A 56465-nucleotide genomic window follows, 5' to 3' on the forward strand; every position below is an offset into this window, starting at 1 on the left:
CGGCGGCACGGGCGTCGGCATCCACCCCTCCACCGGAGCGGCCGGTCACCTCAGCCCGGGCCCCGGCGCCGGCCTCGGCGGCACGGGCGTCGGCGGCCGTCTTGCCGGCGGGGCTGCCGGTCACCTCAGCCCGGGCCCCGGCGGCACGGGCGTCGGCGGCGGCCTTGCCACCGGGGCTGCCGGTCACGGCGGCCGGGGCGCCGGCGCCGGCCTCGGCGGCACGGGCGTCGGCATCCACCCCTCCACCGGAGCGGCCGGTCACCTCAGCCCGGGCCCCGGCGCCGGCCTCGGCGGCACGGGCGTCGGCGGAGGATTCGACGGCGCGGCTGTCGGTCAGAGCAGCCGGGGCAGCGGCACCAGCCGTGTCGGCAGGGCTCCTGGTCACGGCGGCCCGCGCACCTGGACGGCCCGCGGCGGTGGCGCCCCCCTGGCCGGCGGCATCGCCCTGGGCAGCACGGACGTCGGCCGAGGACTCGGCGGCGGCGCTGCCGGCGGCGGGTGTTCCGGCACCGGGGGAGCCCGCGGCGCCCCCCGCAGGGGAGCTCTCGCGCCCCGCGTCCCGGACGCCGGCGTCGGCTCCCGCGCGGCCCGCCGCCAGCGCGTCGCGCACGCGAGCCGCGCCCGCCGCCGCGTCGCCCGGCGGCTCCGGCGCCTGAGTCACCTTCCGGGCCGCCGTGTCCAGCTCGGCCGTCGAGGCCGGCTCCGACCACTGCTCGCCCTTCGCCCCGGCGTCCATCGCCTCGTTGGCCAGCCGGTCCGCGTGCTTGTTCCGCTCCCGGGGGATCCACTCGTACGTCACGCGCCCCGGTGGGAAGATCCGGGCCGCCTCCGCCGCCAGCGGCTTCATGGCGGGGTGCTTGATCTTCCAGCGGCCCGACATCTGCTCGATGACGAGCTTGGAGTCCATCCGTACGTGGACGGTGGCGGCCGGGTCCAGCGCGTGGGCGGCGCGCAGGCCGGCCAGCAGACCGCGGTACTCGGCGACGTTGTTCGTGGCGACGCCGATGTACTCGGCGGCCTCCCGCAGCGTCTCCCCCGTCGCCGCGTCGCTCACCACGGCCCCGTAGCCCGCGGGCCCCGGGTTGCCCCGCGACCCGCCGTCCGCCTCGACGATGAACTCCCGCACCGGAACGGCTCCCCCGGGGCCTAGAGGCCGGACTCGGACGTGCGCACCAGGATGCGGCGGCAGTTCTCGCAGCGGATCACCGTGTCGGGCGCCGCCCGGCGGATCTCGTTCAGCTCGGTGATGGCCAGCTCCTGGCGGCAGCCCTGGCAGCTGCGCGCGTACAGCTTCGCCGCGCCGATGCCGCCCTGCTGCGCGCGCAGCTTGTCGTAGAGCTTGAGCAGGTCGTCGGGGACGGACCCGGCGATGACCTCGCGCTCCTTGGTGACCGTGGCGACCTCGGCGTCGATCTCCTCGAACGCCGCGTCACGCCGGGCGGTCGCGTCGTCGATCTTGGCCTGCACGGAGGAGACCCGCTCGGTCAGCTCGGCGACCCGCTCCTGCGCGGACTCCCGGCGCTCCATGACCTCCAGGACCACGTCCTCCAGGTCGCCCTGCCGCCTGGCGAGCGAGGCGATCTCGCGCTGGAGGTTCTCCAGGTCCTTCGGGGAGGTGACGGCACCGGAGTCCAGGCGCTGCTGGTCGCGGGTGGCGCGCTGGCGCACCTGGTCCACGTCCTGCTCTGCCTTGGTCTGCTCGCGTGCGGTGTCGCTCTCCTCGGTCTGCGCGGCGACGAGCAGGTCGCGCAGCTGCGTGTGGTCCTTGGTCAGCGCCTCGATCTCGGCGTGCTCGGGCAGCGACTTCCGCCGGTGTGCCAGCTGCTGGAGGCGGACGTCGAGGTCCTGGAGGTCGAGGAGGCGGATCTGGTCGGCGGGCGCGGCGTTCAGTTCGGGGCTCCCAGGGGGTCAGAAGTGGTCGAGGCCGCGTGGGCGGTCCAGGGGTCGGTGACCGTCGTGGAGACGTGGACGCGCAGGTCCCATCCGTGCCGGTCGGAGATCTCGTCGAGCTGGCTCGCGGCCAGCTCGCACCAGGGCCACTCGGTGGCCCAGTGCGCCGCGTCGAGCAGCGCGAGGGGGCTGTGGGCGCGATCGGCCAGGAACTCGGCCGCCGGGTGGTGGCGCAGGTCGGCGGTGAGGAAGGCGTCGACGCCGGCGGCACGTACGTGGTCGAAGAGGCTGTCGCCGGAGCCGCCGCTGACGGCGACCGTGCGCACCAGCGCCTCCGGGTCGCCGGCGACCCGGATGCCCTGCGCGGTGGCGGGCAGCCGCCGGGCGGCGCGGTCGGCGAGCTCGCGGACGGTCAGCGGGTGGTCCAGCGCGCAGACGCGGCCCAGGCCCCGCCGGCCCTCGGGGTCGGTGGGGTCGGGCACCAGCGGCCCGGTGACCCGGAGGTCCAGGGCGCCCGCGAGGGCGTCGGAGACACCCGGGTCGGCGGTGTCGGCGTTGGTGTGGGCGACGTGCAGCGCGATGTCGTTCTTGATGAGGGTGTGGACGACGCGGCCCTTGAAGTGCGTCGCCGCGACCGTCGTGGTGCCGCGCAGGTAGAGCGGGTGGTGGGTGACGAGCAGGTCGGCGCCCAGCTGCACCGCCTCGTCGACGATCTCCTGGACCGGGTCGACGGCGAACAGCACGCGCGTGACCTCCTGGTCCGGGTCGCCCGCGACGGTGCCGACCGCGTCCCAGGACTCGGCCCGCTCGGCGGGCCACAGGGTCTCCAGCGCGGCGATGACTTCAGACAGACGGGGCACGGGTGCAAGGCTACCCGCCTGATCTGTGGCGTTGAACCGCCACCGCCCCCGGCCACCCGCCCTCGCCCCGCTCAGCACAAACGCCCCCTCCCTCTCAGGCGAATCGTTCCTGGAACACCCTTATGTGTGAAGTCGGGTGCCAGGGAATTCCCCGCCCGTTCGTGCGAAAACTACGTTCGTCACTGGAGGTGACCGAACGATGACTGCCTGTGCGATCGAGCCTTCGGCGGGGCACGAGGACGGGGACGGTGCCGCGCCGGCCGGCTGCACGCTCAGCGCGGACGGCGCCTACGGCGCGCGCCTCGCGTCGGCCGGCGACGCCTGGTTCCCGGAGCGCTGGACCCTCGACGGCCCCGAGCCCTACGCGGTGCCCCTGCCCCGCAACCAGCCGGAGGAGCCGGGCACCGAGGTGCACCCGATGGGCGACGGGCGGGTCCTCATCCACCGGCGGGTGGCCGGGCGGCACGCCTTCTCGCTGCTGTACCCGACGGGGCCGGGCACCGGCGAGCTGCCGCTGGGCGCGGTCCAGTGCCCGGACGACAGCGCCCGGCTGCGGCTGCTGCCGCCCGTGCCCGGCGGGGAGAGGGCGTACGCGCTGGCGGTGGACTCGCGCTCGACGTCGGTGTGGCTGGTGGCGGGCGGCGCCTTCGGGCCCGAGAAGGTGGCGGAGCTGCCCGGCCGCGGCTCGGGCGGGGTGTGGCTGGACCCCGCGGGGCGGCTGCTGGCCCTGGACCGGGAGACGGGCGGGCGCATCAAGGCGGTCGTGGTGGACCTGGAGCGCGGCGGCGAGGTGTCGCCGCTGCTGCAGATCGCCGCGGACAGCGACGACCGGCTGCTGCTCGCCGATCACGACAGCGGCCTGCTGATCGTCCGCTCCGACGCGCCCTCGCCGGGGCAGGGGCGGCTGGGCTGGGGGGTGCTGGGCAGCACGCTGCCGGTGCGGTTCCCGGAGTGCCTGCGGCTGCGGGACTGCGCCGTCACGCCGTTCGCGATCCAGCCGGGGCAGGTGCTGACGCCGGAGAGCTGCGCGGTGGCGCTGCGGGTCGACGGGCCCGCGGGCAGCTGGGTCGGGGTGTGGCGGCCGGCCGAGCGGCGGGTGCACCATCTCCCGGCTCCCCGGGGGTGGTTGGCGGGGGCGGGCCTGTGGACGGCGGACGGGGTGCTGCGGCTGCCGTACGCGACGGAGGCGGTGCCCTGCGGGGTGGCGCGGGTGCGACCGCCCGCGCCCGTGCTTCCGGAGACCGGCACCGCGCCGCCGCATCCGGAGACCGGCACCGCGCGGCCGCTCCGGGGGGCCGGCACCGCCTCGCCGCTCCGGGAGGCCGGCACCGGCTCCCCGCTTCCGGACTCCGCGGCCACCGCCGTGCCACCCCTCGTCGGGCGGGAACCGGCGGCCCCGCTTCCCCGGCCCGAACCGGCGGCCCCGCTCCCCCGCCCCGGGTCGGCCGCCCCGGCTGCGGAACGGCTCGGGCCGGCCCCGGAGCCCGGGACATGTCCGGAGCCCGGGACATGTCCGGAGCCCGGGACATGTCCGGAGCCCGGGACATGTCCGGAGCCCGGGACATCGGCAGGACCCATGACATCGGCGGAGCCCGGACAGCCCGCCGCCGCACACCGGCCCGCCACGCCCCCGGCGCCGCCGGCGCCCTCGGCCGCACGGCCCGTGCCCCTTCAGGAAGCGCCGTTGGGGCGTCTTGTAACGAACTAATGCCGGTTGGCGTGGCCGTCTGGATCCGGGGTGTGGGGGGCCGGTTAGACTCACCCGGCTGTAAAAAAGATCATGTTGACGGGGTGAATTCCATCCGATGAGCGACGCCAGCACGAACCAGCCGCACCATGCCGACGTCCAGGAGACCTCCACCGGCCACGGCCGGCACCGTGGCGAGGTCTCCCCGCACGACAGCGAGACGGCACCGCGCGGACGCCACCGCAAGCCGGTGGCGGAGGCCGGGCAAGCAGGGACCGCGGCCTGACGGTACGTCGGTCACCTGAGCGCGAACGGCCCTTCCGCCGCACGCCGGAAGGGCCGTTCCGCGTCCGTGCCCCGTGTCCGCGTCCGTGCCCCGTGCCCGTGTCCGTGCCCGGCCGCTCCGCCACCCGTCCGCCCCGCAACCCGGCCGCCCCTCCGCCCCCCGCCTCAGCCGCGCTTCAACCCCAGCACCTCCGCCGCCGCGAACGTCTCCCCCGCCGGCCGGTCCGCGTAGTACGGCCCGAGGACGGCGTCCAGTTCGTCGTAGGTGAAGGTGGCCTGCTTGCTGCCGAACACGGCGGCGACCCGCGGCCGTTCGACGACGGCGACCATCCCGCCGTGCACCACGAGCAGCTGCCCGGTCACGTGCGCGGCGGCGGGTGAGGCCAGGTAGCCGACGAGCGGGGCGACGTGCTCGGGGGCGAGCGGGTCGAGGCCGCCCGCGGGGGACGGTTCAACGCCCGCGAAGACGTCCTCGGTCATCCGGGTGCGGGCGCGCGGGCAGATGGCGTTGGCGGTCACGCCGTACTTGCCGAGGGCGAGGGCCGTGGAGGTCGTGAGGCCGACGATCCCGCCCTTGGCCGCCGCGTAGTTGGGCTGCCCGGCGGATCCGGCCAGGAACGCCTCGGAGGAGGTGTTGACGATCCGCCCGGACACCGGCCGCCCGGCCCGCTTGGACCGCTCCCGCCAGTGCGCGGCGGCGAAGCGGGTCGTGTTGAAGTGCCCCTTGAGGTGCACGCGCAGCACGGAGTCCCACTCCTCCTCGGTCATCGAGAAGACCATGCGGTCGCGCAGGATGCCCGCGTTGTTGACCAGGATGTCGAGCCTGCCGTACGCGGTGACGGCCAGTTCGACCAGCTCCCGGGCCTGCCCGAAGTCGGAGACGTCGCCGCTGTGGGCGAGGGCGGCCCCGCCCGCGGCGCGGATCTCGGCGGCGACCTCCTCGGCGGGCCCGGCCGAGGCCTCGCCGCTGCCGTCGCGGCCGGGCCGCCCGTGGTCGTTGACGACGACGGCGGCGCCCAGCCGGGCGAGTTCCAGCGCCTCGGCCCGGCCGAGTCCCCGGCCCGCCCCCGTGACGATCGCCGACAGTCCCCTCAGCGGCAGCGGCATGGCGTCCGTCCTCACATCTCGATGCAGGTGCGCAGGGCCGTCCCGGTCCGCATCTGGTCCAGGGCCTCGTTGATCCCGGAGAACGGAACGCGGTGGGTGATCAGGCCGGCCAGGTCGACGCGTCCGGCCCGCCACAGGGCGATGGCGCGTTCGTAGGAGCGCTGGACGTCCCCGCCGCCGTACAGGGACGGCAGGATCCGCTTCTCGTCGAAGAACAGCTCGAACATGTTCAGCCGCAGCTCGTCGTCCATGGCGCCGGCGCCGACCACGACGAGGGTGCCGCCGCGCCGGGTGGCGTCGTACGCGGCGCGGGCCGTGGCGGACCTGCCGACGACCTCGAAGACGTGGTCGAAGCCCTCGCCGCCGGTGATCCGCTGCTTGGCGTCGGGCAGTTCGTCGGGCGGGACGGCCCGGGTGGCGCCGAAGCGGACGGCCGCCTCACGCCGGGAGGCGACCGGGTCGACGGCGACGATCTCGGCGGCGCCGCGCAGCCGGGCGCCCTGGATGACCGAGACGCCGACGCCTCCGCAGCCGATCACCGCGACCGGCGAACCGGCCTCCAGATCAGCGGTGTTGAGCGCGGCACCGAGGCCGGTCGTCACGCCGCAGCCGATGAGGGCGGCGATGTCGAAGGGCACGTCGTCGGGGACGGGCACCGCGCAGCCGGCGTCGACGACGACCTCCTCGGTGAAGGTGCCGGTGCCGGCGAAGCCGAAGACGTCGCCGCCGGGGCGCCTGAAGTTGGGGGTGCCCGCGTTCATGAACCCCGCCAGGCACAGCTCGGTCTGCCCCCGCCTGCAGGCCGGGCAGGCGCCGCAGGCGGGCAGCCAGCACACCACGACCCGGTTCCCGGTCCTCACGTGGTGCACGCCCTCGCCGACTTCGAGGATCTCGCCCGCCCCCTCGTGCCCGGGCACGAACGGCGCGGGTTGCGGCAGCACCCCGCTCATCGCGGACAGGTCCGAGTGGCACAGCCCCGTGGCGCGCACCCGGATGCGCACCTTGCCCGGTCCGAAGCCCACCGCCTCGACGTCGTCGAGGATCTCCAGTTCGTCCTGGCCGATCTCGTGCAGTACGGCTGCGCGCATGGTGCGGCTCCCCTCGTACGGCGTGCTGGACTCAGGTGTGCGATCGGGTGTGTCCGACGGTCGTGCCGGTCAGGACCGGCGCGTCGTCGCGCTCGACGGCGGTGACGGCGACCCGGGTGGACTCCGGCGCGTGCCACATGCGGATCCGCAGCGTCTCCCCCGGGTACACGACTCCGGCGAAGCGGGTGCTGTACGACCGGACCCGGGTGACGTCTCCGCCGAGCAGCGTGTCGACGACCGCCTTGAGCGTCAGGCCGTAGGTGCACAGGCCGTGCAGGATGGGCCGTTCGAAGCCGGCGCGCTCGGCGAACCCGGGGTCCGCGTGCAGGGGGTTCCAGTCGCCCGAGAGGCGGTAGAGCAGGGCCTGGTCCTCACGGACCGGGCGTTCCACGGTCCGGTCGGGGTCGCCGGCGGGGGGCTCGGCGCGGGTGGAGGGGCCGCGGTCGCCGCCCCAGCCGCCCTCGCCGCGGACGAAGATGTGGGCGTCGCTGGTCCACAGCGGGCCCTCGGCGTCGGTGACGTCGGTGCGCAGGACGAGGACGGCCGCCGTGCCCTTGTCGTACACGGCGGCGATCCGGTGGGACGCGGTGGCCTTGCCCGTCACGGGCAGGGGCCGGTGGACCACCAGGCTCTGGCCGCCGTGCAGGACGCGGGCGAGGTCGACGTCGACGCCCGGCATGGACAGCCCGCCGGTCACCCCGGGTCTGCCGCCGCCCGCGACGGTGGCGAAGCTGGGCAGGACGTGCAGCCGGGACTCCAGGGTGTAGCGCAGCTCGTCGGGGTCGGTGGCGGGGGTGCCTGCGCCGATGCCGAGGTGGTAGAGCTGCACGTCCCTGTGGTCCCAGGAGAGCTCGCCGGTCCGGGGTCCGGCGGCGAGCGCCGTGGCTGCGTCGATGGGCATGGGGCTCCTGATCGCCGTGGGAAGGACCTCGGCGCGGCCGTCCGCACCGCCGGCCGCGCCGAGGCCGCCTGGGCGCCGAACTGGAACGCGTTCCAGTCCCGCGCCCTCTGTATAGCCGAGGCCCCCACAGTTGTGAACCCTCCTGACGACGTGTCAGATCAGGGGTGCGGCGCCACCGGGCGGGTTGCCCGTGTCGCGGTACCGGCGTGTACGTTGGCCGGGCGTCCGCGCCGCGCCTCGGCGGCGCCGGCACCGGCTGGGCAGCAGCCGCGACCACCAGGGGAAACGGAGCACATGGCACGCGTCGCCGTCATCACAGCGCCGAACATCGGGTACCGCAACACCGGCATGCTGAGCGTCGACCTGGCGTTCGAGTCCCTGCGGCGGCGGGCGGGCAGCGCCTTCGACGCCACCTGGTACACGCTGCACACGCCGGAGACCGTGCCCCTGCGGGAGTGCGCGCGCGGCACCGGCGTCCCGTTCGTCTTCCATCCGCTGGCCGAGAACCTCGACGCGCTGCGCGACCACGACGCGGTCGTCTTCTGGGGCGACTTCCTGCACACCCGGCACTACCTGGCGCAGGACGCGACCAACCGGCTGCTCGACTTCGGCATCGCCGCCGACCGGGACGCCGCCCGGAGCCTGCTCAACCGGACACTGCTCCTCGCGGACCAGCCCGACGAGCTCCTCGCCCGGACCATCGGCTACGGCGGCACCATCCTGCACAACGCCCAGTCCGACTACGAGGACAAGGAGTACGGCCCGCTCTTCACGCGCCTGGTGCGGCGCAGCCACCGGATGTGGGTGCGCGACCCGCTCTCGGCGGTGAAGATCCAGCACCTGCGCGGGGACCGTACGACGGACCACTTCGGCGCGGACGCGGCACTGCTGTCCCGCCCCGGTGACCTCGGCCACCTGCCGACCACGCCGTGGTCGCGGTCGGTGCCGCAGGGCGGTGCGATCGGCGTGTTCCTGGGCGCCCGCACGCCGGTCCCCGACTGGCTGCCCGCCCACTGCCAGGCCCTGTCCGACCGGCTGGGCGCCCCGCTGGAATGGCTGCCCTGGTTCGAGCGGGACGTCCCCGCCGCGGTCGGCCACATCCCGGCCCGCCCCGGCGACCACACCATCGGTGACCTGCTCGCGGTGCTGCCCCGGTACCGGCTGGTCATCACGGACACCTACCACCTGGCGGTCAACGCCTGGGGCGCCGGAACCCCGGCGGTGTGCGTCGGGGCTCCCGAGCCGACGCCCAAGACGCACGACGACTACCTGACGCTGAGCGACGTGAAGAAGCACGTCTTCCACATGGCCTACGACGCGACGGACTTCTACCTGTCGACCCAGGAGGGAACGGAGGGACGGGCGGGCCGCGAGCGGGACCTCGACCGCCTCGTGCGCCTCCTGGAGGGCGGCGGGGCCGGGGCGGTCGCCGCGCGCATCCGCGCCCACGCCGACCACTCGGCGACGGCCTTCACCGAGAGCCTGACCTCCCTGCTCGGCACACCGCGCCCGACCCCGCGCGGATAACCAGCCGTCCCCCGGGGGCTCGTCCGGCCGGCCCACCGCCCTCGCGGCTCCGCACACCGCGCACGCCCCCGGCGCGTGCTGACCGGCCGCCGCCGCCACGGCCAGGCACCGTGCGCCCCTCCCGGCCCCGCCTTGCGTGGCACCCGCTCCCGGGCAGAACGGGTCTTCCGCCACCGGCGGGACCGGCACCTTGGCCGCCCGTGGCCCTACGCGGCGCCCCCCACCCGGGCCGGATCCCCGCCCGGGGCACGCTCGCGCCGGAAGAGTGCGGTCCACAGGAAGGACTCGCCGAAGCGGTCGGACTCCTCCGGCTCGTCGCGCATCCGCCGCAGTTCGAGCGTGCTCAGCCCGGAGAAGATCCCGCGCAACGCCTCGGGCGTGTAGGCGAGCCCGCCCCGCAGCCCGGCTCCCTCGCGGTAGAAATCCGCGTCGGACACCTCCGATCCCATGCCGCCCTCCCCGGCGGCGAAGCAGGTGAGGCCGAGCAAGCCACCGGGGGCCAGGACCCTTTCCACCAGGGCCAGATAGCTGACCCGCCGGTGCGGTGGCAGGTGGTGGAAGCAACCGGAGTCGTACACGAGGTCGTAGGGGCCGGTGAGGTGCGTGCCGGCAAGGGCGAAAGCGTCCCCGCAGTGGAACCGGACGCCCTCCACCCCGGTCTCACGCGCCCGGTCCCGGGCCCAGTCGAGGGCCGCCGGGGAGAGGTCGACCGCGTCGACCTCGAAGCCCCGGGCCGCCAGGTAGAGCGCGTTGCGTCCGGGGCCACAGCCCAGTTCGAGCACCCGTCCCGCACCGACCAGTCCGCTCTCCACGTGACGCGCCAGGTTCTCGTCCGGCTTCGCCACGAAGAACGGCACCGACCGGGCCCGGTCGGCGTAGAACTCGTCCCACCAACCGGCCCCGCGCTTCGACCACCGGTCGGCCTCGGGCGCGAACAACCCGTCGAGCAGGGTGAGTACGTCGTCCAGAGTGCGTATGTTCCGGTCCATCCGGCCCCCTTCCGCGTGTGACAAATCTAGGCGGCCGAGGGAAGAAGTACCAGGTCAGACGCGGTTTGAGGGCCAGGCACGCAGCGCCGTACGGCCCTGTGCGGAGCGAGGGCCCGCCTCGCCCAGGGCCCATACCACCCCTGCCCCGAACGTCTCGTGACGCGCCGTCCAGGAGCCGTGGAAGGGGCGTTGCGGACCACGCGACGGACGCTTTCCGCGCGGCGGGTCCGAGACCGGCGGCCTACCGCTCCCCCGGCGCCGCGTCCCGCGGCAGCCAGATCCACATCAGCACCACGCCGGCGGCCAGGACCCCGGTGCCCACCCGGAAGGCGAGCGCGTACCCCTCGGTGAGGGCCTGCGGTGTCGTGCTCCCGGCCGAGCGGGCCGCCGCCAGGGTGGAGAGGACCGCCAGGCCGAGGGAACCGCCCATCGTGCGGGACGTGTTGACGAGGCCGGAGACCAGTCCGGCCTCCCCGGGGGCCGCGCCGGACGTGGCCAGGGAGGCCAGCGGGGTCGCCGCCAGGCCCGCGCCGAGCATCATCAGGACGCCGGGGCAGAGGACCGCCGTCGCGTAGGAAGCCTCGGGGGTCATCGTGGACTGCCAGGCGAAGCCCGCCACCGCGACGAGCGTGCCGAGCACCGCCACGCTGCGCGGGCCTGCCTGCCGCATGAGCCGGGGCGCCAGCTTGGAGCCGAGGACGACGGCGAGGGAGCTGGGGACCAGGGCGAGTCCGGCCTCCAGCGGGGTGTAGCCGAGGACGTTCTGCGCGTAGAGGGTCATGAAGAACCACATGCAGAACATCGCGGAGCCGCTGAGGAACATGGCGACGTTCGCGGAGGAGACCGAGCGCAGGCGCAGCAGCCCGAGCGGCATCAGCGGGCTGGCGGTGCGCGCCTCGACGACGAGGAACAGTCCGAGGAGGGCCGGCCCGGCGAGCAGCGGCACCAGCGTGGCCGGTGCCGTCCAGCCCTCCGCCTCCGTCTGGGAGATGCCGTAGGCGAGGGTGCCGAGTCCGGCCGTGACGCACAGGGCGCCGGGCAGGTCCAGGCGGCGCCCGTCCCCGGCCCGGCCCTCGGCGAGGAACCAGGCGGCGGCGCACAGCACGACGGCGCCGACGGGCACGTTGATCAGCAGCACCCACCGCCAGGACAGCGCCTCCACCAGCAGCCCGCCGACCAGACCCCCGGCCGCGCCCCCGCCCGCACCGACCGCCGTCCAGGTCCCTATGGCCCGGGCCCGGGCCGCGCCCTCGGGCACGGAGGCGGTGAGGATGGTCAGGGTCGACGGCGCCAGCACCGCCGCGCCGAGCCCCTGCGCCGCCCGGGCGAGGAGCAGGTGCCACTCCGCCCGCGCCAGCCCGCCGGCCAGCGAGGCCAGGGTGAACAGTCCGAGCCCGACGAGGAACATCCGCTTGCGGCCGTAGAGGTCCCCGGCGCGGCCGCCGAGCAGCATGAACCCGGCGAAGGCGATCACGTAGGCGTTCACCACCCACTGCAGGCCCTGTTCGCTCAGCCCGAGCCCACCGCGCATGGACGGCAGCGCCACGTTGACGACGGAGACGTCCAGGACGACGAGGAACTGCCCGGCGCAGGTGAGCGTCACGACGAGCCAGGTGGGGGGCGAGGTGCGGCGGGACGCACGGGTCATCTCGGCGGCTTCGGCCATGGGTGTCATGCTCTCAACCACTTCACGCTCCCGGCATCGGGATTTCGACCTAGGGCCACGGCCGGTCCGGCCTCCTGTCCCAAGAGAAGGTCAAGATTTCGTTAGAGTGCCAAAACAACGGAATAGTTGCCTGCGCATACAAGGTTCACACCGCATGTAACCGTGTCCACCCCGACCCCGGCCCGGAGGCCCCTCTCCATGACGCAGACGACGGCAGTACGTCCCGACGGCGCGGCGAGCGGGACCGTGGTACCGGTGCTCGCCTTCGCGGGCATCGTCGTCGCGGTGATGCAGACCCTGCTCGTCCCGGTGATCAAGGACCTGCCGCAACTGCTGGACACCGCCCCCGGCAACGCCACCTGGGTCCTGACCTCGACCCTGCTCTCGGGTGCCGTGGCCACCCCGATCATGGGCCGCCTGGGCGACCTCCACGGCAAGCGCCGCATGCTGATCCTCAGCCTCTCGGTGATGGTGGTGGGCGCCCTCGTCAGCGCGCTCACCAGCGACCTGCTGCTGATGATCACCGGCCGGACGCTGCAGGGCTTCGCGATGGGCGCCATCCCGCTCGGCATCGGCCTGATGCGCGACATGCTGCCCCGCGAGAAGCTCGGTTCGGCGATGGCCCTGATGAGCTCCTCCATAGGCGTCGGCGGCGGCCTCGCCCTGCCCGCCGCCGCCCTGGTCGCCCAGCACAGCGACTGGCACGCCCTGTTCTACGGAGCCGCCGGCCTCGGCGTGCTCTCCATCGTCCTCACCCTCCTCGTCGTGCCGGAGTCCCCGCTGCGCGCCGGGGGCTCCTTCGACCTGCCGGGCGCGCTGGGGCTGTCCGCCGGGCTCGTGCTGTTCCTGCTGCCGATCACCAAGGGCAGCGACTGGGGCTGGGCCTCGGGCACCACGCTCGGCCTGTTCGCCGCGTCGGCGGCCGTGCTCGTGCTGTGGGGCGTGATGGAACTGCGCGTGAAGGCCCCGCTGGTCGACCTGCGCACGACGGCCCGCCCGGCCGTGCTCTTCACCAACCTCGCCTCGATCATGGTCGGTGTCTCCTTCTACGTCGTCTCCCTGGTCCTGCCGCAGCTGCTCCAGCTGCCGACGTCCACCGGGTACGGCCTCGGCCAGTCGATGGTCGTCGCGGGCCTGCTCGTCGCTCCGCTCGGCCTGACGATGATGTTCACGGCGCCGGTCTACGCCCGGCTGTCCGCCACGTACGGCCCCAAGGTCACCCTCATCCTCGGCCTGCTGATCATCGCGATCGGCTACGGCGCCGGCCTCGGCCTGATGAGCGCCGCCTGGCAGAGCCTGGTCATCTCGGTCCTGCTCGGCGCGGGCATCGGCCTGGCCTACTCCTCGCTGCCCGCGCTGATCGTGGGCGCGGTCCCGGCATCGGAGACCGGAGCGGCCAACGGCCTCAACACCCTGATGCGGTCCATCGGCACGTCGGTGTCGAGCGCCGTGATCGGCATGGTCCTGGCGAGCACCGCGGACACCGTCGGCGGCGTCGAGATCCCGACCATGCGGGGCTTTCGCGTCTCCTTCCTGATCGCGACCGGCGCGGTCGCCGTGGGCCTGCTGCTGGCGCTTTTCCTGCCGGGCCGCCGCCCCTCGGACAGGCTCCAGCTGCGCGCCGGCAGCGAGGAGGACGCGGCGCTGGAGCGGGCCGAGGGCGTGCTGCGCGGCTTCCGGGGCCGGGTGCTGTCCGCCGACGGCTCCCCGGTCGCCGGCGCCAGGGTCACCCTGATCGACCACCGTGGCCGGCAGGCCGGCGCGACCCTCTCCGCCGACGACGGCAGCTACGCGCTCACCGTCCCCGCGCGGGGCTCCTACGTCGTCGCCGCCCGCGCCCGCGGCCACGGCCCGCTCGCCTCCTCGGCGGCCCACGCCGGTGACGACCGCCCGGTCGACCTGGACCTGTCGCTGCCGGGTGAGACCGTCTCCGCCTGACCCGCGCCCACCGGCCCCTCCCGTCGCCGCCCCGGCACCGGTACCCCCTGTCGTTCCCCGGCAGGGGGTACGGCAGCATGGGCGCCCGGAGTGTCGTACGAACGAGAGGAACCCCATGCCCGCGGCCCCGAAGCCCGAGATCCTGGCCGCGTTCGAGGCGGCGAAGGGGTTCATGCCCGTGGCCGAGGGGCTGGCCGTGTACGCGGCGGCCGTGGAGGCCGGGCGGCTGGGGCTGCCGCTGCTGGAGGTCGGCACGTACTGCGGGCGCTCCACGATCCTGCTGGCCGACGCGGCCCGGGAGGCCGGGGTGAGCGCGCTGACCGTGGACCACCACCGGGGCAGCGAGGAGCAGCAGCCGGGCTGGGAGTACCACGATGCGGAGACGGTCGACCCGGAGCTCGGTGTGATGGACACGCTGCCGGCGTTCCGGCGCACCCTGCACCGGGCGGGCCTGGAGGAGCACGTGGTGGCGCTGGTCGGCCGCTCCCCGCAGATCGCCGCGTTCTGGCGCACACCGCTCGGCCTCGTCTTCATCGACGGCGGCCACACCGACGAGCACGCCACCGCCGACTACGAGGGCTGGGCCCCGCACGTCGCCGAGGGCGGGCTGCTGCTCATCCACGACGTCTTCCCCGACCCGCGGGACGAGTTCACCGGCCAGGCCCCCTACCGCGTCTACCTCCGGGCGCTCGCCTCGGGCGCCTTCACGGAGGTCTCGGTGACGGACTCGCTGCGGGTGCTGCGGCGCACCGGCCCGGGCGTCTGAGGGAACGGCTGGGCGGGTGAACCGCGCCCCGTCCGCCCCCGCCCGGTCGGCCCACGGGCGGCGTGGCGCGTCGGCGGGCGCGTGCCGCTGCCCAAGGATCCGGGCGCGTGGCACACACCTTCGCAGAGCTCGTGGAGAAGCAGCGCGCGGCGGACGAGGCGTACGCCCGCGTGCGTCAGCTGCAGGACGCGTACGGGCCGCCCACCCAGACCAAGTGGAGCGACCAGCAGACCACCACGTGGGAGACGGCCTGGCGCGCCTGGCGCGACCTGGCCCGGGACGTCCAGGCCGCGGTGACGGCCTACGCCAGGCAGGAGGACACCCCGCGCCATGAGGTGGAGGCACGGGTGAAGGAGGCGGTACGGCACGGCGACGCCGACTCCGGCTCCTGACCGCCCCACCCGCGACCGCCCCGCCCCGGCCGGTGGCGACGCCCCGCCCCGGCCGCGCCGGCCGGACTCCGCACACCCCTGGGCCGCACGGGCCACGCACTGGTCCGGCACCGTGGACACCGAGCGCGTCACGGCCCCACCGCGACGCCCCACCCACACCGCCCCACCACACCCGGTCCCCCACCACGCGGCCCGCCCCTCAACCCACCACTCGCCTCCCCCCGCACCGGCCCGGCTGCCCCGGTGGCAGCCCGGTCCGCCTCGGCCGGGCCGCCGGCCCGGGCCGGTCGGGCCACCCGTCGGGCCGCCACGGACCGCCTCCCCGCCGGCCGGCCGCTAGGGTGGCTGCGTGTCGTACGTTGGCCCGGACTTCGAACCTCCCCAGCCCCGCCGCTCCCGTCGCGGCCCCCTGACCGTGGCGCTCGCCGCGCTCGTGCCGGGCGCGCTGCTCGGCTGGCTGGTCTACGCGACCGTGGGCGGCTCGGGGGAGGGGGGCGGTACCGGCCGGGCTGACGCGGGGGCGTCCGCGAGCGCCGCGCCCCGCACCCCCGGCGAGGACGGCAAGCAGCCGTCGCCGACGCCCACGGGCTCCGCGACCTCGGCGCCCGCCGCGTCCGGCCCGCTCAAGGGCCGGGTCGTCGTCATCGACCCAGGGCACAACCCGGGCAACTTCCGGCACCCGAGCGAGATCAACCGCCAGGTGGACATCGGGACGAACCGCAAGGAGTGCGACACCACGGGCACCACCACCAACGACGGCTACACCGAGGCGGAGTTCACCCTCGACGTGGCGCACCGGACGCGCGCGCTCCTGGAGGAGCAGGGCGCCACGGTGCGGCTGACGCAGGACGGCGACCGCCCGTGGGGCCCGTGCGTGGACGAGCGGGCCCGGATCGGCAACGAGGCGAAGGCCGACGCGGTGGTGTCGATCCACGCGGACGGCTCGGGCGCCGGCAACCGCGGCTTCCACGTGATCCTGCCCGGCACGGTCCGGGCGGGCGCCGCGGACACCCGGGCGATCGTGGGCCCCTCCCGCGACCTCGGCGAGCGCGTCGCGGGCCGCTTCGTGGCCGTCACCGGCACCGCTCCCTCCAACTACGTCGGCGACGGGACCGGCCTCGTCACGCGCAAGGACCTCGGCGGTCTCAATCTGTCAACGGTTCCCAAGGTGTTCATCGAGTGCGGCAACATGCGCGATAGCAAGGACGCGGCGTTGCTCACCAGCGGCGCCTGGCGACAGAAGGCGGCGCAAGGGATCTCTGAGGGAATCGTGAGCTTCCTGCGCGGGTAGGTGCGGACCGGCAGATCCCGGCGGACACCCTGATGGGGCGGACGATAGGGTCCTCCTTACGATGAGGGGCCACCCCCGCGCTTCACACCGAGTCCGGACGGCGACATGGTGACAGCGACGCCTCTACCGACGACGAGACGACATACGAAGGACCTGAAGTGAATATCCGCTCCCTCACTCGGGGCGACGGCGTGGTGATCGGAGCAGCGGTATTGCTGTTGATCGCGTCGTTCCTCGACCTCTACTCGTTCGACAATGTCCCCGACAGCGTCGACCTCCCCAGCCTGTGGGGCAGCGGCCCGGTCGTGTTCAGCGTCGTGCTGGCCGGGATCATCGGCGCCGCGCTCGTCGTCGTCGGCCGGGGCCTGCCGCAGGCTCCCAAGATCGCGGGGCTGGAACTCGTCCCGTCCGGCGTGGCCTTCACGGTGTTCGCCGCCTGGAGCGCGCTCGGCAACATCTTCGACGTGCCGGGCGGCTTCGACAACATCGGCGAGAACGGCAGCTCGGGCGCCCCCAGCCCCGGCATCGGCATGATCCTCGCCCTCGTCGCCACGCTGCTGATGGCCGCCGCCGCCCTCGCCACCCCCCTGGTCCCCGCCCTCAAGGGCGCCCTCGTCCCCGCCCCGCGCCCCGCCGCCCCGCAGCCCTACGACGGCCAGCCCCAGGGCGGTTACGGCTACCCGGGCGCCCAGCAGCCCGGCGGCTACGGCCAGCCGCAGCCGGGACAGCCGTTCGGCGGGCAGCCCCAGCCGCAGCAGGCCCAGGCCCCGCAGCCGCCGGCCGGGGACTTCTCCCCGTTCTGGTTCGCCGTGCCGGTGCCGCGCCCGCTGTTCGCGGAGGACGGCTCGCCCACGCCCATCGCCGAACTCGCGCCGGGCACCTGGTACCTGGCCGTCGAGCAGCGCGGCGCGGCCCTCGTCGCCCAGACGCAGGACGGCCGCCGCGGTGTCCTCCAGGACACCTCCGGCATCCAGCGCGGCTGAGCCCCCACGGCCTCTCGCACGGCCCCTTGCCCTTCCGGGCGGGGGGCCGTTGCCGTACAGTCGTGGCCCCGTCGGCTGACGCACCGTCAGGAGGCAGGCGTGCGGCTCGGACTCGCGCTCGGCTACTGGGGCCGCGGTCCCTCCCCCGGCCACGTGGCCCTCGCGCAGGAGGCGGAGCGGCTCGGCTACGACTCGGTCTGGACGGCGGAGTCCTGGGGCTCGGACGCCTTCACGCCGCTCACCTGGATCGCCGCGCACACCTCCCGCATCCGCCTGGGCACGGCGGTCGCGCAGATGGCGGCCCGCCCGCCGACCACCACCGCGATGCACGCCCTGACCCTGGACCACCTCTCCGGCGGCCGCGTGCTGCTGGGTCTCGGACTGTCCGGCCCGCAGGTGGTGGAGGGCTGGTACGGCCGCCCGTTCCCCGCCTCCCCGCTCACCGCCACCCGCGAGTACGTCGCCGTCCTGCGGCAGGTGCTGCGCCGCGAGGCCCCGGTCGAACTGCCCGGCCGCTTCCACGCCCACCCCTACCGCGGCCCGGACGCCACCGGCCTCGGCAAGCCCCTCAAGCCGATCACGCACCCGCTCCGCGCCGGCCTGCCGATCCTGCTCGGGGCGGAGGGCCCGAAGAACGTCGCCCAGACGGTGCGGATCGCCGACGGCTGGCTGCCGCTGTACTGGGCGCCGACCCGGCCGGAGGCGTACGGCCCGGCCCTGGCCGGACTGCCCGAGGGCTTCCTGGTCGCGCCGATGGCGCAGGCCCGGGTCTGCGCCGACGTCGCCCAGGGCCTGCTGCCGGTCAAGGCGATGCTCGGCTTCTACATCGGCGGGATGGGCCACGCGACCAGGAACTTCCACGCGGACCTGATGGCCCGCATGGGGTACGAGGAGGAGGCGCGCAGGATCCAGCGGCTGTTCGCCGAGGGCCGCCGCGAGGAGGCCGTGCGGGCGGTCCCGGACGCCTTCGCCGACAAGATCTCCCTGGTCGGCCCGCGCGAACGCATCGCGGAGCGGCTCCAGTCGTGGCGCGAGGGGCCGGTGACGGACCTGCTCGTGCTGTCGCCGGACCGGGAGACGCTGCGGGTGCTCGCCGAGTTGAACTCCTGATCGAACACCCTGGTTTCATCCGGGGTTCGAGGGCAATCCGCAAGGTATGTCCCCTCGATATCGCAACGGCGCGAATCAAGCCGGCACGATCATCGCGGTCGTCGCCGACATCATGGCCCTCATCCTGGGCCTGTGGATCCTGATGTACCTGCTGGACGCGAACCCGGCGAACGACTTCGTCCAGTTCATCCACGACGCGGCCCGCTGGCTGGCCGGCTGGTCGCACGACCTGTTCACGTTCGACGAGGCCTGGGCCAGGGTCGTCGCGGGCTACGGCCTGGCGGCGGTGGTGTACCTGTTCGTGGGCCACGCGATCGCGAACCGGGTGCACCGGCACTGAGGCCGCCCCCAGGGGCACGTCCTTCAGGGGCGCGGGGAAGTGCGCCGAGCACCACGCACGAACCCGCGCCCGCGAGCACTCAGCCGCAGCAGTCCGCTTCCAGGCCCCTGGGCAACTGCTCCCCGCCGAACACCGCGCAGGTCGCCTCGTGGCCCCCCAGCGCGGCGACGGCGAGCAGCAGCGACCCGGCCGTCCACGTCGTCAGCTCCCGCGGCCAGATCGCGTCGTCGTCGAAGACGTACCCGGTCCAGTAGAGCCCGCTGTCCGCGTCCCGCAGGTGCTGGATGGACTGCAGCACCTCAAGAGCCCGGTCGGACTCCCCCATCGCCCAGAGGGCGAGGGCGAGTTCGGCCGACTCACCACCCGTCACCCACGGGTTGGGCACGACGCACCGCACGCCCAGCCCCGGGACGACGAACCGCTCCCAGCCCTCCTCGATCCGGGCCTTGGCCTCCGCCCCGGTCAGCGCGCCGCCCAGCACGGGGTAGTACCAGTCCATCGAGTACCGGTTCTTGTCCAGGAACCGCTCGGGGTGGTGCCGTATCGCGTGCCGCAGCGCGCCCGCCGCCAGCTCCCAGTCGGGCTGCGGCTCCTCGCGCTGCTCGGCGATGGCCAGGGCGCAGCGCAGCGCGTGGTGGATCGAGGAGGAGCCGGTCAGCAGGGCGTCGGCGGTGGCCGTGCCGTCGTCGTCGCGCCGCCAGCCGATCTGCCCGCCGGGCTGCTGCAGGCGCAGCACGAACTCCACCGCCGCGTACACCGCCGGCCACATCCGCTCCAGGAACGTGTCGTCGCCGGTGGACAGGTAGTGGTGCCAGACGCCGACGGCTATGTAGGCGACGAAGTTGGTCTCGCGGCCGCGGTCGGTGACGTCGGCGAACTCCCCGTCGGCGTAGGCCGCGTACCAGGAGCCGTCCTCGTTCTGGTGCCGGGCCAGCCACAGGTAGGCCCGCTCGGCGGCCTCGTGCTCACCGGCCGTGTCCAGGGCCATGGCGGCCTCGACGTGGTCCCAGGGGTCGAGGTGGTGCCCCCGGAACCAGGGGATCGCGCCGTCCTCGCGCTGCACGGCGAGGATGCCGGCGACGGTCTTTGCGGCCTGCCCGGCGGTGAGGACCCCGGGCAGGACCAGGTGTTCCGTCCGGGGAGTGGTCACGTGGCGTCCGTCCCGGTGCCGGCCGGACGCGGCAGGTGCGGCTTGGTCGCGTACGCCACGAAGCTCTTGCCGATCAGCGGGTTGAGCGCCTGCTCGGCGACCCGGGTGGCCAGGGGCTTCTTCATGATGTCCCAGACCAGCAGCTTGTGGTACGCCCGCACCGGCAGCGCCTTGTCGTTGTCGACGCCGAACGCGCACTTCAGCCACCAGTAGGGCGAGTGCAGCGCGTGGGCGTGGTGGGTGCCGTACGGTTCGAGGCCCGCTTCGCGGATCCTGTCGAGCAGTTCGTCGGCCTTGTAGATGCGGATGTGGCCGCCCTCGACCTCGTGGTAGGCGTCGGACAGGGCCCAGCAGACCTTCTCGGGGCCGTAGCGCGGCACGGTGACGGCGATGCGCCCGCCGGGCTTGAGCACCCGCACCATCTCCGCGAGGACGCCCTTGTCGTCCGGTATGTGCTCCATCACCTCGGAGATGATGACGACGTCGAAGGACTCGTCCGGGAAGGGCAGCGCGAGGGCGTCGCCCTCCATGGCGGTGGCCGTGGCCCCCGCGGGCGCCTCGCCGGCCTCCTCCATCGCCGCGAACCACTTCGCGACCTCGCGGATCTCGTCGGCGTTCCGGTCCAGCGCGACGACCTGGGCGCCGCGCCGGTAGCACTCGAACGCGTGCCGTCCGGCACCGCAGCCGAGGTCCAGGACACGGTCGCCCGGGGCGAGCGGGAACCGGGAGAAGTCGACGGTCAGCACGTGGCCCTGCTTTCGGAGTTGACGCCTGGGACATCTGCGGGGGCCGGGGGGACGGCGCCCGCCGGGGACCCGGAGGAGGGGGCAGCGGCCCCCGTCGCGGCCGCGGGGGCCGGGGAGACGGCACCGGCCGAGGACGCGGACAGCGGGGAGCCGGCGTCCGCCGACCCCACGGAACCCGCGGAACCGGCCCCGGCCGACCCCACGGAACCCGGGGAACCGGCCCCGGCCGGCGCCGCGGAGGCCGGGGATCCGGCACCCGCCGCGGACACGGAAGCCGCCGGGACGGCGACCGGACCGGCACCACCCCTCATCGCCGCCGAACCACCGCCGGAACCCGAAGACACCACGCCCCCTGCCGCCGAACCGCCGCCGGAACCGGTGGAGACCGCGCCCCTCACCGCCGCCGAACCACCGCCGGAACCCGAAGACACCACGCCCCCCGCCACCGAACCACCGCCGGAACCCGGAGAAGCCGCGTTCTTCGTCGCCGCGCTGCCCGGGGACGGACGCGCGGTCCGGTGGTCTCCCGTGGCGTGCCCGCCTCCGGCCCGGTCGATCGCCTCGCGGTACCGGGCCACCGTCCCCTCCGCGGCCCGGGCCCAGGTGAAGTGCCGCAGGACCCGCTCGCGCCCGGCCGCGCCGAGCCGGGCGCGCAGGTCCGGGTCGCCCAGCAGGCGGCCCAGCCCCGCGGCCAGGGCCTCGGCATCGCCCGGCGGCACCGCCAGGCAGGTCTCGCCGTCCCGCCCGGCGACCTCGGGGATCGCGCCCCCGGTCGTGGCGAGCAGCGGCGTCCCCGTCGCCATGGCCTCCGCGGCCGGCAGCGAGAAGCCCTCGTAGAGGGACGGCACGCACGCGACCTGCGCCGAGCGCACCAGGTCGACCAGTTCCGCGTCGGAGATGCCCTTGACGAACTCCACGGCGCCCGCCAGCCCGTAGCGCTCCATCGCCTGGGCGACCGGCCCCTCCGCCGGGCGCTTGCCGACCACGACGAGATGCGCCGAGGGGTGCTCGACGCGCACCTTCGCCAGCGCCTCGACCAGGTACACCAGGCCCTTCAGCGGCACGTCCGCGCTGGAGGTCGTCACGATGCGCCCCGGCACCACCGGCACCGAGGGGTCCGGTGAGAACAGGTCGGTGTCGGCGCCGACGTGGACGACGTGGACGCGGTCCTGCCGGACGCCGAGGTGGTCGACGATCTCCTGGCGGGACGTGCCGGAGACGGTGAGCACGGACGGCAGCCTCCGGGCCACCCGCTTCTGCATGCGCGTGAACGCGTACCAGCGCCGCACCGCGTAACGCCGCTGCCAGCCGTCCGCCGCGTCCAGCTCCAACTGCCGGTCCACGGTGATGGGGTGGTGGATGGTCGTCACCAGGGGCGCGCCGATGTCGCCCAGCAGGCCGTAGCCGAGGGTCTGGTTGTCGTGGATGACGTCGAACGCCCCGCGCCGGGCCCGCAGATGGCGGCGGGCGCGCAGCGAGAAGGTCAGGGGCTCGGGGAAGCCGCCGGTCCACATCGTGGCGACTTCCAGCGCGTCGATCCAGTCGCGGTACTCGCCGCGCCCCGGCGTGCGGAAGGGGTCCGGCTGGCGGTACAGGTCGAGGCTGGGCAGCTCGGTCAGGCCCAGGCCGTCGTAGCCCTCGTCGAGGACGGGGTACGGCTGGGCGCCGATGACCTCCACCCGGTGGCCGAGGCGGGCCAGTTCGCGGGAGAGGTGCCGGACGTAGACGCCCTGGCCGCCGCAGAACGGGTTCCCTTTATAGGTGAGGAGCGCGATGTCGAGCGGTCGCAAGCCGTCGGCAGCGGGGTCCTCCGGAGCCCCGGCCTCCCTGGCCTCAGCGGTCACTCTGGGCCCCCTTCTCCCTGCACTGTCCCGCGAGATTACGCCGGGACGCTAATCTAGAACAAGTTTCAGACTTGATCGTTCGGAGGCTCCGAATCTACCGGCAGGTAGGGGCGCTGTGACCAGTGGATCAGGTGATTCACGCCACGGCCGGTGCCGTGCCATGCTGTCTGATCACTCGTCCTCACGGACGGTCACGGAACGGGACCGACCCATGCCCGCGGAAGCCCAGGTGAACGCCAAGGTGAACAAGGTGGCCAAACCGGCCCAGGTGGTGGCCGGAACCGCAGCCCCCGCCTCCCCGCCGCTGACGGAGCGGCAGGAGGCCCGTCGTCGCCGCATCCTGCGCGCGAGCGCGCAGCTGGCCAGCCGGGGCGGTTTCGACGCCGTGCAGATGCGTGAGGTCGCGGAGTCCTCACAGGTGGCGCTGGGCACGTTGTACCGCTACTTCCCCTCCAAGATCCATCTGCTGGTCGCGACGATGCAGGACCAGCTGGAGCACATGCACGGCACGCTCCGGAAGAAGCCGCCGCAGGGCGCCACGGCGGCCGAGCGGGTCGCCGAGACGCTGATGCGGGCCTTCCGCGCCCTGCAGCGCGAGCCGCACCTGGCCGACGCGATGGTCCGCGCGCTCACCTTCGCCGACCGCAGCGTGAGCCCCGAGGTCGACCAGGTCTCCCGGCAGACCACGGCGATCATCCTGGACGCGATGGGCCAGGAGGACCCGAGCCCGGAGCAGTTGTCGGCGGTCCGGGTCATCGAGCACACCTGGCACTCCGCGCTGATCACCTGGCTCTCGGGCCGCGCCTCGATCGCCCAGGTCAAGATCGACATCGAGACGGTCTGCCGTCTGATCGACCTGACGGCGCCGGGCCCGCGGCGGTGACCCGCGCGACCACCGGACCCACAGCAGTGACCTACGAGACGGGTTCCCTTCGCCGGCATGGTCCGGATCAGGTCCTGGGGGTCGCCTTCCGGCCGCGGACCTCGCGGTCCCGCGGTCTTCCGGCCTCTCAGCCCTACCGTCGCAGTCGGCACCGGCGGAAGTCGGGGCTTCCTGCCCGAGTCGGCCACTGCGGTCGGACTCCCTCACTCGTCCCGTAGGCCTGTTTCCAGGGTAGAACCCTCCGCCGGGAACGGAACCCCCGGAAACATGATTTTCCGGGCGCTATTCCTCCGGCGGGAACACCGGCTCCCCGCTGTCCCCCAGCGTGATCGTGATCGCCTCCACCGGACAGCTCTCGGCCGCCTCCAGGATCCGTTCGTTCGCGTCCGTGTCCGGGGCGACCGGGTGGGACTGGCGGGCGGGGTCGAGGCGGAAGCCGCCGGGGGCGTGGTGGAGGCACTGGGCGGAGCCGATGCACAGGGATCGGTCGACCTCGACGTGCCAGCGGTCGCCCATCGTCACGCGTCCGCCGGCAGGTGGATCATCTTGTGCTCCAGGTACTCGCCGTACCCCTCGGGACCGAACTCCCGCCCCAGGCCGGAGTTCTTGTAGCCGCCGAAGGGGCCGAGCATGTCCAGGCTGAAGGTGTTGACCGAGTAGGTGCCCGTGCGGACCCGCCGGGCGATGTCGATGCCGCGCTCGGCGTCCGCCGTCCAGACGCTGCCGCTCAGCCCGTACTCGGAGTCGTTGGCGATCTTCACGGCGTCGGACTCGTCGTCGTAGGGCAGCAGGCAGATCACCGGGCCGAAGATCTCCTCACGGGCGATGCGCATGGAGTTGTCGACGTCGCCGAAGAGGGTCGGTTCCACGTACCAGCCGCGGTCCAGGCCGGCCGGACGTCCGCCGCCGGTGAGGATCTTGGCGCCCTCCTCCTGGCCGATGCGGATGTAGTCGAGGTTGCGCTGCTGCTGCCGCTTCGCCACCAGCGGGCCCACCTCGGTCGCCGGGTCCAGCGGGTCGCCGACGGTCAGGGCCCCGGCCGCGGCGGCCAGGGCGTCGGCGAACTCGTCGTAGCGGGAGCGCGGCAGCAGGACGCGGGTCTGGGCGACGCAGGCCTGGCCGTTGTTCATCCACGCCGCGGGGGCGATGCCCGCCACCGCCGTCTCGACGTCCGCGTCGGGCAGGACGACGGCCGCCGACTTGCCGCCCAGTTCGAGGGTGACGCGTGTGAGGTTGCGGGCCGCGACCTCCATCACGCGCTGGCCGGCCGCGACCGAGCCGGTGAAGGACACCTTGTCGATGCCGGGGTGCCCGACCAGGTACTCGCTGACCTCCCGGTCGGCGGGGAGGATGGACAGCACGCCCTCGGGCAGTCCGGCCTCGCGGGCGATCCCGCCGAGCAGGTACGCGTCGAGCGGCGACTCGGGCGAGGGCTTGAGGACGGCCGTGCAGCCGGTGAGCAGGGCGGGGGCGAGCTTGGCGGCGGCGGTGAACTGCGGGACGTTCCAGGGGACGACGGCCGCGACGACTCCGACCGGCTCGCGCCGCACCAGGATCCGGCCGAGGACGCCGTCGCGCCGCTCCTCGTAGGTGAAGCCGCGGGCGACGGTGATCGCCGCGTCCCACACCATGACCGCGCCGAGGGCCTGGGCGAGGACGCTCCAGGAGTACGGCGAGCCGTTCTGGGCGGAGATCACGCGGGCGATCTCGTCGTGCCGGGCGGCGATCGCGTCCTTGATCCGGCCGACGACCTCGATCCGCTCGTCGAGGCTCATCCGCGGCCAGGGCCCCTCGTCGAACGCCCGCCGCGCCGCCGCCACGGCGCGGTCCACGTCCGCCGTCGAGGCGTGCGGGACGCGGCCGATGACCTCCTCCGTGTGCGGCGAGATCACCTCGATGACGTCCCGGCCCAGTGGGTCGGTCAACTCCCCGCCGATGTACAGCTGTCCGTGTTCCACGAGCTCGGCCATCGCCACTGCCCTCGTTTCTGACGGTGTTTCAGAACTGATACCAGCTCCCGTTATAGTGAGCAATGGCCGGGGAGCGGAGGGCAGATGACCGAGGCGTTCGAGCACGGCGGAGGAGTCCGTTCCCTCCGCGTCCCGATCCCGGACAACCCCCTCGGCCACACGCTGGTGTACGTCGTCGACACCGACCGCGGGCCGGTGCTGATCGACACCGGCTGGGACGACCCCGGCTCCTGGGCCACGCTCGGACGGGGCCTCGCCGCCTGCGGCACCTCGGTCGCCGAGATCCACGGCGTGGTCGTCACCCACCACCACCCCGACCACCACGGCCTGTCCGGCCGGGTCCGGGAGGCGTCCGGCGCGTGGATCGCGATGCACCCGGCGGACACCGCGGTGGTACGGCGCACCCGGCAGGCCCCGCCCGAGCGCTGGCTGTCGTACATGGCGGCCAAGCTCGCGGCCGCCGGGGCACCGCAGGAGCACCTGGCCGCGCTGCGCGCGGCCCGGCACCGCGACCTGCCCGGCCTCTCCCCCGCCCTGCCCGACCGCGACATCGCCCCCGGCGAACTCCTGGACCTCCCGGGCCGCCGCCTGCGCGCGGTCTGGACCCCGGGCCACACGCCGGGCCACGTCTGCCTGCACCTGGAGGAGGACCACCCGGCGGGGCTCCCCGGCCGTGGGCGCCTGTTCTCCGGCGACCACCTGCTCCCCGGGATCAGCCCGCACATCGGCCTCTACGAGGACCCCGACGACGATGGGGGTACTACCCCCTGTCCGAGCGGGGCCGGGAGCTCGGCGGACGTCACCGACCCCCTCGGGGACTACCTCGCCTCCCTCGAACGCGCCGGCCGCCTGGCCCCCGCCGAGGTCCTCCCGGCCCACCAGCACGCCTTCTCCCACGCCACCGACCGGGTACGGGAGTTGCTCGCCCACCACGAGAGCCGCCTCACCGGCCTGCTGGCCCTCCTCACCGAACCCCTCACGCCCTGGCAGCTCGCCGAGCGCATGGAGTGGAACCGCCCCTGGGCACGGATCCCCCACTCCTCCCGCACCATCGCCGTCTCGGAGGCCGAGGCCCATCTGCGCCGCCTGGTGAAACTGGGCCGGGCGGAGGCGGTGCCGGGCAGCGAGCCGGTCAGGTACGTGGCGGTGTAGGTCGGATCCTGTGAACTGTCCGCTCGCGCGGGTCACTTGGTGGTGTGCTGCGCCCCCTAGGATGGTCGGACGCAACGCTCGCACCGGGAGAGATGCCCATGGGCACCGAAGAGGCCGCACCCGTCACGACCGGCAGCGGGGCCCTGGACGCCCGGTCGGCCGGCCCCATGGTGCCGCGGCTGGTGCTGGGCGCCCGGCTGCGGCGGCTGCGCGAGGAGCGGGGCATCGGCCGCGCGGACGCGGGGCACGTCATCCGCTCCTCCTCGTCCAAGATCAGCCGGATGGAGGCCGGGCGCCACGGCTTCAAGCTGCGCGACGTCGCCGACCTGCTCACGCTCTACGGCGTCACGGAGGAGGCCGAGCGCGCCACGCTGCTGGCCCTGGCCGAGCAGGCCAACGCCCCCGCCTGGTGGCGCTACTACAGCGATGTCGTGCCGCCCTGGATGCAGACGTACCTCGCGGCCGAGCAGGCGGCGAGCCTCGTGCGCTGCTACCAGGTCCAGCGCGTGCCCGGCCTGCTGCAGACCCCCGACTACGCCCGCGCCTCCCTCCGGGTCGCCCACCCCGACGCCGGTCCGGCGGAGATCGAGCGCCGGGTCGCGCTGCGGATGACCCGTCGGCGGATCCTGCACCGGCAGCCCCCGACCCAGCTGTGGGCCGTGCTCGACGAGGCGGCGCTGCGTCGCCCGGTGGGCGGGATCCGGGTGATGCGGGCCCAGCTCAGGGCGCTCATCGAGCTCTGCCGGCTGCCGCAGGTCACGCTGCAGGTCCTGCCGTTCACCGCCGGCGGGCACGCGGCGGAGGGCGGCCCGGTAACCATCCTGCGCCTGCCCGGCGGCCAACTGCCGGACGTGGTCTACCTGGAGAAGCTCACCACCGCCCTGTACCCGGACAAGCCCGCGGAGATCGAGCGCCACTGGGACGCCATGAACCGGCTGGTGGTCGAAGCCGAGTCGCCGGACGAGACTCCGACCATCCTGCACCGCGTCCTTCAGGAGACCTGACGGCGGCTCAGGCCTTGCGGGCGACTCCGCCGTACTGGTGCACCTCCGCGGGCAGGCCCAGGGCCGCCGCGTCGGGGCGCCAGCGGGAGCAGGACGTCACGCCCGGTTCGAGCAGCTCCAGCCCGTCGAAGTAGCGCGCGATCTGCTCCGGGCTGCGGAGGATGTAGGGGATCGAGCCGCCCTCGTTGTACTGGTTGATGGCCCGGACGTACTCCTCGCTGGTGTCGGTGGAGTCGTAGCTGACGAGGAAGCTGCCGGAGGGCAGGGCGTCCACCAGCTGCCGCACGATCGCGCGGGCCTCGTCGTGGTCCTCGATGTGGCCCAGGATGCCCATGAGCATCAGCGCGACGGGCCGGTCGAAGTCCAGGGTCCGGCCGGCTTCCCGGATGATCGTGTCCGGCCGGCGCAGGTCGGCGTCGACGTAGTTGGTGACGCCCTCCGGGGTGCTGGTGAGCAGCGCGCGGGCGTGGGCGAGGACCAGCGGGTCGTTGTCGACGTAGACGATCCGGCTCTCTGGGGCCACCCGCTGGGCGATCTGGTGGGTGTTGTCCACGTTGGGCAGGCCGGTGCCGATGTCGAGAAACTGCCGGACGCCCTCCTCGGCCGCGAGGTGGCGGACGGCGCGGGCGAGGAAGTAGCGGGCGGCGCGGGCGCCGGTCTCGATCCCGGGGAAGATCTCCCGGAACGCGTCACCGGCGATACGGTCGACCTCGTAGTTGTCCTTGCCGCCCAGCCAGTAGTTCCAGATCCGGGCCGAGTGCGGCACCGAGGTGTCGATCTTGTCGAACGGCTCCTGCCCGGAGTTCGCCGCCTGGTCGGTCATGGACGCTCCTGCGTGTCGTCGGGAGGGCCCACGTTAGCCTGTCCGCACCTGAGAGACGATCAACTTCGTGGCAGTGTCCGGGAGTTCGGCCTCACCTGCGGTACGGACCGACTTCCTCCTGGCCCCGTGAGGCAGGCCCGCAGCGGGGTCGGGCCGGTGAGGCGTTCCCTCATCAGGTCGGTGCGCGAGCGGGCCGGGCGGACCCGGGGGACCGGGTGGCCGTGGGCGTTGCGGGTGCGCCCTCACCGCCGCCTCGGCCGCCGCGTCACCGGCCCCGCCCCGGCCGCGGCGCAGCACCCACGCCTCGTCGCGCGTACACGTCCGCGCGCCGGCCCGAGCCGAGCCGCTCCCCCGGTGGTGTCGTCGGCACGGACCGACGCCACCCGAGCCCGACCCGGCGCCCTCGGGTGGATTTCCGTGGCCGGGTACAGTGAGCGGGTCGTCATCACACCGTACGGGGGGAAGCCGGTGCAATTCCGGCGCTGACCCTTCCCCGAGTTCTCGGCTTCGCTCGAGCAGGGGAGACCCCTGTCGTGAACCGCCACCACCGCGGCGGTGAGCCGGATCGCCCCGTACGGTTCGTGACCGGCTCACGTGCCCGGCGGTCCGCCGGCGCACGGCACCGTCGAGGTATACGGAGCCGAGCCGCCGGGATGTCCCGCGCTGCCCGGCTCCCCGCAGGGAGAGGCATCCGCCGATCATGAACGTCCGCCGCAGCGCCGCGGTCCTGGCCGCCGTCGCCGTGATCGGGGCCGCCACCCCGGCCGCCGCCGACCCGTCCCCGTCGCCGTCCCGGGCGCTCCCCTCCGCCCTGTACGGCGACTCGGACCCCCAGTACGACGGCGTCTGGCGCCAGTCGCTCGCCCTGCTCGCGCAGGACACGGTCGGTGTGCGGCCGGCCGCGAAGGCCGTGGAGTGGCTGGTGCGCCAGCAGTGCGCCAACGGCGCTTTCGCCTCCTACCGCCCCGACCCCACCGCCGCCTGCGACGCCAGGACCCCGCTCGACACCAACGCCACGTCGGCCGCCGTGCAGGCCCTGGCCGCGCTCGGCGGGCACGAGGACGCCACCGGCAAGGCCGTCGGCTGGCTGAAGTCCGTCCAGAACAAGGACGGCGGCTGGGGCTACGCGCCCGGCGGCGCCAGCGACACCAACTCCACGTCGGTCGTCATCGGCGCGCTCGCCGCCGCGGGTGAGAAGCCGGACGACGTGGAGAAGGGCGGCAAGTCGCCCTACGACGCGCTGCTGGAGCTGGCCCTGCCCTGCGACGGGGACGGGGCCGGGGCGTTCGCGTTCCAGCCGGACAAGAAGGGCGAACTGGTCGCCAACGCGGACGCCACCGCGGCCGGTGTGCTCGGCGCCCTGGGCCGGGGCATGGTCGTCGAGCCCGGCGGGTCCGGCGGGAAGTCCGGCTCGGCCTGCGCCGGGCCCCGCACGCCGGAGCAGGCGGCGGCGAACGGGGCGGCGTACCTCACCTCCGCCCTCGGCAAGGACGACGACCACCTGATGTCGGCCCTGGCCGGGGCCGAGCCCCAGCCCGACCACGGCAACACCGCCGACGCGGTCGTCGCGCTCGCCGCGCGGGGCGAGAGCGGGCAGGCGGAGAAGTCCGTGCGCTGGCTGGAGAAGAACTCGGCGGCCTGGGCGGAACGGAGCGGCCCGGCCGCCTACGCCCAGCTGATCTTCGCCGCGCACGCGACGGGCACGGACCCGCGCGACTTCGGGGGCGCGGACCTGGTGAAGCGGCTGAACGGGACGGGCCCGGCCCCGCAGGCCGCCGCGAAGTCCGACGCGGCGGAGAAGAACGCGAAGGCCGCGAAGGACGACGAGAAGGACTCCGGCTCCGTGTTCGGCGTGTGGTGGTACGTCGGTGTCTGCCTCGTCGCGGGCATCGGCATCGGGTTCCTGTTCACCGGCCGCCGGAAGCAGCAGCCGTGATCCGCCGGGCCGTTCTCCTCCTCCTGGCCTCGCTCCTGCTGGTCGCGGGCGCCGGCCAGGCGGCCCAGGCCGCCGGTTACCGCTACTGGTCGTTCTGGGAACGCGACGGCGACCGCTGGGTCTACGCCACCCAGGGCCCGTCCACGACCCGGCCCTCCGACGGCGACGTCCAGGGCCTGCGCTTCGCGGTGAGCGAGGACTCCGCGGACGCCGCCCGACCGCGCGGCCGGGCCGACTTCGCGACGATCTGCGCCAGGACGCCCGCCCGGGACGGCACCAAGCGCGTCGCCCTGCTCCTCGACTTCGGCACGTCCGCGGACGCCCCCGAGGGCGAGACCCCGCCCGCCGCGCGGACGGCCTGCGCGCAGGTCCCGCCCGGCGCCACGACCGCCGAGGCCCTGGCCGCGGTGGCCAAGCCGCTGCGCTACGACACCAACGCCCTGCTGTGCGCGATCTCCGGCTACCCGGAGAAGGGCTGCGGCGAGCCGGTGTCGCGGAAGGAGCGGAAGCCGGGAGCGGAGCGGCAGGAGCAGAAGGAGCAGCGGGACGACGGCCCGTCCCTGAGCCTCGTGGCGGGCGTCGGCGTGGTGGCGCTCCTGGCCGGTGCGGCGATCTGGCAGGTACGCCGGCGTGGGTAGGACGCTCCACCCCGGTGCGTGGTGGCTGTGGGCCCTCTCCCTCGGCACCGCCGCCACCCGCACCACCAACCCCCTCCTGCTGGCCCTGCTCGTCGCCGTCTCCGCGTACGTCGTGGCCACCCGGCGCCCGGAGACCCCCTGGTCCCGCTCCTACGGCGCCTTCGTCAAGCTCGCCCTGGCCGTGCTGCTGATCCGGCTCGTCTTCGCGGTGCTGCTCGGCTCGCCGATCCCCGGCACGCACACCCTGTTCACCCTCCCCGAGGCCGCGCTGCCCGCCTGGGCGCAGGGCATCCGCCTCGGCGGCGAGGTCACGGCGGAGGCCGTCACCTTCGCCCTGTACGACGGCCTGAAACTGGCCACCCTGCTGATCTGCGTGGGTGCCGCGAACGCCCTCGCCAACCCCTCCCGCCTGCTGAAGTCCCTCCCGGGCGCGCTCTACGAGATGGGGGTCGCGGTGGTCGTGGCCCTCACCTTCGCCCCGCACCTCATCGCCGACGTCCAGCGTCTGCGCGCGGCCCGCCGGCTGCGCGGCCGCCCCGACAAGGGTGTCCGGGGCCTGCTCCAGGTGGCCCTGCCGGTCCTGGAGGGCGCCCTGGAGCGCTCCGTCTCCCTCGCCGCCGCGATGGACGCCCGCGGCTACGGACGCACGGCCCGGGTGCCGCGCGCGGTGCGCCGGACCACCGCCGCCCTCACCCTCGGCGGCCTGCTCGGCGTCTGCGCGGGAACGTACGGGCTCCTCACGGCCGAGGGCGGCAGTTACGGCGTGCCCGTGCTCCTGGCCGGTGTCACCGCGGCCCTCGCGGGTCTCAAGCTGGGCGGCCGCCGCTCCCTGCGCACCCGCTACCGTCCGGACCGCTGGGACGTGCGCGCCTGGCTGGTCGTCGCCTCGGGCGTGGCGGTCGCGGCCCTGCTCACCCTCGCCTCCGTGCGCGACCCCGCCGCCCTGCATCCCGGGGTGGTCCCGCTCGTCGCCCCGGCCCTTCCCGTCTGGCCGGCGGTGGCCGTCCTGCTCGGCCTGCTGCCCGCGTTCGTCGCCCCCGATCCCCAGGAGCCGTCGTGATCCGCTTCGAGGACGTTTCCGTCACGTACGACGGAGCCGCCGAACCGACCGTCCGGGGCATCGACTTCGAGGTCCCCGAGGGCGAACTCGTCCTGCTGGCGGGCCCCTCCGGGGTGGGCAAGTCGACCGTCCTGGGCGCGGTCAGCGGTCTGGTCCCGCACTTCACCGGCGGAACCCTGCGCGGCCGGGTCACGGTCGCCGGCCGCGACACCCGCACCCACAAGCCGCGCGAACTGGCCGACGTGGTGGGCACGGTCGGCCAGGACCCGCTCGCCCACTTCGTCACCGACACCGTCGAGGACGAACTCGCCTACGGCATGGAGTCGCTGGGCCTCGCCCCGGACGTGATGCGCCGCCGGGTCGAGGAGACGCTCGACCTGCTCGGCCTCGCCGACCTGCGGGCCCGCCCGATCGCCACGCTCTCCGGCGGCCAGCGGCAGCGGGTCGCGATCGGCTCGGTCCTCACCCCCCACCCGAGCGTCCTGGTCCTGGACGAGCCGACCTCCGCGCTCGACCCGGCGGCGGCCGAGGAGGTCCTGGCGGTCCTCCAGCGGCTCGTGCACGACCTCGGCACGACGGTCCTCATGGCCGAGCACCGGCTGGAGCGCGTCATCCAGTACGCCGACCAGGTCGTCCTGCTGCCGGGCCCGGGCGCGGCCCCCGTGGTGGGCCCGCCGGCCGAGGTGATGGCCGTCTCCCCGGTGTACCCGCCGGTGGTGGCCCTGGGCCGCCTGGCGGGCTGGACCCCCCTGCCGATGACGGTCCGCGACGCCAGGCGCAGGGCGGCCCTCCTGAAGCAACGGCTGGAAAGCGCCCCGAAGGGGCGCGGGGAACTGCGCGACCAGCCCCGGACCACCCGCACCCGCGACCGCTCCGCGGTCCCCGCACCCATAGGCGCACTCCGCTCCGTCTCGGTCACCCGCACGCGCGTCCAGGCCCTCCGCGACGTCGACCTCACCATCGCCCCCGGCGAGACCATCGCCCTCATGGGCCGCAACGGTGCCGGCAAGTCCACCCTGCTCAACTCCCTGGTGGGTCTGGTCACTCCCAGCTCGGGAACCGTCCGCCTCGGCGAGGCCGTCCCCCACCGCACCGCCCCGAGGGACCTCGTCCGCAAGGTCGGCCTGGTCCCGCAGGAACCCCGTGACCTGCTGTGCGCCGACACCGTCGCCGCCGAGTGCGCGGCCGCCGACAAGGACGCGGGCGCGTCCCCCGGCACCTGCCGGGCCCTGGTCACCGAGCTGCTCCCGGGCGTCACGGACGACGCCCACCCCCGGGACCTGTCGGAGGGGCAGCGGCTCGCGCTGGCCCTGGCCGTCGTGCTGACGGCCCGGCCCCCGCTGCTCCTGCTGGACGAGCCGACCCGGGGCCTGGACTACGCGGCGAAGGCCCGCCTGGTCACGGTGGTGCGCGGCCTGGCCGCCGAGGGGCACGCGATCGTGCTGGCGACCCACGACGTGGAACTGGCGGCGGAACTCGCCCACCGGGTCGTGCTGCTCGCCGACGGCGAGGTGATCGCGGACGGCCCGACGGCGGACGTCGTGGTCTCCTCGCCGTCCTTCGCCCCGCAGGTGACCAAGATCCTGGCCCCGCAGCAGTGGCTCACGGTCTGTGAGGTCCGCGCGGCCCTGCGCGCCGGGGCCGCCTCGTGAGCTCGCAGCGGCAGGCGCGGGCCGTCCGCCTCGGCCCCCGCTCCCTCGCCGCCCTGGTCCTGGTCAGCGCCGTGGGGGTGGCCGGCTTCGGCTGGCCCTTCCTCGCGCCGCCCACCTCGCGGGTCAGCGCGCACGCGCAGGACGCGCCCTGGCTCTTCGCGGGCCTGCTGGTCCTGCTGGTGGCGGTCGTGGCCGCGGCGATCTCGGAGTCGGGACTGGGCCCGAAGGCGGTCGCGATGCTCGGCGTACTGGCCGCGGCCGGGGCGGCCCTGCGGCCGATCGGCGCCGGGACCGCCGGGATCGAGCCGATGTTCTTCCTGATGGTGCTCAGTGGCCGGGTGCTCGGGCCGGGCTTCGGCTTCGTGCTCGGCTCGGTGACGATGTTCGCGTCCGCGCTGCTCACGGGCGGAGTCGGGCCCTGGCTGCCGTTCCAGATGCTGGCGATGGGCTGGTTCGCGACGGGCGCGGGCCTGCTGCCGGGCCCGGACCGGCTGCGCGGCCGGGGGGAACTGGCGATGCTCGCGGCGTACGGCTTCCTGGCGGCCTTCGCCTACGGCACGGTGATGAACCTGGCGGGCTGGCCCTTCATGAACGCCCTCGCCTCGAACGTCGCCTTCGACCCGCACGCCGGCGTCGCCACGAACACGGCCCGCTTCCTCGCCTACTGCCTGGCCACGTCGCTCGGCTGGGACCTGGGCCGGGCGGTCGTCACGGTCGTGCTGACCCTCTCCCTCGGCCCGGCGGTCCTGCGGGCGCTGCGCCGGGCCACGCGGCGGGCGGCCTTCGAGACGCCGGTCACGTTCGAGACGTCCGGGGAGGAGCCGGGGAGTGAGGCCCCCCACATGACCCGCGTCACGTACGAAGCGGGGCCGTAGGCAGCCGCCCCGGTCGCGGCGCCCGGCCACCCCGCCCGTGCGGCCATCCCTAGTAAAGGGGCTCATTGCGGGCATCCGCCGGGGCCTGTTTCTCTGGACGACCGCCCCGCCCCCGACGAAAGGCCGCCGTGCCCGCCGCTTCCGTCCTCCGCCGCGCCGACGACGGCTTCCTGGGCGCGGGTGGTCACGCAGACCACGCGACCACACAGATCGAGTGGGGCCTGGACTCCATGAAGGACCGTTACGGCAGCGCCTGCGGCGCCTGGGACTTCCGGCAGGCCAACCACTGGTACCGAGCCGGTCCGGCTCCCCCCAGACCGGAGGCGGCGGCCCCCTGATCCCCGGGGCCGTCGCCTTCGCCCTTACCGGACCGGCGGTCAGCCCGCGCTCACCGGCAGCTCCTTCACCCCGTTGATCCACGCCGACCGCAGCCGCCGCGGGTCCCCGGCCAGTCTCAGCCCGGGCATCGCGTCGGCGATCGCGTGGAAGATGAGGTCGATCTCCAGCACGGCGAGGGACTTGCCGAGGCAGTAGTGCGGCCCGCCCCCGCCGAACCCGAGGTGCGGATTGGGGTCGCGGGTGATGTCGAAGGTGTCCGGGTCGTCGAAGACCTCGGGGTCGTGGTTGGCGGAGGCGTAGAACAGCCCCACCCGGTCGCCCTCGCGGATCCGCCTGCCGCCGAGTTCCGTGTCCTCGGTGGCGGTGCGCTGGAAGGCGGCCACCGGGGTCGCCCAGCGGACCACCTCCTCCGCCGTGGTCGCCGGACGCTCCCTCTTGTACAGCTCCCACTGGTCGGGGTGGGTGAGGAAGGCGTGCATGCCGTGGGTGATGGCGTTGCGGGTGGTCTCGTTGCCCGCGACGGCCAGCATCAGCACGAAGAAGCCGAACTCGTCGGAGCCGAGGTTGCCCTCGTCCTCGGCCGCGACCAGCTGCGTGACGATGTCGTGGGCCGGGCACCGCTTGCGGTCGGCGGCCATGTTCATCGCGTAGGCCATGATCTCCGTGGCCGACTCGGCGCCGACCTCCTCGGTGATGGCGTACTCGGGGTCGTCGTACGCGATCATCTTGTTGGACCAGTCGAAGATCTTGTCCCGGTCCTCCTGGGGGACGCCGATCAGCTCGGCGATGGCCTGCAGGGGCAGTTCGCAGGCGACCTGGGTGACGAAGTCGAACGGGCCGGTGCGGGCGCGGGCGCCCGCGACGATGGAGTGGGCCCGGTCGCGCAGGCGTTGCTCCAGGGCGCGGATCGCCCGGGGCGTGAAACCGCGCTGCACGATCTGCCGGACCCGGGTGTGCTCCGGCGGGTCCATGTTGAGCAGGATCAGCCGTTGCGCGTCGATGGCCTCGCGCCGGATGTGCTCGTTGAAGCGGATGATCGCGGTGTTGCGGGTCGAGGAGAACAGCTCCGGGTGCGTGGAGACGTACTTGACGTCGGCGTGCCGGGTCACCGCCCAGTAGCCCTCGTCCTGGAAGCCGGCGAGCCCCGCGGGCTGCGGCACCCAGCAGACCGGTTCGGCCCGGCGCAGCTCGGCGAACTCCGGCAGGGGCACGCGGCGGTGCAGTACGTCCGGATCGGTGAAGTCGAACCCCTCGGGCAGCGCGGGACAGGACATCGGCGGCTCCCACCACTCGTACCGACGGGACAGTCTGACGGTCCATCAGCTGTGCGGAGTTGCGGTGACCGTAGTAACGGGTTCTACAAGTAGCAAGAGCCAGGGGTACCCCAATTGCCCGCACGACCCTTGCGGTCACCGAACGGACCTCAGCACACTGCAGACAGAACCAGAACGCGTTCTAGTTCCGCTGAGCCTCCCGGAGAGGACCCGCACCCATGGCTGCCGAACCCGTGATCGTCGAAGCCGTCCGCACCCCCATCGGCAGGCGCGGCGGCGCGCTCGCCCACCTGCACCCGGCCTACCTCCTGGGCGAGACGTACCGCGAACTGCTGGGCCGCACCGGCATCCCCGCCGACTGCGTGGAGCAGGTCGTCGGCGGCACGGTCACGCACGCGGGTGAGCAGTCGATGAACCCGGCGCGCACGGCCTGGCTCGCGATGGGCCTGCCCTACGAGACGGCCGCGACGACCGTGGACGCGCAGTGCGGGTCCTCCCAGCAGGCCTCGCACATGGTGGCCAACATGGTCGCGGCGGGCGTGATCGACGTCGGCATCTCCTGCGGGGTGGAGTCCATGTCCCGGGTGCCGCTCGGCTCGGGCTCCAAGCACGGCCCGGGCAAGCCGTTCCCGGACGAGTGGAACGTGGACCTGCCCAACCAGTTCGAGGCCGCCGAGCGCATCGCCCGCCACCGGGGCCTGACCCGCGAGGACGTCGACGCGCTCGGTCTGGCCTCCCAGCGACGGGCCGCGCACGCCTGGGCGGAGGAACGCTTCAAGCGGGAGACGTTCGCGGTCCAGGTCCCCACGACCGAGGAGGAGCAGCACTCCGGGCAGGGCATGTGGCGCCTGGTCGACCGGGACGAGGGCCTGCGCGACACGTCGGCGGAGGCGCTGGCCTCCCTGAAGCCGATCATGCCGACGGCGGTGCACACGGCCGGCAACTCGTCGCAGATCTCCGACGGGGCGGCGGCGATCATGTGGGCGTCGAAGCGGATGACCAAGGCCCTGAAGCTGCGCCCGCGGGCCCGGATCGTGGCCCAGGCCCTCGTCGGCTCCGACCCCCACTTCCACCTCGACGGCCCGATCGACGCGACCAACGCGGTGCTGGGCAAGGCGGGGATGGCCCTGAGCGACATCGACCTCGTCGAGATCAACGAGGCGTTCGCGTCGGTCGTCCTGAGCTGGGCGCGGGTCTTCGAGCAGGACCTGGAAAAGGTCAACGTCAACGGCGGCGCGATCGCGCTCGGGCACCCGGTGGGGGCCACCGGGGCCCGGCTCATCACGACGGCACTGCACGAACTGGAGCGCGCGGACAAGGAGTTCGCACTGATCACGATGTGCGCGGGCGGCGGCTTGGCCACCGGCACGATCATTCAGCGGTTGTAGACGCCCAGTCGACGAAGGCGGTGAACACGGCGGGGTCGAGGGTCAGGACCGGTCCCGCCGGGTTTTTCGAGTCGCGTATGGCGACGGTGGTGTGGGGGGTTTCGGCGACTTCGAGGCACTGGCCGCCCTGGTCACTGCTGTACGTCGACTTACGCCACTGCATCTCCATAGCGTTCCTCCATCGCGCGCCGGATGAGCTCCGCCGAGTCCTTGAGGGAGAGGGCGGCAGCTCGGAGATGATCGTAACGGAGCGAACAGTTCTTCACGGTGTCCGGATTGGCCGTCGTGAGCCCGCTGCCATAGGTCTCCGTGTAGACGATGGTGGGGTCGCTCGCAAAGTGGTAGACGTCGAATGAGCCTGTCAGCCCCGCATGCGCCCCCGCCGACAGGGGCAGCACCTGAATGTTGATCCGGGGGTTGCCCTGGAACGACAACAGGTGCGCGAGTTGCTCCCGCATGACTTCCGGGCCGCCGATCTCCAGGTGCAGAGCGGCTTCACTGAGGACAGCCCAGAAGACCGGCGGCTCAGCCCTCTCGAAGACCCGCTGGCGAGCGAGCCGCACCGCCGTGCGGTCGTCGAGGTCGCTCCGGTCCAACGCGCCCAGCACAGCCCGCGCGTACCCCTGGGTCTGCAGCAATCCCAGGACCATGTGCGTCTGGAAGGAGCAGATCTCCGTGGCCCGCACCTCCAGCTCCGCCACCTGCTGGAACCAGGCCGGAAGCCGACTGCGCAGCACCAGTTCCACGAGCCGGGAGAACAGGCCGTCCGTACCGAGCGCCGCGTCAGCCCGTTCACTGAACTCGGGCGTCGGGACCTTCCGGGCTGTCTCGATCTGCCCGACGAGCGAGCCGGTGTAGTTGAGGATCCCCCCGAGTTGCTTCAGCGTCAGCCCGGCCGCCTCCCTGTGGCGGCGCAGTTCGTAACCGTAGTAGTCGAGCGGGGAGGCCCCCGGGTCAAGGGCGTTGATGTGGGTCACGGCAGAAGCCCCTCTCACGCAACTCGGTCCACAACGGGACCGGTTGTATCCGTTCCGTAGCCGAGGGTAGTCACCGCACGTCAGCCTCGTCCCGTGAACGAATACATTCCCGCCCAGTACACGATGCGCCTCACCGTCGGCCCGCACGCCCCCCGGCACATCCGCCGTATCGTCCGCTCCTTCCTCGGCGAGTGGGGCACGCCCGAGCTGTCGGACGCCGTGGAGCTGGGCGTGACCGAGCTGCTCGCCAACGTCGTACGGCACGTTCCGGACCGCCGCTGCGTGCTGCTGTTGCTGCGGCAGCGGACCGGCGTACGGGTGGAGGTCACGGACGGCAGTGACGGACTGCCCCGCACCCCGGCCGCGTTGGACGAGGAGTCGGAGGGCGGCCGGGGCCTGCTCCTGCTCGACGCCGTGGTCGACAAGTGGGGCGTGTCGCTGTGCCGGGGCGGCGGGAAGACCGTCTGGTTCGAGTGCGGGGCCGACTCCACGGCGGTCTTCACCCGCTGATGAACGTGCCCGGTCCAGCCGGCGTCTAGCAACACGTGGTTGCAGCCGATCTCGCCGACATAAGACGCACGCGCCCGTCCCCCTCGCGGGGCCGGGCCCTCCGTACGCTGTACGAGCGCCACCGCGTCCCGCTTCTCGCGACCCTCCCTACGGTCCCGCTCTACGCGACCTGGTGGCTGTTCCTCGCGACCGGCGGCGGCGACCTGGCCGCTCAGTACGCCTGGGCCGGGTTCGCCGCGGAGCACGGCGGGTCCGCCTACAACCTGTCGTGGTACGGCGGCATGCACACCGCCAACTACAGCCTGCTGTCGCCGTACCTGATGGCGGCCCTGGGCGTGCGCACCGTCACCGTGGTGTCCGGGCTCGCCGCCTCCTGGCTCGCCGCCGTGCTGATCCGGCGCACGGGCGTACCCGGGCCCCTCGGCCCCGCCCTGCTCGCCTCCTTCGCGCTGTGGTGCAACGTCGCCTCGGGGCGGACGACGTTCGCGCTCGGCGTCGCCCTCGGGCTCGCCGCCTGCCTGCTGCTGACCCGCGAGAAGCGCATCCTGCTCGCCGCCGCCTACGCCGCCCTGACCACCATGGCCTCCCCGGTCGCCGGGCTGTTCCTCGCCGTCGTGGGGGCGGGGTTCCTGCTCACGCGGGAGGTGGCCCGGGCCTGTGCGCTGCTGGTCCCGCCCGCCGCCGTGGTCGGGCTGACCACCTTCCTCTTCCCGTTCCACGGCGAGCAGCCGATGCCGCTGTCGCGCATCTGGCCGCCCGTCCTGTTCGCGCTGGCCGTCACGGCGCTGGCACCCCGGCACTGGCGGACCGCGCGCTGGTGCGGGGCCGTGTACGCGGCCGGGACGGTCCTGGCCCATGCCGTCGCCTCCCCGGTCGGGACGAACGTCGAACGCCTCGCGGGCCTGTTCGCCCCGGCCGTGCTCCTCGCGGCCCTGCTGTCCCGGCCCGGGACGGCCCGGCTGCGGCGGGTCCTGCTCGTCGCCGCGCTCGTCCTGTCCCTCTCCTGGGTGGGGAAGAAGACGGCCGACGACCTGAAGGCGTCGGTGGTCGTGCCGGCGTGGGCCGCCGAGACCCAGGGGGTCCTGTGGGCCCTGGACCGGCTGGGCGCCGACCGCGGCCGCGTCGAGGTCGTCCCCGCCCGCGACCACCGCGAGGCCACGCGGCTGGCCCCCCATGTCAACCTGGCCCGCGGTTGGAACCGCCAGCTGGACGTGGAACGGGCCCGCCTGTTCTACGACGGCACCTTCTCCGCCGCCGCGTACCGGGCCTGGCTGGACCGCTGGGCGGTGGGTTTCGTCGCGCTGCCGGAGGCCAGGCCGGACGGGTACGCCAAGGAGGAGGTCCGGCTGCTGCGCGAGCGGCGGCCCGACTGGCTGGAGCCCGTCTGGCAGGACGCGAACTGGCGGCTGTACCGCGTCCGCGACGCCGTACCGCTCGTCTCCGCGCCCGGCTCCGTCGTCCGCGCCTCCCCCGCCGAACTGGTCGTCAAGGTCCCGCGGCCGGGGGCGGTGACCGTGCGGATCGCCCACTCGCCGTGGCTGCGCGCCGACGGGGGGTGTCTGACCCGCGACGGCGACTTCACGCGCCTGAGCGTGCTCGCCGCCGGCGAGTACCGGATCAGCTCGGAGTACGGTCCTTCGATTGATCCGCACGCGCGTTGCTGACCTCGCCGGCGGCCGCCACCGCGCGGACCCGCGGCCCCTGCAGCGCGTACGTCAGGCCGAACCCGAGCCCGACCACCACCGCTCCCCCCACCGCGTCCAGCACCCAGTGATTGGCCGTGGCGACGATCGCCGACGCCGTGAACAGTGGATGCAGCAGGCCCAGCGCCTTCATCCACCAACGCGGCGCCAGCACCGCGATCACCACCCCGCACCACAGCGACCAGCCGAAGTGCAGGGACGGCATGGCCGCGTACTGGTTGGTGAGGGCGGTGAGCGTGCCGTAGTCCGGCTGGGAGAAGTCCTGGACGCCGTGCACGGTGTCGATGAAGCCGAGCGTCGGCATCAGGCGGGGCGGTGCCAGGGGGTAGAGCCAGAAGCCGACCAGGGCGAGCAGGGTGGTGATGCCGAGGGCGGAGCGGGCCCAGCGGTAGTCGGCGGGGCGGCGCCAGTAGAGGACGGCGAGGACGCTGAGCGGGACGACGAAGTGGAAGGACGTGTAGTAGTAGTCGAAGAACTCGCGCAGCCAGTCGATCCCGGCGACCGTGTGGTTGACCCAGTGCTCGACGTCGATGCGCAGGGCCCGTTCCAGGGCGTGGATCTGCGCGCCGTGCTCCTCGGCCTCCGCCCGCCCGGCGGAGTTGCTGCCCCCGGTGGCCGCGAGGCGGACCCGCGAGTAGGCGGCGTAGGTGACCCGGATGAGGAGCAGTTCGAGCAGGAGGTTCGGCCGGGTGAGGACCCGGCGCAGGAACGGCAGCAGCGGCACGTGCCGGAAGCGGGACGGGACGGCGGGCGCGTACCGCGTCGGCAGGGGCGTCCGGTAGTACGGCGAGGTGCGGGACAGGAACGGCACGGCGGTGGCGGCGGCGAGGGCGGCCAGCAGGACGACGTTGTCACGCAGCGGCGCCAGGATCGCCATGTTCGGCAGGAGCATCTTCGCCGGCAGGGTCATCACCAGCACGACGGTCACCGGCCACACGTACCGGTCGGAGGCGCGCCGGCCGGCCCTGCCCACGACCGCCAGCAGCACCCACAGCAGTTGGTGCTGCCAGGCCGTCGGCGAGACGACGATCGCGGCGCAGCCGGTGACCGCGACGGCGAGCAGCAGCTGGCCGTCGCGGAAGTAGCGCACGGCGCGGCGCAGGGCCCAGACGGCGACGGCCGCGCCGAGCGTCAGGAAGAGCGCGACCTCCGACGGGCCGTTCAGGCCGAGCCGCAGCAGGGCGCCGTGCAGGGACTGGTTGGCGAGGTCGTCGGCCGGGCCGCCGAGGCCGACGCCCGCCATGTGGTGGACCCAGTAGCGGTAGGAGTCCTGCGGCATCGCCGCCCAGGCGAGACCGGTGCAGGCGGTGAAGGCGGCACCGGCGGCGACCGCCGCGCGTCTGCGGCCGGTAAACCACAGCAGGGGCGTGAAGAGCAGCAGCGTGGGCTGGAGCGCCGCCGCGACGCCGATGAGCAGGCCGCTGAGCCGCTGGCCGCGGGCGACGAAGCAGCCGAGCAGGACGAGCAGGACCGGGATGATGCTGGTCTGCCCGAGCCACAGGGTGTTGCGGACCGGCAGGGACAGCACGAGCAGGCTGATGGCGACGGGGGCGGCGAGCAGAGCCGTGCGGCGGCCGACGGGCGGGGGCAGGGCGCGGGCGGCGATCAGGCCGAGGGCCACGACCAGCAGCAGCGTGCCGAAGGTCCAGCCCCAGCCGAGGGCCTGTTCCGCCGAACGGGTGAGGGGCTTGAGGACGAGGCCGCCGAAGGGCGTGCCGGTGAAGCGGGTCGAGTCGTAGAGCGAGCCGGTCACGTGCAGGACGCCGTCCGGTCCGAGCCAGGTCTCCAGGTCCGTGAGCCGTTCGCCGCGAGGGGTGGCGAGGACGACGGCGACCTGCCGGGCCGCGAGGACGGCGGCGATCAGCCACAGGGCCAGCCGGGCGGCTCTCAGGCGTGGGTGGGCTCCTCCGACGGCCGTCGCTCCGAGGGTTCCCGCCGGTCGTCCGCCGTGATCCGCACTCATCACGTCTCGTCGGCCTCCCGCCCCAGTTCATCCCGCATACCCGAGATGCGGGAATTCCTCCGCGAACATTAAGGGGCGTACGGCGCCCCCGGGAGGAAGACGCGAGCCACCCCGGGTTCACCTGACGTAAGTCGTCCTTTTTCCGGACGACGATAATCCGAGCGGCGTGCGGCCGCCTCTCCCGGACGCGAGAAGGGTCACATCAAGATCCCGTGGGAACCGCGCGCGACCGGGCAGACGTCCCAGCGCAACCACGTTTTACGTGCAGCCTGCAACGATCGGCGTACCGCCCGTAACCGGCCGAAAACCGCCTATCGTCGCTTTTCGGCCCGTACGACAGCGCCGCCGCGCGGGACCGCGTCCCTGTCCCCGTCGAAAGGTAGGCGAGCGAGTCTTGTCGACTGCCTCAGTCGTCACCCCCGCGTCCGTCCTGAAGACCCGTACCGCGAAGGCCCCCGACGCCACCGTCACCGACCCCGCGCTGGTCAAGCGCGCGGTGAAGGCGGCCGCGCTGGGCAACGCGATGGAATGGTTCGACTTCGGTGTCTACAGCTACATCGCGGTCACGCTGGGCAAGGTCTTCTTCCCCTCGGGCAACCCCACCGCCCAGCTGCTCTCCACGTTCGGCGCCTTCGCCGCGGCCTTCCTGGTGCGCCCCCTCGGCGGCATGGTCTTCGGCCCGCTCGGCGACCGCGTGGGCCGCCAGAAGGTCCTCGCCCTCACCATGATCATGATGGCCGCGGGCACCTTCGCGATCGGCCTGATCCCGTCGTACGCGACGATCGGTGTCGGCGCGCCGGTCCTGCTCCTCGCGGCCCGCCTCGTGCAGGGCTTCTCCACCGGCGGCGAGTACGCCGGCGCCTCGACCTTCATCGCCGAGTACGCCCCCGACAAGCGGCGCGGCTTCCTCGGCAGCTGGCTGGAGTTCGGCACGCTCGCCGGCTACATCGGCGGCGCGGGCCTGGTCACCCTGATGACCGCCCTGCTCTCCGCCGACGACCTGACCTCCTGGGGCTGGCGCGTCCCGTTCCTGATCGCGGGCCCGATGGGCCTCATCGGCCTCTACCTGCGCATGCGCCTGGAGGAGACCCCGGCGTTCGCCGCCGAGGTCGCCAAGGCCGAGAAGGACCGGCCGAAGGTGCCGCTGCGCGAGATGGTCACCGGCCAGTGGCGCGCGCTGCTGCTCTGCGTCGGCCTGGTGCTGGTCTTCAACGTCACCGACTACATGCTGCTGTCGTACATGCCCAGCTACCTGACCAGCGAGCTCCACTACGACGAGACGCACGGCCTGCTCGTCGTCCTCGGCGTGATGGCGCTGATGATGGTCGTCCAGCCGTTCGCCGGCGCGCTCACCGACCGCGTCGGCCGCCGCCCGGTGATCGCCGCGGGCTGTGCGGGCTTCCTGCTGCTGTCCGTCCCGGCCCTGCTGCTGATCCGCGAGGGCAGCCTGCTCGCGGTCGCGCTCGGCATGGGCGCCCTGGGCCTGCTGCTGGTCTGCTTCACGGCCGCGATGCCCTCGGCGCTCCCCGCCCTGTTCCCGACGAAGGTCCGCTACGGCTCGCTGTCCATCGGCTTCAACGTCTCGGTGTCGCTGTTCGGCGGCACGACCCCGCTGGTGGTCACGGCCCTGATCGGCGCGACCGGGAACATGATGATGCCCGCGTACTACATGATGGCCGCGGCCGTGATCGGCGGTTTCGCGGTGTGGCGCATGGCGGAGTCGGCGGGCCGCCCGCTGCCCGGCTCGGCGCCCTCGGTGGCCGGCCGACACGCGGAGTGACAGGCCGCTGACAGCCGACGCCGCACCCACTATCGTCGTCAGCGCCAGTCGTTAGACAGGCTAACCATGTGCTGACGTACGAAAGGCAGGGCCGCATGAGCGAGTCGCACGTCTGGGACGCGGTCGACACCTACTTCACCGACCGGCTCGCCCCGGACGACGAAGCCCTGGCGGCCGCCCTGCGCGACAGCGACGCCGCCGGGCTCCCGCACATCAACGTGGCGGGCAACCAGGGCAAGCTCCTCCAGCTCCTCGCCCAGATCCAGGGCGCCCGCCACATCCTGGAGATCGGCACGCTCGGCGGGTACAGCACCATCTGGCTGGCCCGCGCCCTGCCCGCCGACGGGCGGCTGGTCTCCCTGGAGTACGACCCGCGGCACGCCGAGGTCGCCGTCCGCAACATCGCCCGCGCCGGGCTGGACCGGCTCGTCGAGGTACGGGTCGGCCCGGCCCTGGAGTCGCTGCCCCAGCTGGCCGACGAGAACCCGCCGCCGTTCGACCTGGTCTTCATCGACGCCGACAAGGTCAACAACCCGCGCTACGTGGAGTGGGCCGTCAGACTCACCAGCACGGGCAGCCTGATCGTCCTGGACAACGTGGTGCGCGGCGGCCGGGTCGTCGACGCCGGCAGCACCGCCCCGGACGTCACGGGCACCCGCGCCGCGATCGAGCTGATCGCCGCACACCCGAGGCTGAGCGGCACGGCGATCCAGACGGTCGGCACGAAGGGCCACGACGGTTTCGCGCTGGCCCGGGTGGTGTGAGGCCCGGCCGTCACACCTCGTGGTAGAAGCCGACGTTCACGCTGCGCGGGGCGGTCCGGTCCTGCACCACGAGTTCGCCACTGCCGCCGCGGGGCAGCGGGACGGTGCCGCCGTAGGCGAGGGGCTGGGTGTACTCGCCGATCGTCAGGCGGACTTCGGAGGACGGGTCGGGCTGGGAGCCGCGCAGCCAGGTGACCTGCCAGGTGCCCTCGGGCCCGCACAGGAACTCCAGGTGGACGCGGGAGACGAACAGCCAGTCGTCCGGGGTGCCGAGCCGGCACACCGACTTGTCGCGGCCCACCCGGAGCACGGCACCCGGCTCGCTGGGCGCCTCGGCCATGAGCATGCCGGCCGTGGCACCCTCCTCCGCCGCGGACACGGCGGCCATGGTGAGTTCGAGCACGTGCGCTCCTCCTGAGACGTCCCGGTGGGTCTGCAAGCCCGCCGAATGATAGAACGCCCAGTTGCGCCGTGTCCGGCACAATGGCCTCATGACCGAGCGAAAGCCACCCGGTGTGGACTTCGGGTCCTGGGTCGACAAGCAGATCCGCGACGCGGAGGCGCGCGGGGAGTTCGACCGGCTGCCCGGGGCGGGCCGGCCGCTCCCGCCCGACGTGGAGAGCACCTACGACGAACTGTGGTGGGTGAAGCGGAAGATGGCCCGCGAGGGCCTGTCCGTGCTGCCCCCGGCGCTGGCGCTGCGCAAGGAGGCGGAGGACGCCCTGGAGGCCGCCTGGGCGGCCCCCACGGAGCGGATGGTGCGGAAGATCATCGGCGAGGTCAACGACCGGATCCGCGAGATGATGTTCAAGCCGCCGCCCGGCCCCCCGCTGGGAAAGAAGCCGTACGACGTCGAGGACGTCGTACGGCAGTGGCGGGAGCGCCGGGCGGAGCGTTAGCCGGGCCGTTCACCCCGGTCACACGTGCAACAGCCGTTCCGCCAGCTCCCGGTAGTCCTTCAGGGCCAGCCGGAGCTGCTCGGTGTCGGCCGACGACACGGGCCCGCCCTCGCCGCCCTCCACCGACTGCCAGGACCGGCGCAGGGTGCGGCGGCGCTCGGTCACGGCCTCGGTGAACCGGGCCGCGATCTCCTCCAGCACGTGGTCGGCCTCCTCGACGGCGGCCCGGGGCCCGTCGACGAACCCGGCGACGGCGTGCTGCAGCCGGGCGCCGAGCTTGTCGGAGTCGTCGTGCGGGAACAGCCGGTCACGGGCGTCGGAGCCGGGCCGGTGCGCGGGGGTGCCGTGGGCGTGGCCGGTGCCGGTGCCGGTGGGAGCGGCCCCCGTGCCGTGCCCGCCGCCGTGCGGCGTCTGCGTGCGGTGCGTACCGGTGCCCGGGGCGTCCCCGTGAGGCGCCTGCGTGCCCGGGGTGCCGGTGCCCGGAGCGGCCGCGCGGTCCGCGTCGGTGCCCTGATGCGCGCCGGGGGCCGTCGTGCCGTGGCCGGTGCCCAGGGCACTCTCGCCGCGGGCGTCGGGCGGGGCCGGCGTGTGGTCACCGGGCGGTCGGGTCATGTCGCTCATCGCCTCAGCTCTCCTTCGCCTGACGTCGGTTCATCGCCCACGGCATGTGGCCGCCGCGGGCCGGAGCCTTGCGGCCGCCGTTCAGCCCGGCACGGTGGTGCCCCGCGTCCCGGTCCTCCGCGTGCCGGCCGCCCTCGTGGTGGCCGGGCCGCACCAGCTCCTCGAACAGGGCGCGGGCCGCCACCATGGCCTCGCGCATGTCTTCCGTGCCCTGGCCGCCGTCACGGGCGTCCTCCGCGCGCAGGTGCGCCGCGCGGTGCACGCGCCGGTAGCCGTCCACGTGGTGGGGGTGGTGCACGGACAGCGCGGCGAGCTGCTCGTCGTACTGCCCGCCGTCCGGGAAGCCCCGGGCGCCGGCCAGCTCGCCGATCAGCCGGTCCGCCTCGGCGACCGCGTCCCGCGGCGAGTCGACGAACCGCTCCTGGGCGGCCGTCCAGCGCGCCTCGTACTGTTCGCGCTGCGCCGGCTCCAGCGGCCGTACGCGCAGGTCGCCGTGGCGCTGCACGCGCTCGGTCAGCTCGCGCTCGGCGGCCTCGGTGTCACCGTCGTGCCGGGCGACGACCCGGTCGTACTCGGGTCCGAAGCGCCGCTGGAGGTTCGGGCCACGCCGGGGCCCGCGGGCGCGCAGGGTCATGACGGCCGCGATGATGACGACGACCGCCGCGATCACGATCAGAGCAATGATCAGGCCAGTGGACATGGATGCCTTCCGGGTTCTCGGCCCAACCGGCCGTCCTCGCTGGCCGGTTCGCTGTTCGGGTTGCCCCAAAGCCCGGCGCCAAACGGCGCGCGGGCCGCACGGGGCGCCCGGGCGCCCCGCGTCGTGCGGTTGCGTGACGGCAGGGACACCAGTCGAGAATGCGGGCCATGACGTGGACCGTGAGCCCCGAACCGTACGACTCCCCCGTCGCCGCCGCCCTCTGGCGGGCGTACTACACCGAGGTCAGCGACCGCTGGTACCTGCTGCACGAGGGCCGCCGCACCGACCCGGACGAGCTGGAACGGGAGATCGCCGCGGCGCCGGGCGCGGATCTCGCGCCGCCGCGCGGGCAGTTGCTGGTCGCCCGGTACGACGGCGAGCCGGCCGGCAGCGCGGGCGTACGGCTGCTGGACCCCGAAACGGCCGAGCTCACCCGGGTGTTCCTGCACGAGCCGCTGCGCGGCCGGGGTGGCGCGCAGCGGCTCGTGCGGGCCGCCGAGGACGCCGCCCGCGCGCTCGGTGCCGCGCGGATGGTCCTCGACACCCGCGGCGACCTCGTCGAGGCCCGGGCCGTCTACGCCCGGCTCGGCTACCGGGAGACCGCGCCGCACAACGACGACCCGTACGCCGACCACTGGTTCGCCAAGCGGCTCGCCTGAGCTCAGAGAGCCCGTTCCGCCGCCCTCGGGGCGTCCGGCCGCTCCCGGCGCGCCCCGCACAGCTCGCCGTTCAGCTCCCGCACGAGCCGTTCCAGGTCGGTCGGCCGGTCCGGCCCCCACCAGTCGCCGAGCAGCTCGGCCAGGGAGTCCTCCCGCGCCTGGGCCAGCCGTTCGGCGACCTCGCGCCCCTGGTCGGTCAGGACGAGGTCGAGGCCCTCGCGCAGGGCGAGCCGCCGTTCCTCCACCTGCCGGGCGGCCTCCATGATCACGTGCAGCTGCACCGGCCCGCGCTCGGCCAGCACGCCCGGCTCCACCGAGCCGTACCGGCGGATCCGCAGCAGCAGCCAGCTCGCTGCGGGCAGCAGGTCGTAGCCCGCCCGGGTGGTGATCTTCCGGTAGACCTCGCGCCGGCCCTCACGGGTGCCGAGCACCGACAGGGCCCGGCACACCTCGTCGTACGAGGACCGCTCGACGGGGTTGCTGGCGAGGGTCTGGGTGGCGTCGGGCGCGGTGACCGAGCCGCGCAGCCGGTCCTCCTTGAGGAACCAGGCCAGGACGAAGCCCAGGAGGGCCACGGGGGCGGCGTAGAGGAAGACGTCCGTGATGGCGGTGGCGTAGGCGTGCAACGCCGGCGGGCGCAGGTCGGGCGGCAGGGCGGCGATGCCGCGCGGGTCGGCCTCCAGCGCGTCCACCGAGGCCCCGGGCGGCAGGGGCGCTCCCCGGAAGGCGTCCGTGAGCTGTTCGCCGAGCCGGCCGGCGAAGACCGTGCCGAAGACGGCGACGCCGAACGAGGCGCCGATGGAGCGGAAGAAGGTCGCGCCGGAGGTGGCCACGCCCAGGTCGGCGTACGGCACCGCGTTCTGCACGATGAGCACGAGGACCTGCATCACCAGTCCCAGCCCGAGCCCGAAGACGAAGAAGAAGCCGCTCAGTTCGGCGGTGGAGCTGTTCTCGTCGAGCTGGTGCAGCAGGAGCAGCCCGAGCGTGGTGATGCCGGTGCCGGCGATCGGGAACACCTTCCAGCGGCCGGTGCGGCTGACGACCTGCCCGGAGGCGGTCGAGGCCAGCAGCAGCCCCAGCACCATCGGCAGCATGTGCACGCCGGACATGGTGGGGCTGACGCCCTGGACGACCTGGAGGAACGTCGGCAGGTAGGTCATCGCGCCGAACATCGCGAAGCCGACGACGAAGCTGATCACGGCGGAGAGCGTGAAGGTCCGCACGCGGAACAGCCGCAGCGGCAGCACCGGTTCGGCGGCCCGCCGCTCGACGGCCACGAAGACGGCGGCGAGGACGACGCCCAGGACGGCGAGACCGACGATCTGCGCGGACCCCCACCCCCAGGTCGTGCCGCCGAGGGAGGCGACCAGCACCAGGCAGGTGGCGACGGCCGCGATGAGGAAGGTGCCGAGGTAGTCGATGACGTGCCGCTGTCCGGTGCGCGGGATGCGCAGGACGGCGGCGATGACGGCGAGCGCGACGGCGCCGACGGGCAGGTTGACGTAGAACACCCACCGCCAGCTCGCGTGCTGGGTGAACAGCCCGCCGAGCAGCGGCCCGAGCACGCTGGTCGCGCCGAAGACCGCGCCGAACAGCCCCTGGTAGCGGCCGCGTTCGCGCGGGGGCACGAGGTCGCCGACGATCGCCATCGACAGCACGATCAGCCCGCCGCCGCCGAGGCCCTGCACGGCCCGGAAGGCGATCAGCTGCGCCATGTCCTGTGCCGCCCCGCACAGCGCGGACCCGGCCAGGAAGATCACGATCGCCGCCTGGAACAGCCGCTTGCGCCCGTACTGGTCGCCGAGTTTGCCCCACAGCGGCGTCGCGGCGGTCGCGGCCAGCAGGTACGCCGTGACCACCCAGGACAGGTGATCCAGCCCGCCGAGATCGCTGACGATCGTCGGCAGGGCGGTCGAGACGATGGTCTGGTCGAGGGCGGCGAGCAGCATCCCGAGGAGCAGGGCTCCGATGGAGACCAGCACGTTCCCGGGCACCTGCTCCCCGGTCCCGGCGCCCGTGGTCGACGGTTTCGTGGTGTCTCCGGCCATGAGACCTCCCGAGGTCCTGTGACTTTTTCCATCGTGACCGGTGTGCGGGGGTATGGCCCACCGGGCCCTTTTGGAAGCTGCCATTCCGGGAGCCGGCCCGCCGCGCTGTGGAGAAGATCTGGATAATCTCTGGAGTTCGCGAGGGGAGGGAGGAACGCGTGGAGCAGCCCATCGGCCACCCGTGCCCGGAGTGCGGAGCGCCCAGACAGCGGGACCACACCCCTTCCTGCGCCTGCACCCACCGCGCCGCCGAGGCCCTGCGCGACACCCGCACCGCGGAAGCGGCGGCGGCGGAGGACTTCGACCCCCTGCGGATCCGGCCGTACGTGGAGATCGACGGCGGACCGGGGCCCGGCCGGGCCGCCCCCGCCGGGCAGGACGGACCGGCCCCCGCCGGGCAGGACGGACCGGCCCCCGCCGGGACGCGGGGGCTTGCGAGCACCCGCGGGCCCGCCGGGCCCTCGGGCACTGCCGAGGCCGCAGGGACGGGCACGCCCGGCACGGCGGGCACCCCGGGGGCCGTGGGTGCCGCGGAGACCGCGCGCACGGCCGTCGTCACACCCGGACCGGCCTCGGCGGAGGGCGCACCGGCTGCGGACGCTGCCCCTGCCGGTGCGGTCGGCCGTGCGACCACCGCCGCCTCCCGGGTCTCGCCGCCCTCGCGTGCTCCGGCGGCCCCGGCGCCGCCGGACACCTCCCCCGCCGACGCCACCGCCCCCCTGCCCCCGGTCGACCCGGGCGCGACCGCCGCGCTGCCCACCGCTCCCGGCGTCCCCGCCGCCCCGGCCACCGCGGGCACCTCCGTGCTGCCCGCGCCCCTCGCGCCGGGCGGGAGCCAGCCCAGCGTCACCGACCTGCGCCTCTTCGACGGTGCGGGAGCGGGACCGGGCCGCCCGGAAGCGGTCGGGCCGGACACGGTCCGACCGGAGGTGACCGGACCCGACACGGCCGGACCGGAGGTGGCCGGACCGGAGGTGGTCGGACCGGAAGCGGGCGGGGCGGGGACGGGCCGGCCCGCGCGCCGGCGCCGTGGCGTCCTCGTCGCCGCGGCCGCCGCCGGCGTCGGGGTGATCGCCGCGGCGGGGTACCTGAGCGGGCTGTTCGCCTACGAGAGCCCTTCCCGGGACACGGCCCTGCCGGACGGCATCCGGGCGAGCGTCCCGGACGCGCCGTCGAGCAGCGCCGCGTCCACCCCCACCGAGGGCGCCGCGTCGGCCGGCGCGTCGGCCTCCGCCACACCCACGCCGTCGCCGTCCCGCAGCGCGAGCGGATCACCCTCGCCGTCGCCGTCCACGGCCGGCCCCTCGCCGAGCCCCTCGCGTCCGCCCGAGCCGTCGGCCTCGTCGCCGTCCCCCGCCCCGACCGGCCCGGGCGTGCCGGAGAACGCCGGCCAGAACGGTGGGGTCACCGTCCTGCGCCGCGGCGACAGCGGCCCGGAGGTCACCGAACTCCAGCTGCGCCTACGGCAGTTGTACCTCTACAACGACGAGGCCGACGGCTCCTTCGACCAGCGGCTGGAGGACGCCGTGCGCACCTACCAGTGGTCCCGCGGCGTCCAGACGGACGACCTCGGCGTCTACGACCGGCAGACCCGGGAGAAGCTGGAGGCGGAAACCCGGGAGCCGTGACCGGCCCGCCCGGCGTACGGTGACGCCGTGACCACTCGGGTGATCGTTCTCAACGGCGGTTCCAGCTCGGGCAAGTCGGGTATCGCCCGGTGCCTCCAGGAAGTGCTGCCCGACCCCTGGCTGTCCTTCTCGGTCGACGACTTCGTCGAGGCGATGCCGGCGCGGCTGCGGGGCTCGGAGGGCGGCATCACCTTCGCGGCGGACGGGGGCGTCAGCGTGGGGGCCGAGTTCCGTGCCCTGGAAGCCGCCTGGACGCGGGGCGTCGCCGCGATGGCCAGGGCGGGTGCCAGGATCGTCGTGGACGACGTCTTCCTCGGCGGCCCGGCGTCCCGGCTGCGGTGGGAGCGGGCCCTGGCCGGCCTGGAGGTGCTGTGGGTCGGCGTCCGGTGCGAGGGCGAGGTCGCGGCCGGACGCGAGATCGCGCGCGGCGACCGCATCCGGGGCATGGCCTCGGCCCAGGCACGGACCGTGCACGAGGGCATGACCTACGACGTGGAGGTGGACACCACCCGCGCGGAGTCCCTGGACTGCGCCCGCGCCATCGCCGCCCACGTCGGCTGAGCGCCGCACGCCGACAGCGTGGCTCGGGGCGTGTGGCCGGTCGGTGGCCTGGGCGGGTGGATGGGGACCGGCGGGTGGGCCTGCCGGCACGAGCCAGTCCGCCCGCCCGATCCGGACCCCCAGCCGCCCAGGCCCAGCCACCGACACACGCCGGACCACCGCCAAGCCCCGGCCACCGGCACAAGCCGCGCCCAGGCCAACCGGCCCGCACAAGCCGCGTCCGGCGGAAGCCGTGGTCAGCCGATGTGGAGCCGGATCGTCCCGTCCGCGTCCGCCTGGACCCGCACCTGCCTGAGATCCTCCACCACCACGTCCGGCTCGTGGAACGCGGCCCGGGGCCCGACCCCGACGACCGTCATCCCGGCGGCGCGCCCGGCCGCGATACCGGCTCCGGAGTCCTCGAAGACGACACAGTCCGCGGGGTCGACGCCCAGCTCGGCGGCGCCCTTCAGGAAGCCCTCCGGGTCGGGCTTGCTCGCCCCGACGGACTCCGCGGTCACCCGCACCTCGGGCAGGCCGAGGCCGGCCGCGGCCATCCGGGCCGTGGACAGCGGCACGTCGGCCGAGGTCACCAGCGCGTGCGGCAGCCCCCGCAGCGAGGCCAGGAACTCCGGCGCCCCCGGGATCGCGACGACACCGTCCGTGTCGGCCGTCTCCTCGGCGAGCATCCGGGCGTTGTCGGCGTGGTTCTGCTCCATCGGCCGATCGGGCAGCAGCAGCGCCATCGAGGCGTAGCCCTGCCGCCCGTGGACGACCTTCATGACCTCGTCCCCGTCGAGCCCGTGCCGCTCGGCCCAGCGCCGCCAGACGCGTTCGACGGCAGCGTCGGAGTTGACCAGGGTGCCGTCCATGTCCAGCAGGAGGGCGCGGGCGGTGAGCACGGCGGTGGCCGTCATCGGCAGCTCCAAGGCTCGGGGCGCGTTCCAGCGCGTCAGGGGGCGGACGGCGGGTCGCGTCCGTCGCACCCGGGAGGGACAAGGCGGCCCCGCCCGCCGGTCAGGGAAAACGGGCGGAGGCCACTTTGTTTCTCTACGGTACAAAACAGGTCCGGGTCCGCGCCAGGGGCCCCCTGTGGACGTTCACCCACTGTTCAGCTCAGCCGGTCACGGCCTCCCACAGGCTCCACACGCCCAGGCCCAGCATCACCAGCGCCGCGATCTGCGTGATCAGCCGCAGCGGCACCTTCTTCATCAGCGCCTTTCCGCCCACGATGCCGATGCCCGCCACCGCCCACAGCGCCAGCACCGCGCCCAGGCCGACGGAGAGCGGGTCGTCGTAGCGGGCGGCCAGGTTCGCGGTCATGATCTGGGTGAGATCGCCGAACTCGGCGACCAGGATGAGCATGAAGCCCGCCCCGGAGACCTTCCAGAAGGACTGGTTCTCCGGCTTGCGGACCTCCTCCTCGTCCTCGCCCTTCCTCAGCAGCAGCACCGCGGCGCCGCCCAGGAAGAGCACGCCGGTCAGCGCGTGCACGATCTGCTGCGGCAGCAGGGTCAGCACGCTGCCGGCCGCGACGGCGAGCGCGACGTGCAGCGCGAAGGCGGCGGCGACCCCGGCGAACACGTACGAGGCGCGGTAGCGGGTGCCGAGGACGAGGCCGGCGAGGGCGGTCTTGTCGGGCAGTTCGGCGAGGAAGACGACGCCGAAGACGACGGCCGTCACGGTCAGGCTGATCAAGGTTCCTCAATCGGTCGGGGCTGCCCCACCGAGAGCGCTGATCCTGTCGGAGACTTCCGACGCGACACCTCGGCACGGCAGCGCACTCGGCGCCCGTGCCGTACGGCGCGGGCGTGCACTGCTTGCCGAAGGTCTCGCTGGCCGGTCCGGGAAAGGACCTGCCTCCGGGCGCCGGCTCAGGCGAGCTGAGCAGTATGTCGACGGTCCGGCGAAGAGCTACTCCCCTTCTGCGCCGTCCATGGTACGCGACGGTCCCGGAGTGAAAAGTTCCGTCTTGAATCTTGTCATGTCATGCACGCGTCACTAACTTCTCACCGGGCGCACACCTGTGCGCAACACGGCACCGCGAGCATTCCCTCGCTCGCACGCCCACACCCCCTTCTCCCCAGGGAGCCCGCATGCCCAGGTTCTACGCGCGTCGACGGCTGAGCGTGGCCGCCGCGTTCACCGCCCTCATATCCTCCGCGGCCCTCTTCAGCGCCCCCACGGCCTCCGCCGCCCTGCCCACCCCGGTCAGCGGCGCCACCGCCCGCTCCTACCTCGCCACGCTCACCGTGACCAGCGAGGACCGCACCGGCTACAACCGCGACCTCTTCCCGCACTGGATCACCCAGTCCGGCGCCTGCAACACCCGCGAGGTCGTCCTCAAGCGCGACGGCACCAACGTCGTCCAGGACTCCGCCTGCGCCGCCACCAGCGGCAGCTGGTACTCCCCCTACGACGGCGCCACCTGGACGGCCGCCTCCGACGTCGACATCGACCACCTGGTCCCGCTCGCCGAGGCGTGGGACTCGGGGGCCGGCTCCTGGACGACCTCCCGCCGCCAGGCCTTCGCCAACGACCTCACCCGCCCGCAGCTCATCGCGGTCACCGACAACGTCAACCAGGCCAAGGGCGACCAGGACCCCGCCACCTGGATGCCCTCCCGGACGGCCTACCGCTGCACCTACGTCCGCGCCTGGGTCCAGGTGAAGTACTACTACGGCCTCACGGTCGACTCCGCCGAGAAGTCCGCCCTGACGAACCACCTCGCGAGCTGCTGACCCGCGCGGGTTTTCGTGTCGGAACCTCCCCGCCGGCCTCCGTCGTTCCGTACCGTACGGGGCGACGGAGAGGGGAACGCCATGGCCGGACTGCGCCTCGGGCCGCTGCTGAGGTACACCGACGGCTCGTCCGCGACCGTCTGGGTCGAGACGAGCCGTCCCTGCACGGCCGAGGTGCGCTGCGCCGACGGCGCCGGCGGCACGGCCCGCACGTTCCAGATCGCCGGCCACCACTACGCGCTGGTGCCGGTGACGGGCCTCACGGCCGGCACGACCACGACGTACGAGGTCCTCCTCGACGACGCGCCGGTGTGGCCGCCGCCCGGCTCGCCCTTCCCGCCCTCCGCGATCCACGCGCCGGGCCCGGACGGCGCCCTGCACGTGGCCTTCGGTTCCTGCCGCTGGGCCTCCCCGCCGGCCGGCGGGGACGACCCCGTCGGCCCGGACGCCCTGGACGCGCTCGCCACCCGCCTCGCGGCCGACCCCGAGGGCGAGCGGCCGCACGTGCTGCTGCTGCTCGGCGACCAGGTGTACGCCGACGAGACCTCGGACAGCACGCAGCGCTGGCTGGCGGCCCGCCGCGACCTGAAGGAACCGCCGGGCAGCGGGGTCGCGGACTACGAGGAGTACACGCACCTGTACTACGAGTCCTGGCTCGACCCGCGCATCCGCTGGCTGCTGTCCACGGTGCCGAGTTTCATGATCTTCGACGACCACGACGTGATCGACGACTGGAACACCTCCGCCGCCTGGCTCGCCGACATGCGGTCCACCGGCTGGTGGCAGGAGCGGCTGCTGAGCGGCCTGATGTCGTACTGGGTCCACCAGCACCTGGGGAACCTCTCCCTGGAGGAACTGTCCACCGACCCGGTCTACGAGCAGGTCCGCTCCCTGCCCGACGGCACCGACGTGCTGCGCACCTTCACCGCCCGGGCCGACGCCGACCCGGCCACGGCCCGCTGGAGCTACCGGCGGGACTTCGGGCGCGTGCGGCTGGTGATGGTGGACAGCCGGGCGGCCCGCGTCCTGGAGGAGGCGGACCGCTCGATGCTCGACCCGGGCGAGGAGTCCTGGCTGCGCGAGCAGGTCCTGGACTCCCCCGGCGCCTACGACCACCTGCTGGTCGGCACCTCGCTGCCCTGGCTGCTGCCGCACCTGGTGCACGACGCCGAGGGGTGGAACGCGTCGCTGTGCCGGGGCGAGCGGGGCGCCCGCTGGGCCCGGCTGAGCGAGAAGGTGCGGCGGGCCGCCGACCTGGAGCACTGGCCGGCGTTCCCCGGGTCCTTCGCCCGGCTGGCCGAGCTGATCGCCGAGGCGGGGTCGGGGGCGGACGCGCCGGCGACGGTGTGCGTGCTGTCCGGGGACGTGCACCACGCCT

Annotated in this window: 53 protein-coding genes and 1 pseudogene (1 of these 54 only partly in view); 30 read left to right on the top strand and 24 right to left on the bottom strand. The window is 74.0% G+C overall.

What is annotated here, in order from left to right; all coding sequences use genetic code 11:
* The 3 genes from AC07DA_RS15900 to AC07DA_RS15910 all read right to left on the bottom strand — a co-directional run.
* On the bottom strand, positions 1–1126 hold a 1126-nt coding region (locus AC07DA_RS15900), incomplete at its 3' end, for a reverse transcriptase-like protein (protein WP_479128455.1).
* Positions 1127–1146: 20 nt separating this feature from the next.
* Positions 1147–1890, bottom strand: coding sequence for a zinc ribbon domain-containing protein (locus AC07DA_RS15905; RefSeq protein ID WP_479128951.1), 744 nt, complete (start codon positions 1888–1890; stop codon positions 1147–1149).
* Positions 1887–2750, bottom strand: coding sequence for a Nif3-like dinuclear metal center hexameric protein (locus tag AC07DA_RS15910; RefSeq protein WP_479128457.1), 864 nt, complete (start codon positions 2748–2750; stop codon positions 1887–1889). Before AC07DA_RS15910 ends, AC07DA_RS15905 begins: the two co-directional genes overlap by 4 nt.
* Positions 2751–2949: 199 nt before the next feature.
* Here AC07DA_RS15910 and AC07DA_RS15915 point away from each other — a divergent pair, with 199 nt between their 5' ends.
* Positions 2950–4458 (top strand): hypothetical protein, encoded by a 1509-nt coding sequence (locus tag AC07DA_RS15915; protein ID WP_479128459.1) that lies wholly within the window; start codon positions 2950–2952, stop codon positions 4456–4458.
* A 97-nt stretch (positions 4459–4555) separates the two neighbouring features.
* Positions 4556–4723, top strand: coding sequence for a hypothetical protein (locus AC07DA_RS15920; RefSeq protein ID WP_479128461.1), 168 nt, complete (start codon positions 4556–4558; stop codon positions 4721–4723).
* 164 nt (positions 4724–4887) lie between these two features.
* Here the strand turns inward: AC07DA_RS15920 and AC07DA_RS15925 are convergent, their stop codons facing one another.
* The 3 genes from AC07DA_RS15925 to AC07DA_RS15935 are packed head-to-tail and all read right to left on the bottom strand — an operon-like array spanning position 4888 to position 7818.
* The gene (locus tag AC07DA_RS15925; RefSeq protein ID WP_479128463.1) at positions 4888–5829 is read right to left on the bottom strand and encodes a 3-oxoacyl-ACP reductase; all 942 of its coding nucleotides are present in this window, start codon (positions 5827–5829) and stop codon (positions 4888–4890) included.
* 11 nt (positions 5830–5840) lie between these two features.
* Positions 5841–6917 carry a Zn-dependent alcohol dehydrogenase gene (locus AC07DA_RS15930; protein WP_479128465.1) on the bottom strand — a complete coding sequence of 359 codons (1077 nt, stop codon included), beginning with the start codon at positions 6915–6917 and terminating at the stop codon, positions 5841–5843.
* Positions 6918–6948: 31 nt separating this feature from the next.
* The gene (locus AC07DA_RS15935; protein ID WP_479128467.1) at positions 6949–7818 is read right to left on the bottom strand and encodes a MaoC/PaaZ C-terminal domain-containing protein; all 870 of its coding nucleotides are present in this window, start codon (positions 7816–7818) and stop codon (positions 6949–6951) included.
* 294 nt (positions 7819–8112) lie between these two features.
* Between AC07DA_RS15935 and AC07DA_RS15940 the strand changes: the two genes are divergently transcribed.
* Complete coding sequence (locus tag AC07DA_RS15940; protein WP_479128469.1) at positions 8113–9345, top strand: hypothetical protein; 1233 nt, start codon at positions 8113–8115, stop codon at positions 9343–9345.
* Between the two features lie 206 nt (positions 9346–9551).
* On the opposite strand, the gene AC07DA_RS15945 is transcribed toward AC07DA_RS15940, so the two are convergent.
* Together AC07DA_RS15945 and AC07DA_RS15950 are read right to left on the bottom strand one after the other, a co-directional pair.
* Positions 9552–10334 (bottom strand): class I SAM-dependent methyltransferase, encoded by a 783-nt coding sequence (locus AC07DA_RS15945; RefSeq protein ID WP_479128471.1) that lies wholly within the window; start codon positions 10332–10334, stop codon positions 9552–9554.
* Positions 10335–10575: 241 nt separating this feature from the next.
* Positions 10576–12000 carry an MFS transporter gene (locus AC07DA_RS15950; RefSeq protein WP_479128473.1) on the bottom strand — a complete coding sequence of 475 codons (1425 nt, stop codon included), beginning with the start codon at positions 11998–12000 and terminating at the stop codon, positions 10576–10578.
* Between the two features lie 198 nt (positions 12001–12198).
* On the opposite strand from AC07DA_RS15950, the gene AC07DA_RS15955 reads away from it, so the two are divergent.
* The 7 genes from AC07DA_RS15955 (at position 12199) to AC07DA_RS15985 (ending at position 18820) form a co-directional block, all read left to right on the top strand.
* Positions 12199–13938 carry an MFS transporter gene (locus AC07DA_RS15955; protein WP_479128476.1) on the top strand — a complete coding sequence of 580 codons (1740 nt, stop codon included), beginning with the start codon at positions 12199–12201 and terminating at the stop codon, positions 13936–13938.
* Between the two features lie 115 nt (positions 13939–14053).
* Complete coding sequence (locus AC07DA_RS15960; RefSeq protein ID WP_479128478.1) at positions 14054–14704, top strand: class I SAM-dependent methyltransferase; 651 nt, start codon at positions 14054–14056, stop codon at positions 14702–14704.
* Positions 14705–14811: 107 nt separating this feature from the next.
* Complete coding sequence (locus AC07DA_RS15965) at positions 14812–15096, top strand: hypothetical protein (protein ID WP_479128480.1); 285 nt, start codon at positions 14812–14814, stop codon at positions 15094–15096.
* A gap of 349 nt (positions 15097–15445) precedes the next feature.
* The gene (locus AC07DA_RS15970) at positions 15446–16387 is read left to right on the top strand and encodes an N-acetylmuramoyl-L-alanine amidase (protein WP_479128482.1); all 942 of its coding nucleotides are present in this window, start codon (positions 15446–15448) and stop codon (positions 16385–16387) included.
* 158 nt (positions 16388–16545) lie between these two features.
* A complete protein-coding gene (locus tag AC07DA_RS15975) occupies positions 16546–17370 on the top strand; it encodes a hypothetical protein (protein ID WP_479128484.1) in 825 nt (274 codons plus the stop codon).
* 99 nt (positions 17371–17469) lie between these two features.
* On the top strand, positions 17470–18480 hold the full coding sequence (locus tag AC07DA_RS15980) for an LLM class F420-dependent oxidoreductase (RefSeq protein ID WP_479128486.1): 1011 nt from the start codon (positions 17470–17472) through the stop codon (positions 18478–18480).
* Between the two features lie 46 nt (positions 18481–18526).
* Entirely contained in the window at positions 18527–18820 is a 294-nt protein-coding gene (locus AC07DA_RS15985) for a hypothetical protein (RefSeq protein ID WP_479128488.1), read from the top strand.
* Positions 18821–18899: 79 nt separating this feature from the next.
* Here the strand turns inward: AC07DA_RS15985 and AC07DA_RS15990 are convergent, their stop codons facing one another.
* From AC07DA_RS15990 to AC07DA_RS16000, 3 genes are read right to left on the bottom strand one after another with little or no spacing between them, the layout of a single operon-like run.
* Positions 18900–19970: a prenyltransferase/squalene oxidase repeat-containing protein gene (locus AC07DA_RS15990; protein ID WP_479128490.1), complete on the bottom strand. Its 1071-nt coding sequence runs from the start codon at positions 19968–19970 to the stop codon at positions 18900–18902.
* Positions 19967–20716 carry a class I SAM-dependent methyltransferase gene (locus AC07DA_RS15995; RefSeq protein WP_479128492.1) on the bottom strand — a complete coding sequence of 250 codons (750 nt, stop codon included), beginning with the start codon at positions 20714–20716 and terminating at the stop codon, positions 19967–19969. Before AC07DA_RS15995 ends, AC07DA_RS15990 begins: the two co-directional genes overlap by 4 nt.
* Positions 20710–22560, bottom strand: coding sequence for a glycosyltransferase family 4 protein (locus AC07DA_RS16000; protein WP_479128494.1), 1851 nt, complete (start codon positions 22558–22560; stop codon positions 20710–20712). Before AC07DA_RS16000 ends, AC07DA_RS15995 begins: the two co-directional genes overlap by 7 nt.
* 211 nt (positions 22561–22771) lie before the next feature.
* Here AC07DA_RS16000 and AC07DA_RS16005 point away from each other — a divergent pair, with 211 nt between their 5' ends.
* Positions 22772–23443, top strand: a complete 672-nt coding sequence (locus AC07DA_RS16005) for a TetR family transcriptional regulator (protein WP_479128496.1) — start codon at positions 22772–22774, stop codon at positions 23441–23443.
* A 282-nt stretch (positions 23444–23725) separates the two neighbouring features.
* Here AC07DA_RS16005 and AC07DA_RS16010 read toward each other — a convergent pair whose 3' ends face one another.
* Positions 23726–23959: a ferredoxin gene (locus AC07DA_RS16010; RefSeq protein WP_479128498.1), complete on the bottom strand. Its 234-nt coding sequence runs from the start codon at positions 23957–23959 to the stop codon at positions 23726–23728.
* 2 nt (positions 23960–23961) lie between these two features.
* Positions 23962–25413, bottom strand: coding sequence for an aldehyde dehydrogenase (locus AC07DA_RS16015; protein WP_479128500.1), 1452 nt, complete (start codon positions 25411–25413; stop codon positions 23962–23964).
* Positions 25414–25497: 84 nt separating this feature from the next.
* Between AC07DA_RS16015 and AC07DA_RS16020 the strand changes: the two genes are divergently transcribed.
* Positions 25498–26565: an MBL fold metallo-hydrolase gene (locus AC07DA_RS16020; RefSeq protein WP_479128502.1), complete on the top strand. Its 1068-nt coding sequence runs from the start codon at positions 25498–25500 to the stop codon at positions 26563–26565.
* A gap of 98 nt (positions 26566–26663) precedes the next feature.
* Positions 26664–27569 (top strand): DUF5753 domain-containing protein, encoded by a 906-nt coding sequence (locus AC07DA_RS16025; RefSeq protein ID WP_479128504.1) that lies wholly within the window; start codon positions 26664–26666, stop codon positions 27567–27569.
* 7 nt (positions 27570–27576) lie between these two features.
* On the opposite strand, the gene AC07DA_RS16030 is transcribed toward AC07DA_RS16025, so the two are convergent.
* Complete coding sequence (locus AC07DA_RS16030; RefSeq protein ID WP_479128506.1) at positions 27577–28392, bottom strand: SAM-dependent methyltransferase; 816 nt, start codon at positions 28390–28392, stop codon at positions 27577–27579.
* Positions 28393–29092: 700 nt separating this feature from the next.
* Here AC07DA_RS16030 and AC07DA_RS16035 point away from each other — a divergent pair.
* From AC07DA_RS16035 to AC07DA_RS16060, 6 genes and pseudogenes are all read left to right on the top strand, one after another.
* Positions 29093–30328, top strand: a complete 1236-nt coding sequence (locus AC07DA_RS16035) for a prenyltransferase/squalene oxidase repeat-containing protein (protein WP_479128508.1) — start codon at positions 29093–29095, stop codon at positions 30326–30328.
* A complete protein-coding gene (locus AC07DA_RS16040; protein ID WP_479128510.1) occupies positions 30325–30966 on the top strand; it encodes an SCO2322 family protein in 642 nt (213 codons plus the stop codon). The genes AC07DA_RS16035 and AC07DA_RS16040 overlap by 4 nt, the downstream gene beginning before the upstream one ends.
* Positions 30932–32026, top strand: coding sequence for an energy-coupling factor transporter transmembrane component T (locus tag AC07DA_RS16045; RefSeq protein ID WP_479128512.1), 1095 nt, complete (start codon positions 30932–30934; stop codon positions 32024–32026). The genes AC07DA_RS16040 and AC07DA_RS16045 overlap by 35 nt, the downstream gene beginning before the upstream one ends.
* Positions 32023–33678: an ABC transporter ATP-binding protein gene (locus AC07DA_RS16050; RefSeq protein WP_479128514.1), complete on the top strand. Its 1656-nt coding sequence runs from the start codon at positions 32023–32025 to the stop codon at positions 33676–33678. Before AC07DA_RS16045 ends, AC07DA_RS16050 begins: the two co-directional genes overlap by 4 nt.
* On the top strand, positions 33675–34553 hold the full coding sequence (locus tag AC07DA_RS16055; RefSeq protein WP_479128516.1) for an ECF transporter S component: 879 nt from the start codon (positions 33675–33677) through the stop codon (positions 34551–34553). The genes AC07DA_RS16050 and AC07DA_RS16055 overlap by 4 nt, the downstream gene beginning before the upstream one ends.
* Positions 34554–34750: 197 nt before the next feature.
* A pseudogene (locus AC07DA_RS16060) lies at positions 34751–34891 on the top strand (aggregation-promoting factor C-terminal-like domain-containing protein); the annotation flags it as partial.
* Between the two features lie 39 nt (positions 34892–34930).
* Here AC07DA_RS16060 and AC07DA_RS16065 read toward each other — a convergent pair.
* Positions 34931–36166 carry a cytochrome P450 gene (locus AC07DA_RS16065; protein ID WP_479128518.1) on the bottom strand — a complete coding sequence of 412 codons (1236 nt, stop codon included), beginning with the start codon at positions 36164–36166 and terminating at the stop codon, positions 34931–34933.
* Positions 36167–36384: 218 nt separating this feature from the next.
* Here AC07DA_RS16065 and AC07DA_RS16070 point away from each other — a divergent pair, with 218 nt between their 5' ends.
* Positions 36385–37554: a steroid 3-ketoacyl-CoA thiolase gene (locus AC07DA_RS16070; RefSeq protein WP_479128520.1), complete on the top strand. Its 1170-nt coding sequence runs from the start codon at positions 36385–36387 to the stop codon at positions 37552–37554.
* Here the strand turns inward: AC07DA_RS16070 and AC07DA_RS16075 are convergent.
* Together AC07DA_RS16075 and AC07DA_RS16080 are read right to left on the bottom strand one after the other, a co-directional pair.
* Entirely contained in the window at positions 37538–37723 is a 186-nt protein-coding gene (locus tag AC07DA_RS16075; protein ID WP_479128522.1) for a DUF397 domain-containing protein, read from the bottom strand. The two genes, AC07DA_RS16070 and AC07DA_RS16075, sit on opposite strands and share 17 nt — an antisense overlap.
* Positions 37704–38531 carry a helix-turn-helix domain-containing protein gene (locus AC07DA_RS16080; RefSeq protein WP_479128524.1) on the bottom strand — a complete coding sequence of 276 codons (828 nt, stop codon included), beginning with the start codon at positions 38529–38531 and terminating at the stop codon, positions 37704–37706. Before AC07DA_RS16080 ends, AC07DA_RS16075 begins: the two co-directional genes overlap by 20 nt.
* Before the next feature lie 93 nt (positions 38532–38624).
* Between AC07DA_RS16080 and AC07DA_RS16085 the strand changes: the two genes are divergently transcribed.
* Together AC07DA_RS16085 and AC07DA_RS16090 are read left to right on the top strand one after the other, a co-directional pair.
* Complete coding sequence (locus AC07DA_RS16085; protein ID WP_479128526.1) at positions 38625–39041, top strand: ATP-binding protein; 417 nt, start codon at positions 38625–38627, stop codon at positions 39039–39041.
* A 35-nt stretch (positions 39042–39076) separates the two neighbouring features.
* Positions 39077–40705: a hypothetical protein gene (locus AC07DA_RS16090; RefSeq protein WP_479128528.1), complete on the top strand. Its 1629-nt coding sequence runs from the start codon at positions 39077–39079 to the stop codon at positions 40703–40705.
* On the opposite strand, the gene AC07DA_RS16095 is transcribed toward AC07DA_RS16090, so the two are convergent.
* On the bottom strand, positions 40659–42707 hold the full coding sequence (locus tag AC07DA_RS16095) for a bifunctional glycosyltransferase 87/phosphatase PAP2 family protein (RefSeq protein WP_479128530.1): 2049 nt from the start codon (positions 42705–42707) through the stop codon (positions 40659–40661). The two genes, AC07DA_RS16090 and AC07DA_RS16095, sit on opposite strands and share 47 nt — an antisense overlap.
* 394 nt (positions 42708–43101) lie before the next feature.
* Here AC07DA_RS16095 and proP point away from each other — a divergent pair, with 394 nt between their 5' ends.
* Both proP and AC07DA_RS16105 read left to right on the top strand, forming a co-directional pair.
* Positions 43102–44487, top strand: a complete 1386-nt coding sequence (proP, locus tag AC07DA_RS16100) for a glycine betaine/L-proline transporter ProP (RefSeq protein WP_479128532.1) — start codon at positions 43102–43104, stop codon at positions 44485–44487.
* A 95-nt stretch (positions 44488–44582) separates the two neighbouring features.
* On the top strand, positions 44583–45251 hold the full coding sequence (locus tag AC07DA_RS16105) for an O-methyltransferase (RefSeq protein ID WP_479128534.1): 669 nt from the start codon (positions 44583–44585) through the stop codon (positions 45249–45251).
* 10 nt (positions 45252–45261) lie between these two features.
* Here AC07DA_RS16105 and AC07DA_RS16110 read toward each other — a convergent pair whose 3' ends face one another.
* Positions 45262–45654, bottom strand: coding sequence for an FHA domain-containing protein (locus AC07DA_RS16110; protein ID WP_479128536.1), 393 nt, complete (start codon positions 45652–45654; stop codon positions 45262–45264).
* 88 nt (positions 45655–45742) lie between these two features.
* On the opposite strand from AC07DA_RS16110, the gene AC07DA_RS16115 reads away from it, so the two are divergent.
* Positions 45743–46150, top strand: coding sequence for a DnaJ family domain-containing protein (locus tag AC07DA_RS16115; protein WP_479128538.1), 408 nt, complete (start codon positions 45743–45745; stop codon positions 46148–46150).
* An 18-nt stretch (positions 46151–46168) separates the two neighbouring features.
* Here AC07DA_RS16115 and AC07DA_RS16120 read toward each other — a convergent pair whose 3' ends face one another.
* Both AC07DA_RS16120 and AC07DA_RS16125 read right to left on the bottom strand, forming a co-directional pair.
* A complete protein-coding gene (locus tag AC07DA_RS16120; protein WP_479128540.1) occupies positions 46169–46771 on the bottom strand; it encodes a hypothetical protein in 603 nt (200 codons plus the stop codon).
* A 4-nt stretch (positions 46772–46775) separates the two neighbouring features.
* On the bottom strand, positions 46776–47471 hold the full coding sequence (locus AC07DA_RS16125) for a hypothetical protein (protein ID WP_479128542.1): 696 nt from the start codon (positions 47469–47471) through the stop codon (positions 46776–46778).
* 167 nt (positions 47472–47638) lie between these two features.
* On the opposite strand from AC07DA_RS16125, the gene AC07DA_RS16130 reads away from it, so the two are divergent.
* Entirely contained in the window at positions 47639–48130 is a 492-nt protein-coding gene (locus tag AC07DA_RS16130; RefSeq protein ID WP_479128544.1) for a GNAT family N-acetyltransferase, read from the top strand.
* Between the two features lie 2 nt (positions 48131–48132).
* Here the strand turns inward: AC07DA_RS16130 and AC07DA_RS16135 are convergent, their stop codons facing one another.
* Complete coding sequence (locus AC07DA_RS16135) at positions 48133–50178, bottom strand: MDR family MFS transporter (protein ID WP_479128546.1); 2046 nt, start codon at positions 50176–50178, stop codon at positions 48133–48135.
* Between the two features lie 158 nt (positions 50179–50336).
* On the opposite strand from AC07DA_RS16135, the gene AC07DA_RS16140 reads away from it, so the two are divergent.
* Positions 50337–51806 (top strand): peptidoglycan-binding domain-containing protein, encoded by a 1470-nt coding sequence (locus AC07DA_RS16140; protein ID WP_479128548.1) that lies wholly within the window; start codon positions 50337–50339, stop codon positions 51804–51806.
* Positions 51807–51833: 27 nt separating this feature from the next.
* Positions 51834–52367, top strand: a complete 534-nt coding sequence (gene cpt, locus AC07DA_RS16145; RefSeq protein ID WP_479128550.1) for a chloramphenicol phosphotransferase CPT — start codon at positions 51834–51836, stop codon at positions 52365–52367.
* Positions 52368–52603: 236 nt separating this feature from the next.
* On the opposite strand, the gene AC07DA_RS16150 is transcribed toward cpt, so the two are convergent.
* Together AC07DA_RS16150 and AC07DA_RS16155 are read right to left on the bottom strand one after the other, a co-directional pair.
* Positions 52604–53263 (bottom strand): HAD-IA family hydrolase, encoded by a 660-nt coding sequence (locus AC07DA_RS16150; protein WP_479128552.1) that lies wholly within the window; start codon positions 53261–53263, stop codon positions 52604–52606.
* A gap of 199 nt (positions 53264–53462) precedes the next feature.
* Complete coding sequence (locus AC07DA_RS16155; protein ID WP_479128554.1) at positions 53463–54044, bottom strand: TMEM165/GDT1 family protein; 582 nt, start codon at positions 54042–54044, stop codon at positions 53463–53465.
* 398 nt (positions 54045–54442) lie between these two features.
* Between AC07DA_RS16155 and AC07DA_RS16160 the strand changes: the two genes are divergently transcribed.
* The gene (locus tag AC07DA_RS16160) at positions 54443–55087 is read left to right on the top strand and encodes an HNH endonuclease family protein (RefSeq protein ID WP_479128556.1); all 645 of its coding nucleotides are present in this window, start codon (positions 54443–54445) and stop codon (positions 55085–55087) included.
* Positions 55088–55168: 81 nt separating this feature from the next.
* Positions 55169–56465: the 5' portion of an alkaline phosphatase D family protein gene (locus AC07DA_RS16165; RefSeq protein ID WP_479128558.1), read on the top strand. Its footprint extends 344 nt past the window's final position; the window shows 1297 of its 1641 coding nt (coding positions 1–1297); it begins with the start codon at positions 55169–55171; its stop codon lies off the right edge, out of view.

The organism is Streptomyces sp. NPDC044921, from assembly GCF_056432865.1.

Excerpts from the sequence above, each read along its gene's own strand:
- AC07DA_RS16135 (WP_479128546.1), bottom strand. The coding sequence starts at position 50,178 with ATGGCCGGAGACACCACGAAACCGTCGACCACGGGCGCCGGGACCGGG.
- AC07DA_RS16125 (WP_479128542.1), bottom strand. The coding sequence starts at position 47,471 with ATGTCCACTGGCCTGATCATTGCTCTGATCGTGATCGCGGCGGTCGTC.
- AC07DA_RS15930 (WP_479128465.1), bottom strand. The coding sequence starts at position 6,917 with ATGCGCGCAGCCGTACTGCACGAGATCGGCCAGGACGAACTGGAGATC.
- AC07DA_RS16150 (WP_479128552.1), bottom strand. The coding sequence starts at position 53,263 with ATGACGGCCACCGCCGTGCTCACCGCCCGCGCCCTCCTGCTGGACATG.
- AC07DA_RS16065 (WP_479128518.1), bottom strand. The coding sequence starts at position 36,166 with ATGTCCTGTCCCGCGCTGCCCGAGGGGTTCGACTTCACCGATCCGGAC.
- AC07DA_RS16010 (WP_479128498.1), bottom strand. The coding sequence starts at position 23,959 with ATGGGCGACCGCTGGCACGTCGAGGTCGACCGATCCCTGTGCATCGGC.
- AC07DA_RS15955 (WP_479128476.1), top strand. The coding sequence starts at position 12,199 with ATGACGCAGACGACGGCAGTACGTCCCGACGGCGCGGCGAGCGGGACC.
- AC07DA_RS16115 (WP_479128538.1), top strand. The coding sequence starts at position 45,743 with ATGACCGAGCGAAAGCCACCCGGTGTGGACTTCGGGTCCTGGGTCGAC.
- AC07DA_RS15940 (WP_479128469.1), top strand. The coding sequence starts at position 8,113 with ATGGCACGCGTCGCCGTCATCACAGCGCCGAACATCGGGTACCGCAAC.
- AC07DA_RS15935 (WP_479128467.1), bottom strand. The coding sequence starts at position 7,818 with ATGCCCATCGACGCAGCCACGGCGCTCGCCGCCGGACCCCGGACCGGC.
- AC07DA_RS16005 (WP_479128496.1), top strand. The coding sequence starts at position 22,772 with ATGCCCGCGGAAGCCCAGGTGAACGCCAAGGTGAACAAGGTGGCCAAA.
- AC07DA_RS16035 (WP_479128508.1), top strand. The coding sequence starts at position 29,093 with ATGAACGTCCGCCGCAGCGCCGCGGTCCTGGCCGCCGTCGCCGTGATC.
- AC07DA_RS16160 (WP_479128556.1), top strand. The coding sequence starts at position 54,443 with ATGCCCAGGTTCTACGCGCGTCGACGGCTGAGCGTGGCCGCCGCGTTC.
- AC07DA_RS15945 (WP_479128471.1), bottom strand. The coding sequence starts at position 10,334 with ATGGACCGGAACATACGCACTCTGGACGACGTACTCACCCTGCTCGAC.
- AC07DA_RS15960 (WP_479128478.1), top strand. The coding sequence starts at position 14,054 with ATGCCCGCGGCCCCGAAGCCCGAGATCCTGGCCGCGTTCGAGGCGGCG.
- AC07DA_RS16075 (WP_479128522.1), bottom strand. The coding sequence starts at position 37,723 with ATGGAGATGCAGTGGCGTAAGTCGACGTACAGCAGTGACCAGGGCGGC.
- AC07DA_RS16015 (WP_479128500.1), bottom strand. The coding sequence starts at position 25,413 with ATGGCCGAGCTCGTGGAACACGGACAGCTGTACATCGGCGGGGAGTTG.
- AC07DA_RS16130 (WP_479128544.1), top strand. The coding sequence starts at position 47,639 with ATGACGTGGACCGTGAGCCCCGAACCGTACGACTCCCCCGTCGCCGCC.
- AC07DA_RS16105 (WP_479128534.1), top strand. The coding sequence starts at position 44,583 with ATGAGCGAGTCGCACGTCTGGGACGCGGTCGACACCTACTTCACCGAC.
- AC07DA_RS16070 (WP_479128520.1), top strand. The coding sequence starts at position 36,385 with ATGGCTGCCGAACCCGTGATCGTCGAAGCCGTCCGCACCCCCATCGGC.
- AC07DA_RS15925 (WP_479128463.1), bottom strand. The coding sequence starts at position 5,829 with ATGCCGCTGCCGCTGAGGGGACTGTCGGCGATCGTCACGGGGGCGGGC.
- AC07DA_RS15985 (WP_479128488.1), top strand. The coding sequence starts at position 18,527 with ATGTCCCCTCGATATCGCAACGGCGCGAATCAAGCCGGCACGATCATC.
- AC07DA_RS16030 (WP_479128506.1), bottom strand. The coding sequence starts at position 28,392 with ATGACCGACCAGGCGGCGAACTCCGGGCAGGAGCCGTTCGACAAGATC.
- AC07DA_RS16120 (WP_479128540.1), bottom strand. The coding sequence starts at position 46,771 with ATGAGCGACATGACCCGACCGCCCGGTGACCACACGCCGGCCCCGCCC.
- AC07DA_RS16020 (WP_479128502.1), top strand. The coding sequence starts at position 25,498 with ATGACCGAGGCGTTCGAGCACGGCGGAGGAGTCCGTTCCCTCCGCGTC.
- AC07DA_RS16025 (WP_479128504.1), top strand. The coding sequence starts at position 26,664 with ATGGGCACCGAAGAGGCCGCACCCGTCACGACCGGCAGCGGGGCCCTG.
- AC07DA_RS15915 (WP_479128459.1), top strand. The coding sequence starts at position 2,950 with ATGACTGCCTGTGCGATCGAGCCTTCGGCGGGGCACGAGGACGGGGAC.
- AC07DA_RS15950 (WP_479128473.1), bottom strand. The coding sequence starts at position 12,000 with ATGGCCGAAGCCGCCGAGATGACCCGTGCGTCCCGCCGCACCTCGCCC.
- AC07DA_RS15920 (WP_479128461.1), top strand. The coding sequence starts at position 4,556 with ATGAGCGACGCCAGCACGAACCAGCCGCACCATGCCGACGTCCAGGAG.
- AC07DA_RS16095 (WP_479128530.1), bottom strand. The coding sequence starts at position 42,707 with ATGAGTGCGGATCACGGCGGACGACCGGCGGGAACCCTCGGAGCGACG.